Below are 57,671 nucleotides of genomic sequence, written 5' to 3'. Positions count from 1 at the left end.
AGCTGGTTGCCCTTGCCGTCGACATTGTTGGTGATCGGATAAACGATCATCGAACCCTGAGCGATTGGATCGCCGATGTGCAGGATGGTGCCGCCATTGCGGAATGGAGGCATAACGGTGACGCCGCGCCACATGGCAACGCCCGAATAGTGGCTGGCCGAAGACGAGGGAACGAGCTGGTTACGGACAGCAGACTTGATGCCATCGGCGCCGATGAGCACATCGTGGCGGGCCGAGGACTTGGTGCCGTCCAGACCTTCGAAGTGAATGGTGACGCCGGTTTCATCCTGTTCGAAGCCCGTGCAACGCTTGCCCAGCTGAACAGAGTTCGGGCCGAGACGATCCAGGACCGCACGGTAGAACATCATCTGCAGATCGCCGCGATGAACGAAGCGCTGCTCATGGGGATAGCCCATGTGCTTGCCGCACTTTTCGCCATAGATCATCTGGCCGTAGCGCGTGTAGAAAATGCTGTCGATGGCTTCCACCGAGATCGACTGGAACTCTTCAAGGAGCCCCATTTCGGTGATTTCCTTGACGCCATAGATCTTGATGTCGACGCCAACGCCAAGCGGCTTCAGCTCTGGTGCGCCTTCATAAATCGTGGGGTTAAACCCCTTCTGCTGCAAGCGCAGAGCCAGTGCGAGGCCGCCGGGGCCAGCGCCGATAATGGCAATGTTCAGCATGTCATTTCTCCTCTAATGGCCGCGCGTCAGGCGCGTTCGGCCGCCTTGCGCGCCAAGAACTTTTCAAGAGTTGGCAGCGGGATGTTTTCGTCTGGCTGGCTCGGCTCGGCGCCAGCAAAGCGGGTGGCTTCTGCAAACCACTGCTCCTGAGCCGGTAGGCCCCACTGATCCGCACGCTTGGGATTGGACAGCGACCAACCCACAGCGGGTTCGATGTCGATGTGCTGGTAATGGGTGTTGAAGAGCTCGATGCGATGCCCGTCCGGATCGCGGAAGTAGATGAACATGGCACCGGAAATGCCGTGACGACCCGGACCGCGCTCGAGGCGTTGGCCCAAACCAAGAGCACCAGCCACGTCGCAAGCGCGGATCATGTCGGACGCGTCGCGAAGGGTGTAGGCAAAGTGGTGCAGGCGCGGGCCAGGACCATGGGTAAAGACGATATCGTGCGGATTGCCCTTGCGCTGCATCCACACGCCCCAGAGGTGTTCAGAGCCATCTTCGTTTTCCGAGAAGGTGTATTCGGAGGTGCGGAAGCCGAGGGGCTGATAGAATTCGTAGCTCTTGCGAACCTTGGCCGACTGCAGCTGGTAGTGATCAAGGCGCTGAGCCGAGGCGCCGCGGTATTGATCGTAAGCGGTCATCAGGCGTGGGCGCAGTTCCATGCTGGAGGTGAACTCCAGCGGCACGCCCACCGCGTCACGCACATGCAGGGTCAGGCCCTGATACGGGACTTCCACGATGGAAGATTCAACACCTTTGGACTGGAAGTAGTCATAACCGGCACGGATATCGTCATCTGTCTGCACGCGGAAACCAACGCGCTGGCAGACTGGATCATTGCCTTTGCGCAGAACCAGCGAGTGATGCGCCGCTTCTTCCATGCCGCGCAGATAGACCGCTTCGCTATCGGCATCGCTGACCACCAAGCCGCAAAGATCGGTGTAGAATGCCTTAGACGCGTCGAGATCCGCCACGGTGAGCACAATGTGGCTCGAACGCGTGATGTTGAACGGCGGATGAAGAACGATATCGTCCATGCTCATGGACCTGCCTCCCGGGGTCATTGCTGACTTTTCTTGGAAGGCACGTTGAGCGCGTGCTGAAGTTTGCCTCAACTGAAGCTGGCGTTTTTGTTCACATAGCGAAAACTAAAATCACCCAGAGCGGATGCGCCCACCGACAAGCAAGAGCCTGTCCGTATTGTGAAAAAGAGTGGGCTTTTACCTTGAACAATCAACGATTGTGACTGCTGCTGGCACCAAACAAGATTGGGAAGAGGAAGCCCTAAACGTGTCGAAACGTCAGAGCATCTACGTCGATAGCTTCGTCCATAAAAACCCGACACCGGCTGCGTGCCGGATCGGTGACATTGTTTACTCGGGCGGTATTCATGGCTTCGACCCCGAAACAATGGCAACCTCGACTGAGGGCATGGAAAAGCAATGCGAGCTGATGTTCGGCCATGTGCGGACCATCGTGGAAGCGGCGGGCCTGACCACCGATGACATCATCAAAATCACCATTTTGATGAAAGACCGCTCGCAGCGCGACATGGTCAATCCGCATTGGGTGAAAATGTTCCCTGATCCGCAGAACCGCCCAACCCGGCAGGCCGTGCAGGCGGATTTGCAGGGGGGAATGCTGGTGCAATGTGATTTTGTGGCCGTCGCCAGCAAGTAACCACTCAGGGCTCGATCGGAAGATCGGGCCTTTCTCTTTTGGCTGCCAGAAAGACAAATAGGGCCCGATCCGAAGATCGAGCCCCGAGCTCCGGGAGGGAGCTTGTTCTTATTGAGCGGCAGCGAGGGCCGCGCGGTAGGTCGCAATTGCAGCGTCTGGATCGGCGAGACCTTTCGACTTCGCGAGTTCTTTCCAGTTTTCAAGCTGGCCAGCCAAAATCGGCGTAATGGCTTCCACCAATCCTGCCGATGGCTCAACCTGAGCCAGATGATCAAACTTGGCAGCAACTTCGACTTCACGCGCATCAACGGCTGCGCCTGTGCGGGCTGGTAAACCTTCAGCAGCGCGGACGATTGCAGCACGCTGCTCGTCGTTCAGCTCGTTCCAACGCTCTTCACGGATAACCACCGCGAAGGAGATCGAACCCAGACCACCGTCGATCTTGGTCTGGAACCGGGCTTCTTCGAGAACGCGGGCCGAGTTGGCCGAGTCTGGTGTGATCACCAAGCCTTCAACAGTGCCCTTGCTGACGTTCTCATGCAGACTGGTGAAGGGCTCCATAACCGGCACGCCACCAAGACCGGTGACGATTTCGCTCATCGCGCCCGGTGGGGTCCACAGCTTCATGCCCTGGAAATCGGCAACCTCTTCCAGGGGCTTCTTGATCGACATGAACTGGCGACCTGGTAGGGCATGCACCGAAAGAACAACTAGGCCCTTGTATTCGTTCAAGGGTTCAAAGTGCTCTTTATAGGTGGCCCAGAGCGCCTGCGAGGCAGCGGACGCCGATGGGGCGTGGCCGGGCAGATCGGCAATACGGTTGAGCGCGACAATCTGCGGGACAGTATTGGTTGGAATGAAGGCCATGTCGGAGATGCCATCAAGGATCATCTCATACTGGCGATCAATCGGGGCCAACGACACATCAGGGATGTGGATGTCGATGTCGCCCTTGCTTTCCGCTTCGATACGCTCAGCAAATTCGCGCACGGCGACTTGCTGAGTGACTTCAAAAACCGGCAGGTAAGTGTTGAAAATAATTTCCGTTTGGGCGGCGACTGGGGACGAAAACGCCCCCAGCGCAGCCAAAACAGCCAAGCGCTTCAGTAGTGTCATTCTCTCCTCCTTGAATGACAGGTTGATGGATTTAGATGGGCTGGACCAAGGTCTCGATGATCGACTGCGTGGTGGCCACGTTGTCGAAGTCTTTAAGACGGCCCTTCTCCCATTCGCCGATGTCCACGCAGGCCTGAATAACCCGGCGGCAACGGTCGTAACGGCGCTCGAAGTAGCTGGTGAAAGCGGCTTCGTAATCGTCGTGTTCGGCGAGTGCTTCCGCGAGCACGACGCCATCTTCGATGGCCTGAGCAGCGCCCTGCCCCATGTGCGGAAGGAATGCGTGTGCGGCATCGCCGATCATCACGAGACGGTCGCGGTGCCATGGGCCATCAGCGATCATCCACTCGATGGGGCGCAGCACGATATTGGCATCATCGGAGATATAGCGATCGCGCACGGCGCCGGTCAGGCCGCCAAAGCCCTTGAGCTGCTCGCGCAGGACCGCTGGCAATTCCGCGGCCTCATAGCGAACCGACTTGTCCCAACTGGTGTTGAAGAACATGTAGGCCAAGTCTGGACCAATGGGCACGAACCCGGCCATGCCGTGGGGTGCGTGCTGAAGAATGATGCGGTCAATCTCCATCTCGCCGTCGATGACGCGTGGGATGTTGACGCGGAATGCCGACTGGCCGTTGTACGCGGGTTTGGTGTCGTCGCCGGTAATGTCTTCACGGAGCTTGGAATAGGTGCCGTCCGCCGCAACCATCACATCATAATGGGCCGCTGTGTCGTTCGAGAACACCACATCAACGCCACGCGCGCCCTGCTCATAGCTGGAAACAGTGGTCGAATAGGCAATATTGACGCCGACGTCCTTGGCTCGCATGGTCAGAATTTCGTGGAGTTTAGGACGGGTAATGCCATTCATGGGCGGAAGGTTAGAACCCGGAATGGTCGCACCCGGCATCTGACGAACTTCTACGCCTTCGGCATTGAGGGTCTTGCCCCATGCGCGAGTGGAATAGCCAAATTCTAAACACTGCTGTGCGCAACCAATGGCGTCCAGAGCGCGCAAGGCGTTGAATGGCTGAATAATGCCGACGCCAAAAACCGATGCATGCATGTCTGAGCTGCGTTCGATAACGTCGACAGCAAAGCCCTTGCCACGCATTGCAATAGCCGTTGCGAGTCCACCGATCCCGCCCCCGACAACGAGAACCTTGATTTCCTTCATCGGAAACCTCCTCCCTAGAGTTCCTTTGTTGCCGCCATTAGGAAACCTGACAGTTTCCCAAGTCAAGTATCGGGTATTGTAGGAATTCTTTGGACGGAGTGAGGGTGGGCTTTGACGATAAGGTGCCGGTGCAGCGCGGAAAAACTGGCCGGATTTCCGTATTTTCCGCAGGGATTTCGCGGACGAAAAGGCACAACCATGGGTCTGATAGCCCACCTGTGGGAGCAGATGCAGCGCCACAAAGCATGGACAGAAAATATCTCAATTTCAGATACTTAGAGGCAAGGCCGGGGTGCCAGCTTTGGCGACGCGCAAAGTTTTGGGTCTTCACCAACGATCTTGAGACTTTTCCAGTATATGGACAAGAATAGGTTCGGGCGGTGTCTTACCGTGCACAGTCGGTGAAAAGAGCGGCGAATAAAGCGAAGGCAGTGAGTATGGCACGTGTCGGCCGGCCAGTGACGATGGCAGCAGAAGAACGACGTGAACTGGTCTTTGGACATGCGGAACGTCTGTTCTGTGACAAGGGCTATTCCGGCGTAACGATGACCGAAATCGCCAAGGCAGCGGGCATGAGCAAGAGGACGCTCTATGTGATGTTCGCTGACAAAGAGGAACTGCTGCGCGAGTTGGTGTCGTCGTCTTACCTGTGGGACGCGGGGGCATCGCAGGCCGTGGCGCATGACCCGGTAGACGAAGTGCGACAGCGATTGCGCATTATTTCAAAGCATGTGCTGTCGCCCCGCCACATCAATCTGTGTCGGCTCGCTGTTGGAGAGAGCATTTCCAAGAACGGGATTGCAGATACGTTTCTGGAGCTGGGTATTTACCAAAGTCGCGCTTCACTGGTGGAAGCGATCGACCGGATACCCGAACAGCGCAGACGCGTTGCGCTCAGCTCCAACCTCATCGCTGGCATGCTGTTTGGCGCGACCTGCAGCGTCAATCTGATGACTGCCATGCTCACCGGCAATAATCCGGTGATGCAGAAAATTGCCGAGTCTATCGACGTGGTGATCAACGCGGTTTTTGTTCTGGACGAAACAGCCGTCCGCGCCGATTGAGATCAGTGCTGCTCAGCGAAATATTGCTCAATCACCTTGAGCGTTTTCCGGTAGTGACGCTCCAATAGGCCTGCGGCCTCATCACCATTTCCGGCCATTGCGGCTTCAGCGATCGCCTTGTGCTCATCATCATAATCGGTGCGGGGCTTATGCGATGAAGCGGCAACTGCGCGATAGCGGTCCGACTGTTCCCGCAGGTCATCGCAGATCGCCATAATTTTGTCTGAGCCACAGCAGGACACCAGCGCCCGGTGGAACCGGTGGTGGTAGACCTCCCACTTATCATTCCGGACTTTGCGCGCGTCATCCAAGAATCGCGGCGTGCGGGTTAGTCGATGCAGGCTTACGACAATCTCGTCGCGCCACTCTTCTGTGCCATTGGCGATGGACCGGCGAAGCGCCTCAACCTCGAGAATACACCGGGCCTCGAGCAGATCACGCCATACTTCCAAAGATACCTGGCTGACCGAGAAGCCTTTGTGATCCTGCAAATCAACTAAGCCTTCTGCAACAAGGCGATTGAGCGCTTCTCGAACAGGGTTGATCGCAGTCGAAAAGCGCTGGCGAAGCACTTCAATGCGCAAACGACTGCCGGGCGGCAATGAGCCCTGCAATATTTCTTGACGTAACTCCAAGGCGATTTGGCTCGCGGCCGTCAGCTTGGTCGGCTCATCAGGTTTGTCTTCGTTCATGGCGTCCCCCAGACCGATCTGTTCTAGCGCAGGTTGACAAAGTCGCAAAATGGAATTCTATTCGAATTTATAAGAATAATCCATTATCTTGTTTGGAGGAGAAGTCGTGGATCATTTCAAGGGTTGGATCGCTGCATCGGCTATCGCAATTATGAGCAGCCAAGCAGCATTTGCCGGTGACATTACCGTTGCGGTCCCTAATCCATCGGCCGTTTTGCTCCTGCCAATTATTGCAGCGCAGGGCGAAGGCTATTTTGAAGCCGAAGGCGTCAACGTCACCATCGAAGCCCTGAACGGCTCGGGTGCCGTTATTCAGGCTCTGGCCGCTGGTCAGGCACAGATCGGCAATCCGGGTGCAGGCCCGCTGCTGCAGGCGCGTTCGCGTGGCGTAGAAATCACCAATATTTATCGCCTCAACCCACTCAGCTCGTTCTCGATCGTGGTCAAAGAAGGTTCGGAAATCACGTCGGCTGATCAGCTGAAGGGGAAAGTCATCGGTATCGGTACTGCAGATGGTTCGGAATCGGCGTTCGCCCGCTCGATCCTGACCGAAGCCGGCCTTGAAGAAGGTAAGGACTTCACCTTCCTCGTGGTTGGTGATGGTGGCCAGGCTACGGCCGGTTTCCTGCGCGGCGATATTGATGCCTATGCGGCAGCGACCAACGACGCCGCAATTCTGAACGCCCGCGGCGTCAAGCTGACCAACATCACACCGGACAAGTTCAAGACCTTCTTCGGCAACGCGCTCGCAGCCATGCAGCCGTATCTGGATGAGAACAAGTCGGACGTTGAAGCCTTCGGCCGCGCTCTGGTCAAGGGTGCAAAGTGGGCTGCTGATCCGGCAAACCGCGAAGCTCTGATCCAGCACATTGGCGCTGAAAACCCGCAGGAAGTTGAGGACAAAGAGTTCGCGAATGCGCTGATCGACCAGATCATCATTCGTCAGACCCCGTTCGATGCTTCGCTCGGTTATGGCTATCAGGACCTCGACGCCTGGAAGGCTTGGGAAGAAAGCCTTGTGGCTTCCGGCGAACTGGAAAAGCCACTGGATGACCTCAGCGTCGTCTACACCAATGACTTCATCGACACTTGGAACGGCAAATGACGCAGTCCCCTTCTGTGGGTCTGGAAACAACAAACGCAGGAGCTTCGGCTCCTGCGGTCTATCAGGTCCGCAACCTCCAAAAGGCCTTCGCTCGACAGGCCGTTACCGCGCTTGAAAATGTGAGCTTTGACCTGCCGCGTGGCAGTTTCACCTCGGTGATCGGCGCGTCGGGTTGCGGCAAATCTACTTTGCTCAAGATCATGGCTGGTCTGGTTTCGCCAACGGCGGGCTCAGTGATGCTGGCTGGCTCACCCGTTTTGGGCACGCGCCCGGACATCGGGATGATGTTCCAGCAGGCGGTGCTACTGCCGTGGATGACCACGATCGAGAACATTCTTCAGCCCATTGAAATCCGTCACGGAAAAGCGGCTGCGCGCGCGCAGCGGAGCAATGCCGAAGCGCTGATGGAGCTGGTTGGTCTGCAGGGATTTGAAAACGCCTATCCCAAAGAGCTTTCGGGCGGGATGCAGCAACGCGCTTCGATCTGCAGAATGCTGATCACCGAGCCACAAATCCTGCTGCTCGACGAGCCGTTCTCGGCGCTCGACGAATTGGTGCGTGACCACATGAACATGGAGTTGCAGCGCATCTGCATGGCGCGCAATGCCACGACATTCCTGATCACCCACTCGATCCCCGAAGCCGTTCTGCTGTCGGACAAGGTTTTTGTCATGGGCGCACGCCCCGGTCGGATCATGGAAGAAGTGATCATCGACCTGCCGCGTCCGCGTACGCTGGAGATGATGCTTGATCCTCATTTCGGCGAACTCGTTGCTTACATCCGCAACCGACTAGATATGGGTGTGAACCATGGCAAGTAATATCAAGGTCCTCCCGCCGCTGGTTGATACAACTGAGTTTCCCTCGACCGTTTGGACCGAAAAAGTATCGCCCATCGACCGCCTGCCCCGCTCTGTCGCCATTCTCGGCTTGGGCGCGATTATCTTTGCGCTCTGGCATCTCGTGACCATGTCGGGCCTGATCAACACTGTCATCCTGCCCACGCCGTTTCAGGTGTGGAACCAGATCATCACCGTCGGGCTCAATTTGGCGACGGGTGGCTATATGCTGGCCGCGCTGTGGATCACCACTCAGGAAGTGCTGATCGGATTTTTGCTCGCCGCAATCATCGGTATCGGGCTCGGCACGCTGGTTGGTGAAACCAAGTTCGGCGAACGCGCGGTGATGCCGTATCTGGTTGCCATCGACACCATGCCCAAGATTGCCTTTGCGCCGCTGTTTGTCGCCTGGCTCGGTTTTGGCCTCGAAAGCAAGATTGCTCTGGCAACCTTCGTATCGGTGTTTCCAATCATCGTCGGCACGGCCTCGGGCCTGCAATCTGCGGACGAGAACGCTCACATGCTGTTCCGCACCATGGGCGCTAACCGCCTTCAGACGCTCATCCGCATGAAGTTCCCCTTTGGTCTGCCGCAGATTTTTACGGGTCTGAAGATTGGCGCCCTATCGGTTATGGCCGGCGCAATCACCGCGGAATTCCTCGGTGGCGGCAAGGGTTTTGGCGAACTGATCCGTGTGGCTGCATCGCAGCTTGATACGGCACGCGTCTTTGCCCTGATCATCTATCTCAGCCTCGTCGGGCTATCGATGTACGCCATCGTCATGTTCACCGAGAAGCGCGTTGTCTTCTGGCAGAACCGTCGCGGAAACGACTGATAAATAAGGTTTTCTATGTCTAATCGTCTCTTTGCTGACCCGTCTTTCCCGGCAGTTCCAGTTGTCGGAACCGACGATCTCTATCCGGTTCACCGTATCTTTTGCGTGGGTCGCAACTATGCTGACCACGCCAAGGAAATGGGTGTTGAGGTCGATCGCGAGACCCCATTTTATTTCCTCAAGAACCCACTGGCTTTGACGGCCAATGGCTCGTCGATCCCTTATCCGCCGGGCACCGAAAACTACCACTACGAAATGGAATTCGTCGTGGTCATCGGCAAGCCGCTGTTTAAGGCGTCCATCGATGAGGTCAGTGATGCGGTGTTCGGCTACGCCTGTGGCCTCGACATGACCCGCCGCGACCTCCAGCTCGTCGCACGCGCCAAGGGTCGTCCGTGGGATTTCGGCAAGGATTTTGAACAGTCTGCTGTTTTAACCGCGATCACCCCAGCGGCAGAATTTGGTGCGATTGGCGAGCAGTCGATCTGGCTCAAGGTGGACGGCGAAACCCGCCAGGACGCAAAGCTCTCTGATCTGGTCTGGTCGGTTCCAGAGCTGCTCTCGCACCTTTCGCACTACTATCACCTGCAGCCCGGCGACGTGATCTACACGGGCACCCCTGCCGGTGTTGGCGCTATCGTTGCCGGTCAGAGCATCGAAGGTGGCGTTGAAGGCCTTGAGCCCATCAGCCTGAACATTCTCGCCGCTGAATAACGCAAACCGCTCGCGGGCCGACCGGCTCGCACGGCACCACAAGGTTTTTAGCCTCGCCCAACGGCGGGGCTATTTTTATGGCGCGGGCGCTTTTCCACGCTGCGTGATGTTTGTGCGTCAGAAGGTCTCGGCGCGGGGCGCTGTCGGCCGAAAACATGAACTACTCCATCATGTTATCAACAATCATTTCAAAACCAATGGCTTAAATCGTCCAGACCGGGGCTTGGACTCGGCGGCGAATGGCAATAGAGCACGCAAATCTGAGTTCCTAAATCAGGTTTGTATTATGCGTCTCCCCTTCGCACGCTCCCTTACGCTCGCAACTGCCATCGCTTTGATCTCCACCCCGGCTTTCGCCGACCGTAGCTTTACCGATCAGATGGGTCGTGAAGTTGTTGTCGCTGATAAGATTGAGCGCTCGGTCGTGCTCTTCCATCAGGCGCTCGATGTGGTTGCACAGTTGGATGCGACAGCGCAGGTGGCGGGCGTTCTGGTTGATTGGGACAAGCGCCTGAGCCCCGGCTTCCGCAAGATCACGCCCGAGTTCATCGACATCGCCAAGCCGGGCGAACTGCGCGCAGTGAACATGGAAAGCCTGCTGGAGCTGGACCCAGATCTGGTGATCATCCCGCACTTTATGGATGCGGCCGTAATCAAGCAACTTGAAGACGCCAATATCCCAACCATCGCGCTCGCCTTCGCGGACCTGCCGGAAAGCCAATATGGCAAGACCGACCCAGAGCTGGAAGACGAGAAGGCCGCCTACACCGCTGGTGTGACCGGGGCTGTGGAACTGCTCGGTGAGATTTACGGCAAGGAAGACCAGGCCGAAAAGCTCGTAGCGGCGATGGCAAAGGGTCGTGCGATTGCGGATGAACGCACCGCAGGCATCCCTGAAGAAGACCGCACCCGCGTCTATCTCGCCTCGTCCGAAACCAGCACCCGTGGCGCGGGCAAGTATACGGGCCTGATCATTGAACAGGCGGGTGGCTTTAACGTCGCTGGCGAACTGCACGGCAATGCGACCGTGACACTTGAGCAGGTTCTGGCGTGGAACCCGGAAGTGATTATCGTCGAAGAGCGTTCGGTGGAAGCCTATGAGGCGATCACCACCAAGGCCGAATGGGCGGAAATCGACGCGGTCAAGAACGGCAAGGTTTACCTGCTGCCAGAATTCGTTCGTCCGAATGGCCATCCAGCGCCGGAAAGCCTTGGCCTTGGCGAAGCTTATCTCGGCTCGCTGTTCTATCCAGAACTCTACGCCGATCTCGACCTAGAAGCGATGGTTCAGGACTATTACCAGACCTTCTACCGCATCGGTTACGCGCGTGACTAATCGCGACAGCCTTGTGCGCCGGACTTTGTCCGGCGCCGCCTTGCCAATCACCTGCGTTTGCATGATTGCGGCGAGCCTTTTCGCCATGAATGCAGGCCGCTACGGCATTGATCCTGTTACTGTTATCAAAGTGATCCTGTCGCGTTTCATCGACATTCCCGTCGATTGGAATGCGCGCGTTGAAACGGTCATTTTCAATATCCGTCTGCCGCGCATTGGCGTGGCCTTGCTGGTTGGCGCGTGTCTGGCGTCGAGCGGCGTGAGCTTCCAAGGCGTCTTCCGCAATCCGCTGGTCAGTCCCTTCTTGCTCGGCGTTTCCGCCGGTGCCGGTTTTGGTGCGGCTGTCGCGATTTTGCAGGGCGGCGGCACGCTCACCATTCAGCTTTATGCCTTTGCCTTTGGCGGTCTGGCAGTGATAGCGGCTGTGCTTCTGGCGCGGCTTTATAAGAATTCCAACACACTGGTGTTGATCCTCTCCGGCACGATTACGAGCTCGGTTTTCACCGCCCTCCTCGGCCTTCTGAAATACACGGCGGATACCGAGAACAAGCTGCCGGTGATCGAATATTGGCTGCTCGGCTCGCTCTCCGCGGCTGGCACGGATGCGTTCATCAATATCGCTGTGGTGGCGATCCCGGCGATGGTGCTGGTCTATCTGCTGCGCTGGCGACTGAACCTGCTCACCTCTGGCGATGAACAGGCGCAGCTGCTTGGCGTGAACGTCAAGCGCGAGCGCATTTTGCACATCACGCTTGGCACCCTGCTCTGTGCGGCCGCAGTTTCGACCTGCGGGATCGTCGGTTGGGTTGGGCTGGTGGCCCCGCATCTGGCGCGCATGATTGTCGGCCCCGACCACGTCAAACTCATTCCGATGTCCATGGCCCTTGGCGCGACGTTCTTGCTGATCGTCGACACGCTCGCCCGCACCCTCGTCATGGCGGAAATTCCGCTAGGCATCGTCACCGCCCTCGTCGGCGCGCCGTTCTTTGCCGTCCTGCTTGCACGTAGCGGAAAGGGTTGGTCATGACCGCCCTTGGCCTCAGCAAAGTCGCCACCGGCTATGGCAAGAACGTGCTGGTCCGCGACCTCAATTGCGAACTCGCAAAAGGCGACGTTCTCAATATTCTCGGGCCCAATGGCGTTGGCAAAACGACGCTGCTGCGTGCGATCACCGGGCTCTCCAACCCCATCAGCGGCACCGTGACACTTCTCGGCAAGCCGCTGAAAGACATGAGCATTCGCGATCGCGCCAAAGCCATTGCCTTGGTTTCGCAGAGCGAGAACATGACCTTTGCGCTGACTGTGCGCGAAACCGTTCTTACCGGGCGCGCACCGCATCTGGGGCTGTTTGAACGTCCGGGCAAGAAGGACGAGGAAATAGCCTCGGCGGTGCTCGAGGTGATGGGTGTTGCCGACCTCGCCGATCGTGAACTGCCCTCGCTCTCGGGCGGTCAACGCCAGATGGTGCGCATTGCCCGGGCGCTGGCGCAACAATCGCAGGTCGTGGTGCTCGACGAGCCGACGTCTCATCTCGATATTGCCAATCAGATGCAGGTGATCGCGGCAATCCAGCGCCTGCGCGAGCGTGGCAATACCGTCATCGTCACCACCCATGATCCAGAGCATGCCTTAGTCTGCGGCGGGCAAGTCTTGGTGCTGTCCAAAACACGCGGACCGGTTTTCGGCCCGGTGGGTACGACCCTCACCGAGCAGTTGCTTGAAGACACGTTCTCAGTGCCGGTTTCGAAATCCGTCACTGCCGATGGCGACGTTCTGATCGCGCCTAAATACACTCAAATTCTACGAGAGCTTTCACAATGACCAAAGCGCCAGTGGTCCTCCTGCACAATGGAGACGGAGGCGTTGCCTCCAGCTTTGAGCCAAGCGTTGGGGCCGGTGATCTGCGCTGGCTACGCCAGTCCGATGTTACAGCGGATGATCTCGCCGACGCCAAAGGTCTGATCCTGCCGCTCGCGGTTGATCAGATTGCCCTTATGGAAATCAAGCCTGCGCTAGAAGCGCTGCTGGATCGTGGCGGCCGCATCGCCATCATGTGCCACATGCTGCGCCCCTTCATCGATGGTCCGGGAATTTTCGTGCCGATGGAAAAGCCGAAGCGTCCAGACTTCAATCTCTTCCGCCTGCGCGAGCACGCCATCTTTGCTGACGTGCCCACGGAAGCGCTTGAGTCCAATAAGGGCGTGGTGGGCTTTTATGGGCGCGGCCACAATCCCATGCCGGAAGGGGCAGAAGCCATTCAGGTTTTTGGGGAACGACAGGTTCCGGTCGACTGGATTTGGGAGCGTCCAAAGGGGGGCGTGGTGTTTAACCACTCCGGCAATGACCTTTGGGTTGTGGGCAACCAGCCCGATGCGCGCAAGGCAATGGCACCCAAGCTCGTGGCTTGGTGTAAGGGAGAGATGTAATGGGCGTTGCGTTTGTAAACTCTGGCGCATGCTTCCAGCTCGAATGCCTCGAAGGCCCGCGCTTTCGCGAGTATTTTGACCTGGCGTTGCGCCCAGAAGAGCTCTCCGCCGCAGCGCTTGAAGGGCATGATGTGCTCATCATTCCGTGCCACACGCCGGTGCATCGCATCTTGGCCAAGCAGCAGGTTCTACTCGATTTTCTGGAGCGTGGCGGGACGCTGTTCGCCAGTGGCCGCAGCAAGAATGAGCAGTGGCTGCCGAATGTCAGCTTTGACCCCTGCCCGACCAATTTTTGGTGGTGGCTGACGCCGGGTGAAACGCTCGGGACAGAAATCGCCAAGCCTGAGCATAGCCTCTTCCAATACATCGACCACAAGGCGATCACCTGGCATCTGCACGGCTTCTATAATGTGCCGGAAGGCGCTGAAGTGTTGGCGACTGGGCCTGACAATCGGCCGATCCTTTACATCGACGATGTGACGACCAAGGGGCGCATGATCATCACGAGCCTTGATCCATTCTCGCATCACGGCCGCCACTTCATGCCGTCGGCCACACGATTCTTGGATGGTCTGCTTCCCTGGCTGCGGACGAAAGACGCGATCCGTCCCCGCTAAGGCCTAAACCACCCCGATTGAGCGGCGCATTCTGCGCTGACCCGAGTCAGTTTGGGCGCTGTGACATTCCTGTGATGTCGTAGCGCCCAAGTTTCTTTGGGTTTACGTCTTCACCAAAAAAGCCATGCGCACCAAAGAGGTGGCGCGAAAAACGCCCAGAAACACGCCCCGACCCCCGACGAAAATACTTTCTTGTCAGTAGAAAGAAAGTGTGAAAGATATTTCCGATCTGTGGGGGAATTGGGCTGTGAAAAGCACGTCCGGGAAATTGCTGACTATGCTGCGCGATGGCGGTGCACAGTCACGTGCTGATCTGGCAAGGGGTATCGGTGTTTCCGCATCGGTGCTGACCAAGCTGGCGGCCGCATCCATTTCCCGCGGTCTGGTTTTAGAAGCCGACACGACAGCGCCTAGCCCAATGGGCCGTCCCCCATCCCTGCTCGCGTTCAACCCCAGTGGCGCTTACGTCATTGGCGCCAATATTGGCTATGGACGCATTAGCGTTGCTTTGGTGGACTCTGCCCTGACCGTGCAGCAGACAGCCAGCGCCAACTTCGATCAGACGAAGACGACAGTCGACGACATGATTGATTTGGTGAGCAAAATTTCCAATAGGCTCATCGAAGACAGCCAGCTGCCGCGCACCAGAATAGCCGGTGTTGGCGTGGGCGTTCCCGGTAAGGTCGACGCGGCCAAGCGCTCAAATCTTTATTCGAAACTAGAACGCTCTGGGCAAGCGGTGCCCTTCGCGGACCGCATCGAACAGAGACTGGCTTTGCCCGTCGTGCTCGAACACAACGCCTCGGCCATTGCCCTGGCGGAAGCCATCTATGGCGCTGGGGCGGGCAATGCTTCGGTTTTGCATATCTATATGCGGTCCGGTCTTGGCGCGGGCCTTGTGCATTTCCGTAATGGCGAAGCCAATTCGCCCGGCCCAATCGAAATCGGCCACGTGGTGGTCGAGCCTCACGGCCTGAGCTGTGTGTGTGGCACGCGTGGTTGTCTCGAAGCCCGCTTCTCTGAACCGGCACTGTTGTCAGCTCTACAACTCGATCACGTTCCCGAAGAGGGATTGATCGCGGCTGCACGCGCCAATGCTGAGGTTTGGGCCCTGCCCTACGAGCAATTCGTACAGACCCTTGCCACATCCATCACCCTGCTTGGCCCCGATCTGATTTTGCTCGGTGGTCATTTGGGCGAGGCACCACAAGAATTCATCGATCAGCTCAAATCTGATCTCACCCCACGTCTGATGCGCCAGTTTGAAGGCGTTCGGATCGAACGTGCTCACTTAGTGCCCGATGCTGGCGCCCTTGGGGCTGCCTGTGTCGCGCTCGAGAAATATGTCTTTGAAGGATAGTTCAATGGGAGATACCGAAGCTGCGCCTCCAGCGCGTAAATCAGGCTTCACCGTGGACAGATCAGCTGTGATGCTGACCACGCTGTCTATCTCTGGTGGTCTGGCTCTCTGGTGGATTGCTACGTCGCTGACCACCACCCCTTTGCCCGGCCCCGTAGAAGTACTCGAACGGTTCATTCGCTCGTTTAGCTCTGGCCAGTGGTGGGTGGACGTGCGCGCGTCGCTGACACGCGTTCTCACCGGCTTTGCCCTTGGCGTACTCCTTGCGATCCCAGTCGGGTTCTTGATGGGGTGGTACAAGGTTGCGCGTGGTCTGATCGATCCTTGGATCCAGTTCTTCCGCGTGATCCCACCACTGGCGATCATTCCGCTCGCTATCGTGACCATGGGCATCGACGAAACCCCAAAGATCTTCGTGATCTTCCTGGCCTCGTTCCTGTCGTCGGTTGTTGCCGCGTATCAGGGCGTGATCAGCGTCGATAAGACCTTTATCAACGCGGCCCGCGTTCTGGGTGCGTCGGACTGGGTCATCTTCACACGCGTGGTTATCCCAGCATCGACACCGTTCATTCTGGTTGGTTTCCGTATTGGCCTCGGCTCCGCTTGGGCAACCGTTGTGGCCGCAGAACTGATTGCAGCGCAGGCGGGCCTCGGCTTCCGCATGCAGCAGGGCCAGCTCTACTACGATCTGCCGGTCATCTTCGTATCGCTGATTTCTATCGGCGTATTGGGCCTGATCATGGATCGCGTCGTCAGCTTCACCGAGCGCAAGCTGACCGTCTGGCAGGAAAGAATCTAAGCATGTCGAACACGCAAGACGTCAAAATCCGTTTTGAGAATGTTGGCCGTGAATTTGGCACCGATAAGGGCAATTTCACCGCGCTGCAGAATCTCAATCTCGATGTTTACGATGGCGAGTTCATCACCGTTGTAGGGCCTTCCGGTTGCGGCAAGTCCACAGCCATGAACATTGTGGCCGGCCTGCTCGATGTCACGAGCGGCCAGTGCCTCGTTGACGGTGAACCCGTCAACGGTCCGGGCCCCGACCGTGGTGTGATCTTCCAGCAATACGCGCTGTTCCCATGGCTGACCGTTCGCGAGAACGTTGAGTTTGGCCTCAAGCTCAAGGGCATCGACAAGGCAGAGCGCCGTCGCATTGCGGACCACTATATCGGTCTCGTGGGCCTCAGCGACTTCGCCGATGCGCTGCCCAAGATGCTCTCGGGCGGCATGAAGCAGCGCTGCGCGATTGCTCGTGCCTATGCGGTGAACCCAAAGGTTCTGCTGATGGATGAGCCTTTCGGCGCGCTCGATGCGCTGACCCGCGTCCGTATGCAGGATCAGTTGCTCGACACCTGGTCTAAAGAACGCCGCACGGTGATGTTTATTACCCACGACGTTGACGAGGCTGTCTATCTCGCCAATCGCGTAATCGTCATGGCCGCCCGCCCGGGCCGCCTGCAGGAGGTCATCAATGTTGATCTCCCCTACCCGCGCAATGACGAACTGCGTCTGTCGCCAGAATTTGCGGAAATCCGCAATAAGGTTTGGCACGCTGTTTACTCGCAGCCAAGCCATTCATAAGAAAACTCAAGGGAGAGTGATGATATGAAAAAGCGTAGCTTTATCAAGTTGATGGCAGGGATTGCCCTGACCAGCGTTTGCCTCGTGCCCGTTTCGGCGCAGGACCTGACCCCAATCCGCATGGGCTATATCGCTGACTACTTCGGCAGCAGTGTTGCAGCAATTGCGACCAAGCAGGACCTGTGGACCAAGCATGGTCTTAAGGCTGATCTGAGCGTCTTCACCAACGGCCCGATCCAGGTTCAGGCTCTTGGCGCCGGTTCGCTTGACTTTGCTTACATCGGACCAGGCGCTCTGTGGCTTCCTGCTTCCGGTCAGGCCAAGGTTATCGCGATCAACGCGCTCGGCTCGACCGACCGCGTTATTGCCCAGCCAGGCATTGAGTCGATGGAAGACCTTCGCGGCAAGCGCGTTGCTATTCCTGAAGGCACTTCGGGCGACATGCTGATGCGCCTCGCGCTTGAAGAAGCAGGCATGACCCTTGCTGACATCGAGCCGATCATGATGGACCCAAGCACCATCGTGACCGCATTTGCTTCCGGTCAGGTCGATGCAGCGGGCATCTGGTACCCATTCGTTGACATCATCCGTCAGCGTATTCCAGAGCTGAAGGAACTGTCGTCTAACGCCGACTTCTTCCCGGCTGTGGCTTTCCCAAGCTCGTTCATCGTCTCCAACACCATGGCTGAAGACGGCGACACCATTCGCAAGGTCAATGCGGTAATCAAGGAAGCCATCGACTTCCGCCGTGACAACCTCGACGAGTCCGTCACCATCACCGCCGATTTCCTTGGCGTTCCAGTTGAGCCATTGCAGGCAGAAGCTTCGCTTGCGACCCAGCCAAACTCGGAAGAGCTGGTTGGCCTGACCATCAATGGTTCGGTCAATTCCTGGCTCGACACCATGGCGCAGCTCTATGTGACCTTCGGCAAGGTTGAGAGCGTTCAGCCAGCGTCTGAATTCTACCTCGGCGATTTCTACGCCAAGTAAGCCCATCGGCTGAAATCCACACGGTCTTCGCTGCCTTCATCGGCAGCGGAGACCCAGACTGTCTCTCTTTTTGGATACTAAGTTGATGACGACAACTCGACCCAATATCGTGTTCATCATGGCCGATGATCATGCTGCAAGCGCAATCTCTTGCTATGGCTCGGGCCTGAATGCCACGCCCCATATTGATCGGCTGGCAGAAGAAGGCATGCGTCTCGACCACTGCTACGTCACCAACTCTATTTGCACCCCAAGCCGCGCCTCGATCCTCACGGGCACGTATAACCACGTGAACGGCGTCACTACGCTGACCACCGACCTCGATAATCGCTTGCCGAATGTGGCGCGTTATCTGCAGGCGTCCGGCTATCAGACCGGCATGTTCGGCAAATGGCACCTCGGCGAGGGCAAGGCTCACCAGCCCACCGGCTTTGATCAATGGTCGGTTCTTCCGGGCCAGGGCGACTATTTCGACCCTGTGATGATCGACAGCAATGGGCCACATGTTGAGCCCGGCTACGCCAGCGACATCATCACCGACAAGACCATCGCGTTTATGGACCAGTGCGATCGCGAACGTCCGTTCTTCGTCATGTGTCACCATAAGGCGCCGCATCGCCCATTCGTGCCGCATCCGCGCTATCGCGAGCTTTACACCGAAGATCTGCCGATCCCAGAAACCTATGACGACGACTATTCCAACCGTGCTTCAGCGGCGGAACTGGCGCGTATGCGGGTTCGTCAGGACATGACCTACGAAGACTTGGGGCTGGTACAGCCTGAGGGCGGCGACGAAGTCGGCAGCGCTATTCGCAGCGAAAACGGCGCGATCAGCCGCAATGTTCCCGATCTGGAAGACGTGTACGGCCTCGTGCTGATCTGCAAGGACACTGGCACCAATTTCACCTTCAAGACCAAGCGTGAACTCGATGTGTTCAAGTATCAGCGCTACATCAAGCGCTATCTGCGCACCGTCGCGGGCATTGACGACAATGTTGGGCGCCTCCTCGACTATCTCGACAGCAATGGTCTGACCGACAACACCATGGTCATCTACACCTCCGACCAAGGCTTCTTCCTCGGTGAGCATGGCTGGTTTGATAAGCGCTTCATGTATGAAGAGTCGCTGCAGATGCCGTTCGTCATCCGTTACCCAGATGGTATCGCGCCACAGTCGGTCACCAAGCGCATCGCATCAAATGTCGATTTTGCTCCGACATTCCTTGATTACGCTGGCGTGCAGATCCCGAACTTCATGCAGGGCGTCAGCATGCGGCCCATCTTGGAAAAGACCGACGATGCGAGCTGGCAGGATCTGGCCTACCATCGCTATTGGATGCACAAGGACTATTACCACAACGCCTTTGCGCACTACGGCATTCGCGATGATCGCTACAAGCTGATCTATTGGTACAATGATGCGCTCGACCAGCCCGGTGCATTCAATGGCGATGAGCCACCTGAATGGGAATTGTTCGACTGCCAGAGCGACCCGAAAGAACTGGTCAATCTTGCCAATGATCCGAAGTATCGTGAGATTTTCCTAGCCATGCTGGAAAAGCTGGATCACAAGATGACGGAAATCGGCGATATCGCAGAACACGATAGTGCCGCTCTCCGCGCACAAAACTAAGATGATCCGTCGCCCATAAAATGAGCCAATGTTGCCGCCCACCATCGCCGAATGCCACTAGCCTGAGCCAGGAGCAGACGACTGTCACCACAGTCTCTGCTGCCGAGGTTTCGGTCGGCGTCGTAGCGATTGCGGGCGGCAAGAGTCTTGTCGGCACCCACACACCGGCCATTGAGCAGGATGGTGAGGGACCGCAAAGAAGTGTCACCCTCGCACCGTATGGGATAAGCCCTACGACGGTGACGAACGCTGAGTTTGAGCGGTTTGTCGCCGCGACAGGCTATATCACTGAAGCCGAGCGGATCGGCTGGTCGCCTGTTTTCGACAGTTCCCGCGAACACCTCGCGCACGCCGCCTCGGTTGGCAATCAATTGCCGTGGTGGAAGATTGTCGAAGGGGCACGCTGGAACCACCCAGAAGGGCCGCAGTCGGATCTGCGGGACCGGGAAGATCATCCCGTCGTGCAAGTCTCGTGGAATGATGCGAACGCTTATGCCCGCTGGGCGGGTGGGCGACTGCCCACCGAGGCGGAGTGGGAACATGCAGCCCGAGGTGGCGCGCATCCACAGCGTTTTCCCTGGGGCGATGCAGAACCAAGCGACACCGATATTCACTGCAATATCTGGCAAGGCAGCTTCCCGCGGCACAATAGTCTTACCGACGGCTATCTGCTGACGGCGCCCGCAAAGAGCTTCGAACCCAATAGTTTGGGGCTCTACAACATGGCGGGGAATGTTTGGGAGTGGACGCAGGACGCGTTCAAAATTCGCTCTCTGAGCAAGTCGGCCAAGCTTCGAAATGCTAGGGCCGCGCAGCATAAAGAGAAAGTACTCAAAGGAGGTTCGTTCCTTTGTCACATCTCCTATTGCTACCGCTATCGGATTGCGGCACGTATGGCCATGTCGCCGGATAGTGCGGGATCAAATGCAGGCTTCCGCCTTGCATTTTCGAGCCGTACGTGATGTCCAACACACCTCGCATGTTTATCGCTCTTGAGTGGTTAGCTTCGGCGCTTTAAGCGCCTGTTTTTAATATCGTCCCCGGTGCGCAATGCCCATCTATCTGCCTATCGCTGAACTCTCCGTCGATCTGTTTTTCCTGATCGGTATCGGTGCCGCGATCGGCTTCATTTCGGGTCTGTTTGGTGTTGGCGGCGGCTTTCTGATGACGCCGCTGCTGCTGTTTTCCGGCGTGCCCGCCGCAGTTGCCGTTGCTTCGGTTACAGCGCAGGTCGCCGCCTCCTCAACGTCCGGGGCGATTTCCTATTTCCGCAAGGGCGGGATCGACTTCAAGCTTGCCGCCTATCTCGTTGGCGGAGGCGTTGGCGGATCTATCGCCGCCATTGGTGTTCTGGCTCTGCTGCGCCAATGGGGTCAGGTCGATTTCTTCATTGCTATTAGCTATGTGGTACTTCTCGGCTTTGTCGGCTCATCCATGCTGTTTGAAAGTGTTCGCTCGATCATCCGCGCGCGCCGCAAGGACTATGTGCCGACGCCGAAGCCACAGGGCTCGTCCTGGTTGCAGCGCCTACCGTTGCGCACACAATTCCCACGCTCAAAGCTCTATATTTCTGTCATTCCGGTGATCGGCATCGGCTTTTGCGTCGGCATTTTGGGAGCGCTGCTCGGTCTGGGCGGCGGCTTTATCCTTGTCCCTGCCCTCGTCTACCTCCTGCGCGTTCCGGGCAATGTGGTCATTGGCACCTCGCTCGTCCACCTGCTGGTAGTCATGCTCGTCACCTGCGTGCTGCAGGCTGTGACCAATCAATCTGTCGATATTCTCCTCGCCTTCTGCCTGATGGTCGGCAGCGTGGTTGGCGCGCAATTTGGCGCCTCCGCTGGTCAGACGATCAAGGGTGAGCAATTGCGGGCGCTGTTGGCTCTGCTGATTTTGCTGATCGCGACGCGATTCGGCTTTTCGCTGTTCACCATGCCAGCCGACCCGTTCACCGTCACAACCATTGGCTTTGGAGAAACACTGTGATGTTCTCCCGCCTCCGCACAGCCATCGCCGCCACACTGCTGATTATCGTTGCCGCCGCGACGCCCGTTGCAGCGCAGGGCCTGGTTCTGGCCAATTCGGACCCCGTGGTTGCGGTCCACTCCAATTTTGCAGGCCAGAGTTTTACCCTCTTTGGCGCCATCGACCCGACTGCGCACAATCTGCCCGCTGACACTAGCTATGACGTGGTGATGGTGATCAAAGGCCCACCGCATGACCAACGTGTCAGCATGAAGGGGCGCGAGCTTGGCGTGGTGCTGACCACCGACATGACGATGTATAAGGGCGTCCCAAGCTATTACGCCATTTTGTCTAATCGGCCGCTCAACGTCATCCTGCCGGAAGGCTTGGATGAGCGGCCGGACTTCAGTCTGCTGCGCGTCGTAGAAGCCTCCCACCTGTCGGGACCACAGGAGCTCAACAGCGAGTTTGTGCGCATCAAAACCAAGGGCGGCACCTATAGCGAAAACGCCATGGGCGTGGTGTTTCTGTCTCGGACCGGCTTTGCCGCGCGCATCTCCCTGCCCTCACATGTCTCCAACGGGCTCTATATTGCGCAGGCTTATCTCTACGCCAATGGCGAGCTGATAACGGAAGCCACCACGCGATTTGCGGTTCGCACCGAAGGGTTCGAGCGCATGCTGGTGGATAGCGCGCGCAATCATTCCCTGCTCTATGGCCTCGCCGCAGCATTCCTCGCTCTGTTCACTGGCTGGCTCGGCGGCGTCGTCTTCCGGCGCTAACCGAGGCTTCTTTTAGGATCGCCGAGTTAGCTCTCATAGAAAAATGCTGCGCGCTGGCCACAAGACAGCGCGCAGATGACCGCGTGCGCGCCCGGCGGCCGACTTGCGTGCTAAAGCGTTGCGCGGATTACGCAGCACCCCTTTCTACTAATATATTAGAGCCGTCTGAAATGTGCATTTCTTCGGCACTTTTGTGTACCGACAGACAGGCTGTCTAGAGCTAAACTGCTGGCGTTTGGCGCGCTGTGACGCTGACAAAAACCAGATATCCGCGCTTCTGCGAGGAGCAGAGCATCCAGCAAATCAACGCGTCTCCCCCATAGACACCTATGGAGAATGCCAATACCATCAGATGGTTGTAGGGGGATTTTCGCTTCCCACCCGGTGTGGCGAGGCGTGTTGTCCCTAGAATTTAAGTCATTTCGACGTTCCGAATTCATTAGCATTACTAGAATCCCGGAGACCTCATGCTCAAATTACTCAGCCTGACCTGCTGCGCTGCTGTATTAGCCAGCTCATCCATTGCCCTTGCTCAGGACGCCGCGCCAAAGCCGGAGGACCTTCCCTTCGCTGCCGGCATGCCTGTGGGCATTGTGGACAGGGAGGGCGCGCACACTCCGGCCTCTGATAATGTGAAGGTCTTTGGCGCCATCGTCAGTGCAGAGAGCTGCTCTTACGACGAGACGAGAAACTTGGTTATTGCGGTGAACCGTGGTGCACCACAGAACCGCTTCCCGAATGATGGTTTCGTCTCGCTCATCAATCACGATGGGTCCGTCCACACCCCGCGCTGGATCGGCGCCAACCGCAACGGCCTCACTCTCAATGAGCCGTTCGGCAGCGACATCCATGAGGGCATCCTCTATCTCGCTGACAGCGATGGCGGCACTGCAGAGGACGATCCGCGCACAGCCGTGATCCGCAAGTTTGACATTGCCACCGGCGCGCCGGTCGGCGAAGTGCCTGTGGCTGGTGTCGCTTGGCTCAATGACATTGAAGTGGCCAGTGACGGTACGATCTACGGCTCTGACACAGGCATGGGCCCTGCGGGTACACCACAGCGCATTTTCAAGGTCACGCCAGATGGTGAAACCAGCGTATTCCTCGAAGGCGCGCCACTGGCTCTGCCCAATGGTGTTGGTATCGACAATGACGGAAACATCGTGATCGCCAACATGGGTGATGACGCCGTTCTGACCTTCTCCGTCGATGGCGAATTGCTCAACACAGAAAAAGCCGCGCAACCAGGCAGCGATGGCCTCGTCATCATGGCTGACGGCACCAAATATGTGAGCAGCGTCATGCAAGGCGGGATCTCGAAGATGGTGCCGGGCGCTGAAGCTGAGCTGATCGCAACCAGCATCCCGAGCGCAGCCTCCATGTGCTACGATGCTGAAGCCAATCAGCTGGTTGTTCCGCTCAACAACAACAACGGCTTGGCATTCGTGCCATTGAGCTAACACCGAGCTTTGCGGTGTTCAAAACTGAGCGCCGCAGTGGTGCAGCGCTCAGCAATGGACCAAGACTTCATCGGTTAAAAGAAAAGGCGGCCTCAGGAGCCGCCTTTTCCATTTTGCTTATTCTGCTGGCTGCAAGGCAGCTGGCTTTTCAGAAGCGGGTGGTGTTGCCACGGCTTCACCAGACAGCGCCCTATTCATCTGCTCAACGTCCAGCTCGCCTTCCCAACGGGCCACGACCAGACAAGCAACGGCATTGCCGGTAAGGTTGGTCAGTGCGCGGCATTCGGACATGAAGCGGTCGATGCCGAGGATCAGAGCCATGCCTGCGATTGGCACGGATGGAATAACCGAGAGGGTTGCCGCCAGGGTAATGAAGCCCGCGCCAGTGATGCCTGCAGCGCCCTTCGAGCTCAGCATCGCCACCAGCAGCAGGATGATCTGATCCCACAGCGAGAGCTCGATGCCAGTGGCCTGCGCGATGAACAGCGCCGCCATGGTCATGTAGATATTGGTGCCGTCGAGGTTGAAGGAGTAGCCAGTCGGGATCACCAGACCCACAACCGACTTCTTCGCACCGGCGTCTTCCATCTTCTGCATCAGAGTTGGGAGAGCAGCTTCGGAGGAAGAGGTGCCGAGAACGAGCAGAAGCTCATCCTTAATGTAGCGGATGAGGGCGAAAATGGAGAAGCCATTGTACTTCGCCACTGCGCCGAGGATGACCACGACGAAGAGGAAAGAGGTCAGGTAGAAGGTGCCGACAAGCAGCGCCAGATTGGCGATGGAGCCAATGCCATAGCGACCGATGGTGAAGGCCATAGCGCCGAAGGCACCGATTGGAGCGGCCTTCATCAGGATCGAAACGATCTTGAAGATTGGTGCAGTCAGCGTCTGGAACAGGTCCAGCACCGGCTTGCCACGTTCGCCAACGGCGGCGAGAGCGACACCGAACAGGATGGCGACGAACAGAACCTGCAGTATGTTGCCGTCAGCGAAGGCGCTGACCATGGTGTCGGGGATGATGCCCATCAGGAAGCCTGTGATGGTGCTATCATGCGCCTTGTCCGCATAGCCCTGCACTGCAGCCTGATCGAGCGTTGCTGGATCGATGTTGAGGCCAGCGCCGGGCTGAACCAAATTGGCAACGATAAGGCCAACGATCAGCGCCAGGGTCGAGAAGGTGAGGAAGTAGATCATCGCCTTACCAACGACCTTACCAACCTTGCTCAGATCGCTCATGCCAGCAATGCCTGTGGCAACGGTGAGGAAGATCACCGGCGCAATGATCATCTTCACCAGTTTGATGAAGGCATCGCCGAGAGGCTTCATTTCTGTGCCGATGGCTGGCCAGAAGTGGCCGAGCAAAATACCGACAACGATTGCGAAGATCACCTGCACATAGAGGTGCTTGTAGAGAGGTATCTTTGGGGCAGAAGAGTCTGCCATTGAATGGGGCATCATGGTCTCACTCCCGTAGGGGGGCCGCAGTTGCGCGGCTCGTTGTGCTCCCACTCCTTTCGCAACTAGTGTGCCAGTTACCGACTTCACCCCTATCTGTCTGATAAACCGTCACAAAACTTCCAAAGAACTGCCACATTATGCGAGTTTGTGCGTAAATCCACACATCGTGAATTGCAGTTTGTGCGAAAATCCGCACAAGGATGCGCATGGATTTTTCTCTCAAACGCATAGTCCGCGGCCCGCTTTTGCAATGGGCATTTTTGGGCGCTGTTCTGCTGGCCCTCGGCGGAGTGGCGCTGACTGTTGGCGCCTATGTTGGTGAGGCGGAAGCGGACGCCGAGGTGCTCGAGCGTGGAGACGCAACCACACAATTGCAGGTGTCGGCGCTGCTCGCAGAACTCGATAAGCAGCGCGCGGTCCGCTTTCTGGTGGCCCGGGACGCCGACGTCATCGCGACCCTCAACGACGGTCAGCCATTTGCCGTCGCGGGGCTAAACCAGAAGCTGAGAACGCTCGCTGAAGGCGCTGGGGCGAGTGTGATTTATGTGATCAATGTCGCAGGTGACACCATTGCGGCGAGCAATTTCGACACTGACGAGAGCTTTGTCGGGAACAACTACCAGTATCGCGCCTATTTCCGCGATGCGATGTCGGGCGGCACGGGCCAGCTTTTCGCCATGGGAGCGACCAGCCGTGTTCCCGGGCTTTATGTGTCCGAGCGCATTGAGGGACCCGATGGCACGCTGGGCGTGGCCGTTGTCAAAATTGACTTTAGATTGCTCGAGACCCTCTGGGCACCGGGGAATGCTGCCACTTACGTGACAGATGCCAGAGACGTCGTGCTGCTCTCAAGTGTGCCGAACTGGCAGTTTTACGCCGCCGAGACGAAGAGCGCGGCTGAAGTGGCGGCACTGCGACAAAGCTTGCAATATCTCTCTGCGCCTTTGCGGCCGCTGCCCATTGCGTCTCATGAAGGGCGCACGGATGTCGTTGAGGCCCTCATTCCACCCCACGAAACGCCGCATCAGTTTGCGCGGGTGCAGATTGCGGTCCCGACAACGGATTGGCAGCTCTCCGCACTCTTCCCAGTAGAAGCGGAGCGGGCCGCGGCGATCACCACCACGCGCTCCAATGCCTTACTGGTCTTGGCTGCTGGGGCAGCTTTGGCCGCTCTGGCCCTGGCTTTGCTGCAACGGTCGGACCGGGTCAGACGGCGCATGGCCGACCAGCACCACGCATTGGAGCTTGCCGTCGAGACGCGCACCGCCGATTTGGCCGCGACCAACCACGCTCTGGTGGAAGTGATCAACGAGCGCGACGCGGCCGAGTTGAACGCGGCGCGGTTGAGGGACGAACTTACCCAAGCCAATCGCCTCGCATCACTGGGGCAAATTGCGGCCGGTGTGGCGCATGAAATCAACCAGCCATTGGGTGCCATCCGCGCCTATGCGGACAATGGGCAGGTCTTTCTGCAGCGCAGCGCCAATGCCGAAGCGATGGAGAATTTTGGGGCGATTTCGCGCCTCACGGACCGCATTACCAAGATTACCGAACACCTTCGCGATTTTTCACGGAAGGGTGGACGGAACGCGGTGATGATGGATCTGCGCAGTGCCGTGGACGCGGCGCTGAGCCTATTGGGCGCGAACATTCGGCACCAGAATGTGCGGATCTGCTACACGCGGCCGCAGACAGATGTGCCGATTTTTGCAGATGAAACCGGGGTCGAACAGATCATCGTCAACCTCATCCAGAACGCCCTAGAGGCTCTGGAGGGGCGAACGAACAAAGCCATATCCATCGCCTTTTCAAGTGAGCCCGGAAGCGTAAGCCTGAGGGTGACGGACAACGGACCTGGGGTTTCGCCGGACATGGCAGAACGCATGTTCACCCCGTTTTCGACCAGCAAGGCGAAGGGGCTCGGACTTGGGCTCGTGATCAGCCAAGACCTTGCACAGAGCTTTGGCGCGAGCCTGCTTTTGGAACCAAACACAGCATCCGGCGCGAGCTTTGTGCTCCGTTTTCCGAGACCGACCCCATGACCAAAACCATCGCCCTGATTGATGATGATGCCGATTTTCGCACGGCAACAGCGCAAAGCCTGACGCTGGCTGGCTTTGACGTTTTGCAGTTCGGGTCGGCGGAAGACGCCCTCAAGCAGATCGACAGCCAGTTCGCGGGTGTGGTGGTCAGCGACATTCGCATGCCGAAGATGAGCGGGTTTGATCTGTTCACCCAAATTGGCGCTATCGACGCCGCTCTGCCGGTGATCCTCATCACAGGGCATGGCGACATCGATATGGCTGTGCGCGCGGTGCAGGCCGGGGCTTACGATTTCATCGCCAAGCCCATGCCACCGCAGAGACTCATTCTCACTGTCGAAAATGCCCTCGAAAAACGCCGCCTGACGCTTGAAAATCGTCGCCTAAAGACCGCGCTGGTTGAGACCGAGGATAGCCTGCCTCTGCTGGGGCAAACGCCGGTGATGGAACGCTTGCGTCGGACGCTCAAGCAAATCGCTAACGCCGATGTCGACGTGCTGATTTTGGGCGAAACCGGTTCTGGCAAAGAGGTCGTGGCCAGCGCCCTGCACCAGTGGAGCCGCAGATCGGTCAACGAATTCGTGCCCATTAACTGCGGCGCACTGCCTGAGAGCGTGATCGAGAGCGAGCTTTTTGGCCACGAGATCGGCGCTTTTACCGGCGCTGCCAAGCAACGTATTGGCCGGCTCGAACACTCATCTGGCGGCACGCTTTTCCTCGACGAACTCGAAAGCATGCCTCTGGCGACACAAGTGAAGTTTCTGCGCGTTTTAGAGGTGCGCCGGATCAGCCCGCTTGGCACCAATAAAATCCGCGACCTCGATTTGCGCGTCGTCGCGGCATCGAAAGTGGACTTGGCTGAAGCCTCGCGACGCGGTGAGTTCCGCGAAGACCTGTTCTATCGCCTCAATGTGGTGAGCGTTTCCATTCCCCCACTGCGTGAACGCAGAGACGACATTCCGCTGCTCTTTACGCACTTCCTCAATCGGGCGGCGAAGCGGTTCAAGGTTGAAGCCCCGGAGGTCGACAGCGTGCTCTACGATTTCCTGATGATGCACGACTGGCCGGGCAATGTGCGCGAATTGGGCCATTTCGCTGAGCGGTTTGTGCTCGGTCTAGAAGAAGATCAACCGGCTCAGCCTGAAGCCGCCGCCCGGCTGCCCCTGCCCGAGCGTTTGGCGCGAACCGAAGCCGAGATCTTACGCCAAACCATCAAGATGCACTCAGGCGATGTGGCTGCCTGTCTGGCCGATCTCGGTATCCCGCGAAAGACCTTTTACGACAAGCTCAAGCGCCACGGCATTACCCGCGCCGACGTGTGAGACTTAGCCACGACGTCACCGTCCAGCGAAGGAAGCGTCTGCTCTCGCTCAAGAACGTTTCGCACAGCATCAAGACTTAAAGATATAAAGATATCTTTATATGGCTTGACGTTCGAACGAATGTGATCGATAGTACTCAGGCCTAGGTTCTTCAGCCGTTCGCTGTAACGTGTTGAAGCTAAGAGGGAAGTTGGTGCCTCGTTTCGACGAGAAAGCCAATGCTGCCCCCGCAACTGTAAGTGGCGAGCTGACATCCAAAGTGTCACTGGGGTTATCCCTGGGAAGACGGATGGAGGCTTTGACCCACGAGCCAGGAGACCTGCCTGTGGCGAGATAACGTTCACGGGCGGGGTGTCCCAGTGTGCCGTAGCAATGGTCGCTGCGCGGCCAGCCTTGCTATGCGTTCGCGATGCCTTGCCCCCACACTTGGGGCAAACCTGTCCCAAACAGAATTAACCGCCGCCATCCGTGGCGCAGCTTTGCTTCCGTTCCCGCTGTGGGCACGGGCGTGAGGCGGCACCGGTAACGGCCCACGACGGCTTTTGCAAAGCCAGCGCAACAGACAGTTTGGGGCAGATAAGACGATGACCAAAACCATAGAGTTCTCAATCCGCAGCATTGATTTTGACGAAAACTATGTCCCTGCCGACAATACCCGCCTGACGACCAATTTCGCCAATCTGGCACGCGGGGAAACGCGCCAGCAAAATCTGCGCAACGCGCTGAGCATGATCAACAACCGCTTCAACAGCCTAATCCATTGGGACAATGAGAGTGGTGACCGATACGCTGTCCGGCTCAAGATCATTTCCATCGATCTCAACATAGCCGACCAGAGCACCAAGACGGCGTTTCCGCTGATCGAAATGCTCCAAACTGAAATCCACGACACGCTCACCGATGCCCTTATCCCGGGCGTGACCGGCAACAGCCTCTCGTCCTATGTGCGCGACTATGATTTCAGCGTGGTGTTGGCGGCGCATAAGGCCAGCGGCGTAGGCACGAGCGTGCCCGTCGACTTTGGCGACCTGCACGGCGATCTCTTCAAGAGCCTGCTGAACTCAGACGTCTACAAGGCGCACTTCCGTAAACCACCCGTGATTTGCATCAGCGCATCGAGCAGCAAAATCTATGAGCAGACCGGGAATGCGCATCCCGTGCTTGGCGTTGAATATCGTCAAAACGACTTTTCGCTCACCGACAGCTATTTCCTCAAGACCGGCCTCAAGTCGCGCTTCTTCATGCCGCCCAACAGTTCAGCGCCGTTCGCCTTCTACTTCACCGGCGATCTGGCGAATGATTACTCCAACCTCGAACTGGCCAGCACGATTGCCACGATGGAGACCTTCCAGCGCATCTATCGCCCGGAAATCTACAACGCCAATTCAGTCGCCGGTCGTCGCTATCAGCCGAGTTTGAACCATCAGGATTATTCGCTGACCCAAGTGGTCTACGACCGCGAAGAACGCAGCCGACTGGGCGTTGACCAAGGCAAGTTTGCCAAAGAGCAGCTCATCGAGCCCCACCAGCACGCCCTCAGCCATTGGGCGCGCGAAAACGCACATCGCTAAGCCCCAGAAATCGGGACATTCACATGACAAAACTCCTCCCCACCTCGACCGCCGGCAGCTTGCCGAAACCTTCGTGGCTGGCGCAGCCAGAAACCCTTTGGTCGCCTTGGAAACTGGAAGGCGCAGGCCTTTTGGAAGGCAAGCAAGACGCTCTGCGGGTGTCGCTGCATGAGCAGCGGCTGGCCGGCCTAGACATTGTTGGCGATGGCGAACAGACCCGCCAGCATTTCGTCACCACTTTCATCGAACACCTTTCGGGCGTTGATTTTGAGAAGCGGGAAACAGTCCGCATTCGCAATCGCTACGACGCCAGTGTCCCCACGGTGGTGAGCGCTGTCAGCCGCGACAAGCCTGTGTTCGTGGAAGACGCCAAATTCTTGCGCCAGCAAACCAAGCAGAAGATCAAATGGGCCCTGCCCGGCCCGATGACCATCATCGATACGCTCTATGACGCCCACTATAAGAGCCGCGAAAAACTCGCCTGGGAGTTTGCGAAAATCCTCAATGAGGAAGCAAGAGAGTTGGAAGCGGCTGGCGTGGACATCATCCAGTTCGACGAGCCAGCGTTCAATGTCTTCTTCGATGAGGTCAATGAATGGGGTGTCGCCGCGCTCGAACGCGCCATTGAAGGGCTCAAGTGCAAGACTGCCGTTCACATCTGCTATGGCTATGGCATCAAGGCCAATACAGATTGGAAAAAGACGCTGGGCCAAGAATGGCGTCAGTATGAGCAGGTGTTCCCAAAGCTGCAGAAGTCAAACATCGATATGGTCTCGCTGGAGTGCCAGAACTCGCACGTGCCGATGGACCTGATCGAGCTTTTGCGCGGCAAAGATGTGATGGTGGGCGCTATCGATGTGGCAAGCACCACAATCGAAACGCCTGAAGAGGTCGCCGACACCCTTCGCAAGGCTTTGCAGTTTGTCGACGCTGACAAGCTTTACCCCTGCACCAATTGCGGCCTCGCGCCACTGTCGCGCGACGTTGCTCGCGGCAAGCTCAGCGCCCTCAGCGCGGGCGCAGCCATCGTTCGCTCAGAGCTCACATCGTAAAACGCTCAGCCTTCGCGTGGCGGCCCACCGCCGCCACGTCCTTGCCGCAGATATCGTCGCGCTGTTTCCAGAACTAGCCCGCCAAATTTCTGTAGACTTAGCGACCCCGCGCGACGACCGCGCGGCGATCGCTGGCCCCCTTTTCACTAAGAGACTGCCATGGGCACGATAGACCTTCGCTCCACCATCGTCGACAAAACCACGTTCCGCAACGGCATGGCACGCCTGGGGTCCGCCGTGAACGTCGTCACCACCGTGTTTGAAGGACAAGACTACGGCTTCACCGCTTCAGCCGTGTGCAGCGTCAGCGATACGCCAGCAACACTGCTGGTGTGCATCAACCGGGCGAGTTCGTGCTTCAAGGCGTTCGAAAATGTCGGCCAATTTTGCGTCAACACCCTATCGCCGGGACAGGAAGATTTCTCGCGTCGTTTCGGTGGCGGCACGCCAATGAGCGAAAGGTTCGCGACTGGCGACTGGCACCGCGGACAGAGTGGAGCGCCGATTTTGGCCAATGCGGCAGTAAGCTTTGAATGCGAATTGGCAAGTTACGTCGACGAAGCAACGCACCGTATCCTATTTGGCCGCGTCATTTCCGTGCGAGAAAATGAGCAGATGGGCACCCTACTCTATTGCAACAGGGAATATCTAAACGGGTGAGGTATGGCGGAGGCATCTAGGCATGGGAGCTGACCAGTTCCCATTATTGGAACCCCCGTTGATGTCGTTTTCTCTGAGGTGGCGTGCACCCGAGAATGGCCCATCCGCCAAGGGCTTTTCCGGGGGTGTGCGCTCAGTAGTGGTCGGATGGCTGTGTCCAGGCTCCGATCGGCATCGAGCCACTTTCGGTCGAGTTTTCTTAGTCAAACTGGCGGAAGCGTTTCACCCCGAAGGCATTAGCCCGGCGATGGTCCTCGACCTGCTTCAAAATGAACGCGATCTGCGCCTCCGCCCATGCAACGTCACGCGTCAACTGATAAGGACATCAGCCAGTGTAGGTCTTGGGGTCGTGATTGGGGAGTAAACTGGTTAGTCGAGCCCCAATCCTTGATCATCGAAAAACCGTACGCTTTCAGCATCCACGTCGAGAGCAAGGCTTTCGCCGCGCTGTAGCGGCCGATCGCCGTCGAGAACGGCAAGCCATGCACTTCCGGTGGGAAGTTCTAAGTTCACCACCGTCTCATTGCCTAACCGCTCCACCAACCCGATCCGACCAACGATCGCACCGGACTGCGCCTGTTTCAGATCGTGTGGCCTAATCCCAAGGGTGAGCTTGTCGCCCGGCTTTAGTCCAACCGTCTCGCGACGAACGGTCAATCGAACGAGATCTTGCCCGCTCACGGTGACACTCGCCCCATCAACTTTTTCAACCGTGACAGGTGTGAAGTTCATCTTTGGCGACCCGATGAATCCAGCCACGAATAGGTTCGCTGGCTTTTTGTACAGCTCGATCGGTGAGCCAACCTGCTGAACAACGCCCCCATCAAGAACAACGATTTTGTCGGCCAAGGTCATCGCCTCAACCTGATCGTGGGTGACGTAAATCATTGTCGCACCAAGATCCTTGTGCAACTTGGCCAACTCCATGCGCATGTCGACCCGCAGCGCAGCATCGAGATTGCTGAGAGGCTCATCGAACAGAAACACTTCTGGCTGACGCACGATCGCCCGGCCTATCGCGACGCGCTGTCGTTGACCACCTGATAGCTGGCTGGGCTTCCGATCGAGCAGATGCTCCATTTGCAGAATGCGGGCCGTTTCACGGATCTTCTTGTCACGTATATCTTTCGGCACACCTGCGAGCTTCAGACCAAAGCCAACATTGTTGTAGACCGTCATGTGCGGATAGAGCGCGTAGGATTGGAATACCATGGCGATACCACGGTCGCGTGGTTCGACGTCGTTGACGACACGATCGCCAATGGCAAGCTCGCCGCCGGTGATTTCCTCTAAGCCCGCGATCATGCGCAGAAGCGTAGATTTCCCGCAGCCGGACGGACCTACAAAGACGACGAACTCACCATGTTCAATGTCCAAATCCACGCCCTTGATAACTTCAAGACCACCATAGCTTTTGCGCAGTTGTGTGAGTTTCAAACTGGACATGGCGTTATCCTTTAACGGCGCCTGCGGTCATCCCGGCAACGATCTGACGATTGAAGAACAAGAAGACCAGAAGGGGTGGAATGGTGATCAGCAGAATATTCGTGAAGAGCAGGTTGAAAGCCGTGTTGAACTGGCTTTGGAAATTGTAGAGGGTCAGCTGCACCGTCGCATTTCCATTGCCCGGCAGGTAGTAAAGCGGGTTGGTGAAGTCGTTGAAGATGCCAACGGACTGCACCACAATATTGGTGACGGTAACGGGCCAGAGCAGCGGCAGGATCACCCGGAAGAACACGTCTAACGGGCGGGCGCCGTCGATGATCGCAGCCTCATCCAGATCGCGAGGGATGGTCGAAACAAAGGCTCGATAGAGCATGATCGAAAACGGCAGATTGTAGGCCACTTCAATCAGGATCATGCCGTGAAGCGTGCCGAAGAGTTTTAGCCCTTGCAGCAACCAAATCGTTGGGACGACTGCGGGTGGGATCATCAACCCAGCAAGAATGAGAAACTCAACGAGGCCGTTCCAACGCGATTTGCGGCGGGCCAAGACGTAACCGACCATAGCCGCGAAAACGACGAGGAGCGTCACGCTCAACACGGTGATGATGGATGAATTGATGAAGGCGGTGATCATCATCCAATTGCGCGTTTTCACCACTTCCATGACATTGTCGAACAAGTGGAAGCCATTGGGCCAAGAGAAGTCGCGCAGCGCGGATTGTTTGCGATCCTTCATTGCCATCAGAATGATAAAAACAAAGGGGATGACAAAAACCACGAAAGTGGCAGCGATAGCGGCTATGCCGCCGATGAGTGGGGCGCGCGATTTCATTCGTGTCCCTGCTTACGATTGAGGAACATGGTGAGCGGCACGACCAGAACGGCGATCAGGATAAAGAGGACCACATTGCCCGCCGTCGAAAGGCCGTAGAAACCGGCTTGGTATTGCTTGTAAATGACTGAGGCGATGGTATCGGAGGCAAAGCCCGGACCGCCTTTGGTCATCGCCCAGATGAGGTCGAAGGTTCTCAATCCGCTGATAAAGCTCAGGGTAATGACCGTCACTGTGGCCGGACGGGATAGCGGCAAAGTCACGTAAAAGAAGTTTTGCAGCTTCGTGCCGCCGTCGATCCGAGCGGCCTCATAGTAGTCGCGCGGAATGGCAACGAGACCTGCGATAAAAATGACCGTGGCAAGACCCACGCCTTTCCAGACATCAACGAGTGCGACGGAGAACAGGGCAAGCTTAGGGTCGACAAGCCAACCTGGGCCTTTAACGCCAAACACGGCCAGGGCCTGATTTATCATGCCCGTTGTTGGGTGCATGAGAACAGTAAAGGTGATGCCAACGCCGACGGTCGACACCAACACCGGGAAGAAGACAATTGAGCGGAGATAGCCACGGGCCACGATCTGGCTGGTCAGTAGGACTGCCAGAAGCATGCCGATGACCACCTTCGAGCCGGAGGTAATGACGGCGTAGACGACCGTGTTGACCAGCCCCTGAACGAGAAAAGGCTCTCTAAAAAACTGGGCGAAATTGTCGAGACCGATGAAGGTGGCATCAAACAAAGTCCAACGTGTCAGGCTGAAATAGAGCGACGCAAAAGTGGGGGCAAGAAAGAAGATCGTATAAATAATAGCAGCAGGCAGCAGGAACCATGCGGGATAAGCCGCCTGCTTTCTGTGCTTGCGCGTGTGCGGTTGAGCGAAAGCCATGCCACCCTCAGCAGAAGAGTGTTCCGGGAGCGACGCCCCCGGAACAGACCTATGGATTACCAGCCAGCGAGGCCGAGCTGGAGCGCCTGCTTACGGACGTCTTCGTCGTAGAGCGCGGCACCATCGGCGGCATTGCGAATGCCCGAACCCACTTCAACCGTGATCTGCTCAAGCGCAGGACCTTTGACCGGCGAGAGGAACTCGAGCGCCGGAGCGTTCTGGCCACCTTCTTGGTAGTAGGGCAGCATGTCAGCGACCGCGGGCGGCACGTCAGCCGGGAGTTCACAGCCGGCAACCATGTATGGGCCAGTTGCGCCGATGGCATCATTGCGCACCGAGCAGCCCTCTGGGCTCACAACGAAAGCAAGGAACGCTTTAGCCAGTTCAGGATTTGCGGCGTTCTTCGAGATGTAGATAGAATCCGGCATCCAGGTGGTCAGACCATTGCTGTCCGCGCTATCACCGGGCTGCGCAAAGAAGCCAACGTCGTTGATATGTTCCGGAACAGTTTCCGCAATAGCACCGATGGCAAAGGTCAGCATTGGGTAATGCGCGCCTTCGCCCGTGGCAATCATGCGAACACCGTCAGTATAGGTGGCGGCACCAAAATCGGCGTTGAGATAGCCAGCTTCATAAACTTCTTGCAGTTTTTCAAAGCCACGCGTCGCTGCGGGACTTGTTGCAAACTTGGCCTTGTTCGCAGTGTAGTTATCCGCAAAGTCCGGTTCGGCGGCCAAAACGTTGAAGAAGTCTGCGAGGACGAAGAGTTGGCTCGACCAAGTATCACCATAGGTCTGGATCACAGCGGTTTTACCAGCGGCCTTGATCTTCTCATTATTGGCCATGAACTCAGCCCAAGTCTTGGGGATTTCGAGGCCAAGTTCAGCGTAAATAGGCTTGTTGTAGAGAATGCCGCCGCCCATAGCGGGAGCGAATGGCGCGCCATAGACCTCACCACCAGCCGACACTACGGACTTAAAACTGTCCTGAACTCCAGCTTGGAACGGCTCATTGGTCAACGGCATCAGGTTTTGCGTCGGGTTAATCGCTTGGAATAGCGAGCCCGAGTTGTAGAAGAACACATCGGCCATAGCGCTCGTTGCAAGGCGGGTCTTGACGATGTTGTCGCCTTCACTGCCACCCGGGCGCACCTCCATATCGATGGTTACGCCGGGGTTCTTTGCCGTAAAGGCCTCAATCCAAGCTTCGGCAGCGGCCAGAGACTGGGGACCGTTGTCGACTAGGAAAGTAAGCGTTCCGGTAGGCTGCGCCTGAACGGCCGTCGCCAACAGGAACATTCCCAGCGTGCTGGCTCCCAACATGGCACCAAGTTTCGTCTTCATTTGGTTTCCTCCTCCCAAGGATCCTTTTTGGACCTTTTTCGATCCGACACGCTTATGGCGTGTTGGCGTTCACTGGCTTCTGCGCAATCACGTCGCGCGAGGGCGGGTCGTAAGTGAAAGTGATGGTGTGCGGACCTGACGATAGTGGAGCCTCCCTGGCCTCTATCCCCTGCCCGTCCAAAATTGCGTCGTGATAGTCGTGCGCTAACACCAGTACTCCTCGGCTCCCCTCAGGAACTTCGATGTCGTATCGCACGCTCGTCCCGTTGATTTCCCATTGGGCCAAGATGCGCCCAGACGGGCTGTCATGATGAGCGCGAACAGGTGACAACTCGGGCAAGATGAGCGGCTCGAAAACGATCGTCTTAAACCCAGGCTCTCGCGCGTCTGGGCGGAAGCCAGCCACGCCTTCCAGCAGCCACTGGCAAACGGACCCATAGGCATAGTGATTGTAGGAGTTCATCTGCGGGTTGTAGATCGACCCATCGGGTTGGATAGCATCCCACCGCTCCCAAATAGTGGTCGCCCCCATCTTCACCTGATAAAGCCAGCCGGGCACGTCCTCTTGCAGGAAAACGTCGCGCGCCAGCGCCCACTCGCCGATCTTGATTAACGCGGGTAGGAGTGCCGGCGTGCCAATGAAGCCGGTTCCAATGCGGCGCTCGCTCCGCAATATGGTGTTACGGAAATACTGTTTTGCCGCCTCGTATTTCGCCTCGGGGATGAGGTCATGAACGATGGCCAGCGCATAGGATGTTTGGTCATCGTAGGCGAGACGGCCTGAGGGCGTGATGAATTCAAGCGCAAAAGCGGCCTTCACCTCGTCAGCTATCTTTCGCATCCGCTGAGCGATGGCATGATCACCGACAAGGTCAGCAATCTGAGAAACCTGAGCTGCTGCAATGTAGAGGTAAATCGTTGCGGCGGCGTCATCGCCGATTGTTGGAAGCGGCTTAGCACTTGGCCCCTTTGGCTGCAGCCAGTCGCCAAAACTAAAGCCCCGAGCGCCCCATTCTCGTGGAGGGCTGACAATCGGGCCATCGCTGATTGACCAGACAAAATCCACCCACTTGACCATCGCGGGGAGAGTTTCAGCCAAAATCTCCGTATCCCCGTAGTGAAGATACATCTGCCACGGAACTTGGTAGATGGCGTCGCCCCAGCCGGTCGATCCGAAGAAGCCCGGATAATGCTCGTCGTTTTGACGGGTTGGATCGGGGCACACATGTGGGATCGCGCCATCAGCGCGCTGATCAGCGACAAGATCACGTATCCACTTGCGGAAGAAGCCTTGTGCATCTGCAAGGTAGCAAGCGGTGCCAGCAAAGACCTGCGCGTCACCGGTCCACCCCAGACGCTCGTCCCGCTGCGGGCAGTCTGTCGGCACTTCGATGAAATTCGCGCGTTGAGACCAAATCGTGTTGAGGAAGAGACGGTCCACCATTGGATTGGACGATGTGAAGCTCGACTTGACCTCAGTGACCGACGACATCGGCACGGAAACGATGTCGAGGACCTTCGCCGCCCCTTCTATCGTTACGCGAGCATAGCGGTAGCCTTGGAAGGTGAAGTATGGGCGATAATGTTCCTCGCCCGACCCTGCCAGTACATATTCGATACGGGCTTCGGCAGTGCGATAGTTGCCGTTGTAGAAATGGCCGTCCTGATCCAGCACCTCACCATGGTCGACGCGGATACGAGCACCGGCCTCACCAGAAACCGTGAACGCGACGTTGCCTCCGGCGTTCTGACCAAAATCGTAGACGGTCGCACCATCTGCCTCGATCCATGATCTGACAACTGCTAGGGGCTCCATTTCCCTGACAGGGGTCGTCTCATGCGCAACCAGGATCGCAGGATCAAACGGCAAGGCGCTTGTCCCTGCGGTCACCTTGGGCACTACCCGCGCGTCAAAAATCTCACCAAAGTATATTCCGGACTTAAGGACAGGCAGCTCACCGCTTTCCCACGTAGCATCGGTGGAGAGAATAACCGCACCGTCCTGCGATAGCTCCGCGATCGCGGCGATCTTGTCGCCCCAAGTGTTGATAATGGGGTACTCACCCCACATGAGCTGCGAGCGGTACCAGCCGTCGCCCAACCAGATCTCGACCCGGTTATCTCCCGGGATAAGCAATTCCGTGACATCGTAAGTTTGGTAGCTCAAGCGCTTGTCATAGACGGTCCAGCCTGGCGTCAGGAGATCTTGGCCGACGCGCTGCCCGTTGATAAAGGCCCGGTAAAGACCCAAGGCACTGATGCGCAACAGCGTCGTGCCACCAGTTGCCGAAACCGAAAATGTCTTAGCGATGAAACTCGCACCTGTACCCACACCTTGGTCACAATCAGGCCGGACCATTTCGGCGGTCCAAATATGGTGATCGGCCTCAGAAATCTGGGCATGCAAATTGGATGCGTGGTCCACGCCTTTTCCTCCCTAAGAACATGTCGCTATAGCGATCTTGTAGAATGTTCTACGTGCATCGTTCTACGAAATTGTAGGTTTGGCAATATGCAATTATAGATAATGTCGCGCGGCACCGGGCTGCCTAGAGCCGTGCGATTTAATCTATGGCATCCAATGCGTTAGGACAGACTGATAATGGCAAAACAGGACACATCGTCTGCTCGTGTGACCATTAAAGACGTTGCTTCGGACGCAGGCGTCTCCGTGGCTGCAGTTTCAAAAGTCCTTCGGGATGCTTATGGCGTCTCAGAAAACTTGCGCACCAAAGTCCGCGCGTCGATGGAAAAGCTGGGGTACAGGCCGCTTGCAGCCGCACGCGGGATGAGAGGGCAAACTTATACGCTGGGCGTTGTCCTGCCAGACCTCCGCAATCCATTCTTCGCTGACATCATGGTCGGCATGAACAATGCGCTAGAGCGCACTCAATACCGCGTGATGATGGGCCTGAGCCAATCGGACGAAGCCTTAGAAATGACGGTTGTGGAGTCGATGGTAGACCGTCAGATGGACGGTATTATTCTGGTCGGCTCTACGGAAAGCCGCACCAATTTGGACTATATCGCCAGCAAAAAACCTATGGTCGCAATTGGTCATCACGACCCTGACGCCAAGCATTTCGACACCGTCAACAATTTTGATCAGCAGGGAGGGCTTTTAGCCGTCAAACATCTCGCGGCAGCCGGGTACAAGCGGATCGCTATGCTGAGCATGATGACCGGCACATCAACCATCATTTCGGAACGCGAAATGGGCTACCGACGCGGGATGATGGAGGCTGGTCTGGGCAAAAACATTTCCATCGTCCCGTGCTCACAGGTGATGCGTGACGTGCAGCTCGCTACCAGGCGAATGTTACTCGGGCCAAACAGAGCCGACGCAATTTTTTGCTGGACCGATTTCATCGCCCTTGAGGTCATCAGTGTGGCGACCGAACTGGGTCTACGGATCCCAGAGGACGTCGCCATCGTCGGCTATGACAACACCATGTACTGCGACTTCGCTCAAAACAGTCTCTCGAGCATCGACCAATCGGGGGAACTCCTCGGCCTGCAAGCAGCACGCCTTGTTGTCGAGCGTATCAAGGGGCGTGTCGAGGCGGAGCACTTTGTTGTGCCGCCCCGGCTGGTAGCCCGGAGAAGTTCGACGCGTCTGTAACGCATCGGAGCCAGTGTGCACGAGAGCAGGTCCGTTAAATCGCACTCCGCAAGAGGTAGTCTGCTGACCACGTTGCGGACGAGTTCCCTATTTCAAAAAACTGCCAATCCGCACCGGGCGGCTCCGACAAGCTGCGAGGCACGGTTGCCTCATCGCACTCTCGAAAACACTTTGGTGTTGCGAGTAAAATGAACGACCTCCCACCAATCAGGTAGTGGTTGATTGTGGGAGGTTTCGTCGCTTTAAAGCGCTGAGCGATAGATTGCTTCGATGTCGCTCAGGCTAAATGTACGGGGGTTATTGTCGATCAGCCGTTTGATGGCGAAAGCCTCTTCAGCCCACAAGCCGAGTTGATCGGCACTAGCGCCGTGGGCTCGTAGTGACATCTCTACGCCCAGTTCACGACAGTAGGCTAGGCTCGACTGCAACAGCGTCGCTTCAGTGCTTGTGTCGAACCCAAGGGCATCGGCGATCTCTTGGGTCTTCTCCGGGCATACCTTGGCATTATAGGACAGCACATGCGGGAAGATGATCGCATTGGCCAAGCCATGCGGCAGCTTGAGGCGCGTTCCCAAAGGGTAGGCCAGCGCGTGGCCACCAGCGGTGTTCACCGGGCCAAGGCAAATGCCGCCATAGTAAGAGGCCAGCATCATCCCGGCACGCGCTTCGGTATCGCTGCCATCGGCAACGGCATGCTTCAAATAGCGCCCGACCAGTGCGATCCCAAGGCGCGCATAGCCGTCAATCAACGGATGAGCTTTGATATTGGTGAAAGCCTCGACGCAGTGCGCCATTGCGTCAACGCCAGTCGCCGCCGTGACGGCGGGTGGCACCGAATAGGTCAATTCCGGATCGAGAATGGCGATATCGGCAAGCATATGCGTGCTTTCGACAGCCATCTTCGCTAGCGTGTCCGGATTGGTCACAAGGGCGCGAATGCCTGCTTCCGACCCCGTCCCAGATGTGGTGGGGATCTGCGCCAACGCCGTCGAGCGACCCGGAATTTTGCCTGCCCCGACGACATCGGGGATAGATAAATCCTTATCCCACAGCGCCGCCAAGAGCTTGGCAACGTCCATCACAGAACCACCACCAAGCCCGACCACGAGGTCAGGCTTGAATGCACGCGCGGCCGCGAGGGCGGCATTCACTGCTGGCAAATCGGGCTCAGGCGGTAAATCGGTGTAAACGCTCACCTCGCCCTGAAGTCTTAGGCGTTCGACGAATGCCACAGTTGGGCCCATCGCGACGACGAGGATGCGATTGTGCCCCGTCGCCCATTCACCCAAGCGAGACGCCGTGCCCGCGCCAATTTCTAGTCGCGCCGGCTGCACCAGGGTAATGGCGCGCGACAAAGATAAAGCGAACTCAGCCATTGTCTTCCGCCTCCAGACGATCCATTTGCGCCCAGACGGTTGCGATCTCCGCTTCGGTCAGTTCCACCAGCGGCGGACGTACACGCGTCCAACCAGCATGGTTGCGGCGCCGAGCCAACATGGCCTTGATCGTCGGCAACTGGACATAGGCGTTCGAGAGGTCACGCCATGCGTTGATCCGGGCCTGCGCCGCCTCAACTTTGTCGGCCTGTGCAGTGTCGAACCAATTGTCGAATACAACACGCAAATGCGCGCCAATCAGGTTCGAGCTGGAGGTGATGCATCCCGCTCCGCCTGAACGCAGCAGCGGCAACATGAATGGATCTGCACCCGCCAGCACTGAGAAATTCTCAAAAGCACTGGCGAAGGCTTGCATGCTTTCTAGCTTGCCCGAGCTATCCTTGACGCCAACAATAACGCCGGGGAATGCCTCGCGCAGACGTGCCGTCCGCTCAAGCGAAATGCCGATCTGCGCGATGGGAGGAATGTGATAGAGAATGACCCGCAGATCATCGCTCCCAACGCCTTCGATGACCTCAGCGTAAAAGCGGAACAGACCTTCGTCGCTCACGCCCTTGTAGTAAAACGGAGGCAACACCACACAGGCCTTTACGCCCGCATCCACGGCATGGCGCACGAGCGTGACGCTGTCAGCAACATTGGTCTGGGAGGTGCCGGGTAGCAAGCGCTTGGCATCAAGGCCGGAGGCGATAACGCCTTCGAGCAGCCTCATGCGCTGGCCGATACTGAACGAATTGGCTTCACCAGTCGTGCCAAGCAGAGCGACCCCATCGCAGCCTTCTTCAATGAGTGCTTTAGCGTGGGTGTTGAATGCCGACTGGTCGGGAGCTCCGTCTTGTAAAACCGGTGTCGCCGCAGCGCAAAAAACACCCGAAACGGGCAGTGCAGTGGCGGGGTTCATGCTGGTTTTCCTGAAACAAGGCGACGCGCATAGGCAATCGCAGACTTCATGTTGACGTGGTTGGCTTTGCCGGTGCCGGCAATGTCGAAAGCAGTGCCGTGGTCCACCGAGGTCCGATCAATCGGTAGGCCCAACGACACGTTCACTGCGGTGTCGAAAGCCACGAGTTTGATCGGGATATGCCCCTGATCGTGATACTGCGCGATCACCAGATCAAATGCGCCGGTATAGGCACGGTGATAGACTGTATCGGCCGAAATCGGTCCCTGCACATTGATGCCCTCCGCCTTGGCCATAGCCACGGCAGGCACCACTTGCACATCGTCTTCTGTGCCGAATAGACCAGACTCGCCGCAATGCGGATTGATCCCGGCCACAGCGATGCGCGGATTTTCGTAGCCCATGCGCTTAAGGTGCTCATTGCCTGCGCGAATGGTCGCCAGTATGCGGTCTGGGGTCGCCCGATCAATCGCCGTTTTCAGCGACACGTGGGTCGAGACGTGGATCACTTTGAGGCGGTCAGATGCAAGGAGCATGAAGGCGGACTTCTGCCCTGTCAGTGCTGCCAGCATGCCGGTGTGGCCGTCATAGTGATGCCCTGCGAGGTTCAGCGCTCCCTTATTGATCGGCGCTGTCACTATGCAACCGATCTCGTCGGCTTGCGCATCACGCACAGCCTTTTCGCTAAAGCGGAAAGCAGCATCGCCACAGCGCGGGTCGAGCTTGCCCCACTCCAGCTCTTGGCCTTCGATGTCGAGATTGACCACAACCGCATCGAGATCAATCGAGACCCCGGTCATGGCGCAGGCTTTTTCCAGAATGGCGCGATTGCCGTAAATACGGGTGAGCGCACGTTCGTTGGCGCCCATTTCCGCCACGGCTTTGACTGCGATTTCAGGGCCGACGCCAGCCGGGTCGCCCATGGTGATGTCGAGGATTTGGCTCACGACTTACCTCCGTCGATCCATCCCACGGGGAGACGGACTGTTCGGCATCAGCACCTGTGTCTCAGAAATGGGTTTGCGATTTAAGGAGAGTTCTGGTCTCGTCTGAGTGACGAAAGACCCAGAATGACGACGAAAACAACGAAGACGAAATCATCCGCAGAGCAGGTTGTGAAGGACATTCGCCGCGCGACACGACGACACTTTTCCGCCGAGGACAAGATCCGGATCGTGCTCGATGGATTGCGTGGCGAGGACAGCATTGCTGAGCTGTGCCGGCGTGAAGGCATCGCCCAGAGCGTCTATTACTCTTGGTCAAAGGAGTTCATGGAAGCTGGCAAGCGACGTTTGGCTGGTGACACAACTCGTGCCGCCACCAATGATGAGGTTCGGGATTTACGCAGGGAAGCAAGCGCGCTCAAGGAATGCGTTGCGGATCTGACGCTCGAGAACCGCCTGCTTAAAAAAAGCATGATCGGGGAGGGGGAGGATATCGAATGAGATATCCCGCATCTGAAAAGCTCGAGATTATCCGGCTGGTTGAGCAATCGCATCTCCCCACCAAACAGACGCTGGACCGGTTGGGTATTCCGCGGCGGACCTTTTATCGTTGGTACGATCGCTACTTGAACGATGGCCCTGAGGCGCTGGAGGATCAATCCTCGGCACCAAGCCGGGTCTGGAACCGTATCCCGACCGGTATCCAAGACCAAGTCATCGAGATGGCTCTGGAGCACTCCGAGCTGAGCCCGCGCGAACTGGCGGTTCGCTTCACCGATGAGAGGGGCTATTTTATCTCAGAAGCCAGCGTTTACAGGCTTCTCAAGGCCCATGATCTCATCACCAGCCCCGCTTACGTAGTGATCAAGGCGGCCAATGAGTTCCACACCAAGACCAGCCGTCCCAACCAGATGTGGCAGACCGATTTTACCTATTTCAAGATCATCGGCTGGGGCTGGATGTATCTCTCCACGGTGCTGGACGACTATTCCCGCTACATCATTGCCTGGAAACTGTGCACGACCATGCGGGCTCAGGATGTCACCGACACTCTGGACTTGGCATTAGCAGCTTCAGGCTGCGATCAGGCGCGTGTGCAGCATCGGCCGCGCTTGCTGAGTGACAATGGACCCAGTTACATCGCCCAGGAGCTTGCCGACTATATCGCAGCCAATGACATGGATCATGTCCGAGGCGCTCCGCTTCATCCCCAGACACAGGGCAAGATCGAGCGCTGGCACCAGACGCTGAAAAACCGGATCCTTCTAGAGAACTACTTCCTGCCGGGTGACCTCGAAAGCCAGATCGAGGCCTTCATTGAGCACTACAATCATAAGCGCTATCACGAGAGCCTCGACAATGTGACACCCGCAGATGCCTACTTCGGCAGAGCACCTGCCATCATCAAAAGGCGTGAAAACATCAAGCGCAAAGCAATCCAGCATCGACGCTTGATGCACCATAGGCTTGCAGCATAACATCAACCGAACGACGAGCAGTGCTCTCCGCTAATCAAGGCGCAGATCTGAGCCAAAGCATCTGACGACGGACAGGGCTGAAATGGGGTCGAAAACGGCCGGTCAGCAGTGCGCCCTCATCTCAGACGTTAGCGCAGTTCGATAAATCTTCTAAAAGCGGACAAGGGAAGTCGGCCCACGCAGCGAACGTCGCTACTCATCTTTCGTGCCGATGTCATTAGCCCCAGCTTTGTCCCTTGCTGCCACTCAGACAGTCTGGGGCCCCTCTGGGAACATCATTACGTAAGCGATAGCCGAACCATGCTAATCGAGGCCCGGCTGACGCTATCATTTATCTAGATCGTACAGCCACTATCTAAGCGCGTTCCGATTATGCGCTGCGGATAAAACCTCAGGGCGTCGTCGTGGGTGAATACGCGCCGAGCGTCTCGTTGGCCTTCTGAGCGAAGGTTAGATTTAAGATGTCCGCGGCGGGGATACGCGTAACGGCTTCAAAGTCGCGATCTGCATAGATGTGATCTACAACATAGGTGAGATTGTCCATGTCCATGCAGCCGTCGAGGCACCACTGAGCCTTCAGGAAGCCGGAAATGGCCTGAATACGGTCACGCGGTAAGTCGTCCCGGGCGGCAGCTGCGGCTTCAACCCACTGGTTTGGGTTGTCATGCATCAAACGAGCGGTCTCAACAACAGCATTGGTGAAACGCTGAATTGCGTCGCCCTTAGTTTCAAGTGTCTCCTCTGTTGCGGAGATCAACTTGGTAGGGGACGGGGTGAACGTGCCCAATTCATCCGTGTTCATGATGATATGAATGCCGGGCGTATCAGCGATCGACAAATAGGTACCGAAGGAGACAGTGGTGGCATCAATTCGCCCGACAGCCAGCGCCTGCGCGCGGACGTCAGGTGCGCCGATTGCTACGAAGTTCGGCGCCGCATTGTTCGTCGCCTGCAGCATGGCAACCGTCAGGATGTGGTCGAGACTTCCGTTGTCCGCAATGGCGTAGCTGCGTCCAGCTAGGTTTGCCACGCTTTCGATCTCTGACTTGCCGGCAATCAGGAAAGAGCCGCCCTTGCCGTTTGCTAGAAACCCACGCACCGGCACACCATTGTCGGCCCTAAGGCGAAGCATGGAGTCGATTGTGATATCAGCAATGTCTACAGCCCCGGAATTCAGCGCTGCTACAGCCTGCGGGGTGCCGTCGAGGGTAACAAACTCAACTTTGACGCCGTGCTGTTCGAAAATACCGAGATCTTTGGCCAGTTTGAAGACTGAGTTAGGCGTCAGATTGAAGCCCATATCTGCTACCGCCAGGGCCATCTTCAGCGTCGGCATTTCCGATTGGCCGAATGTGCTACCCGCAGTTAGTAGTCCAATAGCCGCTACGCCAGCGAACTTTTTCACAATGCTTTTGAACATTTATAGTCTCCCTAACCCAATAATCAGCGCACTTACGCTACTGAGTTAAGTACATGCTATTATTACGGTTTTATCGACTGAGACACCAATTCGTGCTATAAGGTTTTCCGATCCGGGCTCTGCGCGGACTTAAGATGGCTTTGCCCGAAAGCAGAACTTCGCCCGGGCTGTATGAACCACGGCGGGAATTGAAGGATCAACGCAGAATCACGTTGGGCCAGATTGAAGGCAAAATACGCCCAAGGCGCATATCCCCTCACCGCATGCATGTGGCGGCGCTCCCACTCGAGACTAGCACCTTTGCACTCGGCTCTGGAACGCAGGCGCCTCGCCAACGTTCATTGGTTGACCTGAGGAGATTACGATGGCCGTGCGTCCATATTGGAAGGGATATCTGAAGCTCTCGCTTGTGACCTGCCCGATAACGCTGACGCCGGCGACCACGGAAGGCGAAAAGGTCAAGTTCCACACGCTTAACCGCAATACCAAGGATCGGATCTATACAGAGTATGTAGATTCCGTCACCGGCAAGACGGTCGATAAGACTGACCAGGCAAAAGGATACCAGAGGGGCGATGAGGATTATGTCATCCTCGAAGAGGAGGACCTCGAAGCGGTTCAGCTTGAGAGCACCAAGACAATCGACATCGGAGAGTTCGTTCCTGCAGATTCAGTGGAGTGGACTTACTTTGATAGCCCGTATTTCGTGATTCCGGACGCCGAGATCAGCGAAGTAGCCTATAGCGTGATCCGCCAGGCAATGGCGAACAAAGGTGTTGTCGGCTTAGCAAGGCTCGTTATCCGCGGCCGCGAACGCGCAGTGATGCTCCAGCCCTGGGACGAGGGCATCGTCCTCTGGACCCTCCGCTTTGGCGATGAAGTCCGTGACGAGGAAGAGTATTGGGAACAGGTCGACGAAAGGCCCATCGACAAGAAGATGCTATCCATGGTTGGGAAGCTGATCCAGGATCGCACCACCAAGTGGTCTGAGACGATGGTCGAGGATCCGGTTCATGAGCGCCTGCTCGAGATTATCAAGTCCAAGAAAGCCCATAAGCCCGCCAAACAAATTAAGGCTGAGGACGATGATACCGAAGATGCAAAGTCGAACAACATCATTGACCTAATGGCGGCCCTCAAGAAAAGCCTCGCGGGGAAGCCGGGGTCATCGCCGAGGAAAAAGCAGGGAGGCTAGCCCGCCTTCTTGCGAGGCGCTGCACTCTTTTCCTTCGCCACGGCGGACGTTGCCTTGCCTGTCCGCGTCTCACTCCCCGATGATCTCTGCTGCTTGTCGCCAGCGCTCATGCGCAGTGCCTCCAGGAGGTCATTCTTCTTCGTCGGCTCCGGCCGTTTGAGCGGGATTACCTTGCGGCCTTCCGCGATAGCCGTCACAAGATCCGCCAAGGCATCCTCGTAGCGGTCATCAAATTTGCTTGGGTCGAAAGTGCCCGCCTTTGTTTGCAAAATGTGCTCAGCCAATTCGATCATTTCGGAGTCCAGCTTTCGCTTAGGAAGTTTCTCGAACGCCTGCTTGGCAGAGCGGACTTCATAGTCAAAATTCAGGGTAGTGGCGATGAGGCCCTTCCGGTGTGCCCGGATGAATACGGGCCGAAGGCGCCTGAAGAGCACTGTGTGAGCAATGGCCGCCGCTTTCTCTTTTCGCAGCGCTTCGCGAAGCAGGATAAAGGCTTCCTCAGCGGCATCAGAGGCTGGCAGCAGGTAGTACGGTTTGTCAAAAAAAGTCGTTTCGATTTGGCCGCAGGCTATGAAACTTTCGACCTTCAGCACCTTATCGCTGTGAGGGACCGCCGCCGAGATTTCCTCTGGTTCAAGCACCACATAGCGGCCGTCGCCGGTCTCGTACCCTTTAACTTGGTCCTCGCGTTCGACTGGCTTGCCAGTTTGCTGGTCTACATATACGCGCTTCAGGCGATGCCCCGTCTTGCGGTTGACCATATTGAGAGAAATGCGGTCGGAAGTGGTCGCCGCCGTGTACATCTTCACCGGGCATACAATCTCCGCGATCTTAATCGCCCCGCTCCAGACAGCCCGTGCAGCCATACCAATTCCTCCAATGACGTGGGTAAAACGGACGTTGGTAATTCCCGTTCCTTCGTCCGTCGAATAGCAGCGTAGCTGGACGGTACGTCGCCTGTCGGAAGATGAACTTTGGCATCTCAGCCAGCCATACGAAATGCCGAGAAGGCTCGCGCTTCCATTGATGGAATGAATTCCAGACGTGCCATTCAAAGTTCCTTCCTCGTCCGACAATCGCAGTGAAACCGGACCATGCCCCCCTTGCAGAAGCGGAACGTTTACCGGGTTGAAGCTTTGAATCAGAAGCTGGAGGAGCATCTGGAAGACCTCCTTCGGCGCAATGCTGTGAGCAGGATTCAAGGGCAATGGCTGGCGACAAACTCGGGACATACAAGAGCAAAAGGGATTTCAAGAAAACCCAGGAGCCTAGCGGTCAAATCCCGATCAAAAGATCGGAGCGTTTGCGTTTCGTAATACAGAAGCATGACGCGACCCGTTTGCATTATGACCTGCGTCTGGAGCTGGATGGGGTATTAAAATCGTGGGCCGTGACACGTGGCCCTTCCATCGACCCGTCAGACAAGCGCCTTGCTGTGGAGGTGGAGGATCATCCGCTCGACTATGGCGACTTCGAAGGCACGATCCCCAAGGGGCAATACGGTGGAGGTACCGTAATGCTCTGGGATCGAGGCTATTGGGAGCCGGAGGGCGATGCGTCGCCGAAGAAGGCCCTTGCCAGAGGTGAGTTGAAGTTCACCCTGTTCGGTGAACGGCTGCACGGAAGCTATGTCCTTGTCCGCCTCCGCAATGATCGCGATGGTAGCAAGCGCACAAACTGGCTGCTGATAAAGCACCGTGACGATCACTCCGTAGAGGAAAATGGAGCCATCATCCTCGATGAGCATATGACTTCGGTGGCGTCTGGGCGCACCATGGAGGCAATCTCTGCAAGCATAGGTAGGAAGCCGAAGCCCTTCATACTGGCAAAGGCGGACGACGCCGACGCCGTTTGGGACAGCAGGCGCGGCCAGGCGGCGGAGAAGCGCAAATTCAAGAAATCGTCCGGATCCACTAGAGACGTGACGATTCCAGCATTCATCGAACCGCAACTCTGTGAAAATGGGTCGCGGCCTCCAGCGTCGGGCGGCTGGATCCATGAGATAAAGTTCGACGGCTATCGAATTCAAATGCGCGTAGAAGCCGGAAAGGTCACTCTTAAAACGCGCAAAGGGCTAGACTGGACCGCTAAATATCCCGAAATCGCAGAGGCGGGACGATCCGTGGTAAACGCCATCATCGACGGCGAAATCTGTGCCCTAGACGAAAATGGCGCCCCTGACTTCGCCGCTTTGCAGGCCGCGCTGTCGGAACGCAAAACGAGCTCGCTTGTATTCTTTGCCTTCGACATCCTCTTTGAGGGCGAGCAAGACTTGCGAGACCTACCACTCCTAGAAAGAAAGGAGCGCCTAGCATCTATTTTGGCCGAGGCAGGTGACGATCCCCGCTTGCGGCTCGTCGAACATTTCGAGGCCGGAGGAGAAGCTGTGCTCAAAAGTGCTTGCCGTTTGTCGCTCGAAGGCATCGTCAGCAAGAAGAGTGATGCCCGGTATATCTCCGGCCGCTCTAACTTCTGGCTGAAATCGAAATGCCGAGCCAGCCACGAGGTCGTTATCGGGGGATATTCCACCACCAATGGACGCTTCAGATCGTTGCTCGTAGGCGTCAATCGCGGAGAACATTTCGTCTACGTCGGCCGTGTCGGCACCGGCTACGGCGCTGAAAAGCTCAAAGCTCTGGTACCACGATTGAACGCGCTCGAAACCGACACCCCCCCGTTCACGTGTGTCGGCGCTCCGAAGAAGTCTTCCGAAATCGTGTGGCTAAAGCCGGAACTGGTCGCTGAAATCGAGTTCGCGGGCTGGACAGGTGACGGGCAGGTCCGCCATGCAAGTTTCAAAGGGCTTCGCGAGGATAAACCGGCCAAGGAAGTGGTTGCCGAAAAGTCTGCCTCGCCGGCGAAGGTCGAGACTCCCGACCCCGCCGATAACTTGCAGGAAAAGTCGAAAGCAAAGACCTATCGCAAAGGCGAAAAGGTCCCGATTATGAGTGTCTTGATCTCCAGTCCCGATAAGGAACTTTGGCCCGATGCTGGGGATGGTCGTCCAGTGACCAAGGTCGATCTAGCTGAGTATTTCGAAGCTGTTGGTCAATGGCTGATTGACCACATCAAAGGTCGGCCGTGCTCGATCATTCGGGCACCCGACGGCATTGTCGGTGAGCAGTTCTTTCAGCGCCACGCGATGCCTGGAACTTCGAACCTTTTAAGCCTTGTGGAAGTCTTCGGCGACCAGAAGCCCTATTTGCAGATCGATCGCGTTGAGGCGCTGGCTGCCATCGCCCAAATCGGTGGTCTGGAGCTCCACCCTTGGAATTGTGCGCCTGGTCGTCCAGAGGTGCCGGGGCGTCTAGTCTTCGACCTCGATCCCGGCCCTGATGTCCCTTTCGCGACGGTCGTTGCAGCTGCGCGCGAAATGCGTGATCGCCTTGACGAATTGGGTCTCGCCAGTTTCTGCAAGACTACCGGCGGAAAAGGTCTCCACGTGGTAACGCCTCTAGCAGTTGGTCGCGGGAAGCAACTTTCCTGGGATGAGGCCAAGTCCTTCGCGCGGGACGTTTGCCTGCAGGCAGCCCTGGACAGCCCTGATCGCTTTGTTATCAAAATGGCGAAGAACCAGCGTCATGGTCGCATCTTCCTCGACTATTTGAGGAACGATCGGATGGCGACGGCGGTAGCACCACTTTCGCCTCGTGCTCGACCCGGAGCAACCGTGTCGATGCCGCTGACTTGGAACCAGGTGCGGACCGACTTGGATCCAAAGCGCTTCACCATTCGGACAGTCCCTGCCCTGCTGCGAGACACTTCCGCATGGTCGGACTACGACGACTGTGCACGTCCGCTGGCGCCGGCGATAAAGCGCATCTAGCGACCGACTCGCAACGTTACCTAATGCCTTGGGCCAAAATTGCGGGTGACGCAGGCGCGGTGTGAAGCCGACCTTTGAACTATGCGCAGTGGCCAGCGGAAGTGTGCACCGCATCCCGACCAGCGTGCTAGCGCTAAAAGCAACTCCCTCAAGAGATTATGATCGTCGGCGCATTGTCCACGCATGGACCGATGCGGTTCAACGCGCTCCAGCGGGCCATACCCGGCGTCTCCCACAAGATGTTGACGACTACCCTGCGAGGGCTGGAGCGCAACGGGCTCGTCACACGCACAGCCTTCGCCCCCCCCCCCCCCCCGCGGGTCGACTACGAACTGACCGAGCAGGGAAGGTCTCTCCACGAACCCTTGTTGACGCTGGCATCATGGGCACGGGCGCAGAAAGACTACATCAAGGGCTCCCGCCGAAAGTTCGATGAAAGATGATAGCAGGAGCTAAGGGAGGTTCATCGGACGCGAGCTTTCGGGCGCGAGGATGTTGAGACGATACGGCCGCAATGGGGTCGGGAGCTGCCCGAGCTCGTCTTCAGGACCGTTGACCCAATCTAGGAACGGCGGGGTTTCTTCGCCGAACGACCCAATCCACTCGATCCAATATTCCCGTGCGGAAATTGAAGCGATGGTCGAAGAAGCCGACAATGCTGGGCTCTATGTCTCGGCCCACGTCTACACCGACAAATCCATCCGCCGCTGCGTAGAGCTGGGCGTGCGTTCGCTTGAGCATTGCAACCTGATCGAGCCGGACACTGCCAAGCTTGCCGCTGAAAAGGGCTGCATCGCTGTTCCAACGTTGGTTGCCTACGACGCTCTTGCACTCGAGGGCGAAGCGCTGGGCCTCGGCGCAGCCGAATTTGCGAAGATTGACACTGTTCGGTCTGGCGGCCTGCGCTCGCTTGAAATCATGCGCGATGCCGGACTGCCAATGGCATTCGGCTCGGACCTCTTGGGAGAACTGCGCAAATATCACTGCATGGAATTTGAACTGCTCGCCAAGGTGCTCACGCCAGCCGAGATCATCCAATCTGCAACCCTAGTCGGCGCCAAGCTCTGCCACCTCGAAGGCAAGGCGGGCATCATCGCCGAAGGGGCCTTCGCAGACCTTATCGTCATTGACGGCAATCCACTGTCCGACATCTCGCTTTTGCAGGGCGACGGGATGCATATGCCGGTGATTATGGCGAATGGGCGAGTGGTCAAATCTAGGCCATAACCATAGTCTTGTCGCACCTCGCGTCCAGCATCAACACCTGTACCTCCGAACAAGGTTGGCGACCTAACGCGAATTTGGGTCTGTTTGTGTGACAAAATATTGAGGAAGACGACCAAATTGGCAAATATCTGAGCGACTGGCGGGAAGTGGAGAAAAACATTCGCCGGCCGCCGTCGCGGCACCCTTTCTTGGATAATCAAATCCAGATTGTGCTAGGCAACCTACGGGTCAGGGACAGCTATGCGCCCGCATTTCAGACATTTGTTCAACTGCCGACAGCTCCTAAAAGCAGCCGCACTTCGCTCCATGCCAAACTCAAATTTTGCGGCATCGCGGCATCGCGGCATCGCGGCATCGCGGCATCGCGGCATCGCGGCATCGCGGCATCGATGATGTGCCGGCCCTGCCCTAGTGTCGTCAACCGCGCCCTTCTCCGACATGCAGCTGCTTCAATTTCACAAACTAAGGCCCGTATTTCCGACCAGAATGCCCCAGCTTAAGCTGTAAACTCGAGCGATATTCGTCGTCTTAATGAAGCGATCAGCGCAAAATTGGACGAGCTATTTGAAAAGGCCAGAGAGATTGTCCTCAGGCGGGGTAAAGAGGCCGAAGCGCTCGCAGAACGATTGATCTACGAAAGGTTAGTCACGAACATTTCTTAGCCCCAAACACGAAAACACCGCAGCCTGGGGGACTGCGGTATTGTTGTTTGTCGGTGCTAGAAGAAGTCTTAGGCTTCCTTGACCTGGGAGATGAGTTCGACGAGCGACTGCTTGGCGTCGCCGAAGAGCATCGAGGTCTTTTCGTCGAAGAAGAGTTCGTTCTCGACGCCGGAGAAACCCTTGCCCGGACCGCGCTTCATGGCGATGACGCTCTGGGCTTCCGAGACCTTGAGGATCGGCATGCCATAGATGGGCGAGGACGGGTTGGTGCTGGCGGCAGGGTTGACCACGTCGTTGGCGCCGATGACCAACACCACGTCGGTTTCCGGGAACTTCTCGTTGATCTCCTCCATGTCGATCAGCTTGTCGTAAGCGACACCGGCTTCGGCGAGCAGCACGTTCATGTGGCCGGGCATGCGACCAGCGACGGGGTGGATGGCGAACTTGACGTCGCCGCCGCGCTTTTCGATGAGGTCGGCAAGTTCGCGCACCTGATGCTGGGCTTGGGAAACGGCGAGGCCGTAGCCCGGGACGATGACCACGCGCTTGGCATAGGCCATGCGCAGGGCCGCGTCTTCAGCCGAGACCGGCTTCATTTCGCCGCCGGTCGAACCATCTGCGGCAGTCGCGGCTACGCTGTCCGAACCAAAGGCGCCGAACAGCACGTTGGCGAAGGAACGGTTCATGGCCTTCGACATGGCGAGCGAGAGGATGATGCCGCTGGCACCATCGAGTGCGCCGACGATGATCAGGATGTTGTTGTCGAGCGCGAAGCCGGTCGCGACAGCGGCAAGACCTGCATAGGCGTTGAGGAGCGACACCACCACCGGCATGTCGGCGCCACCGATCGGCAGAACGATGAGCACGCCGATGGCCAGCGAGACGACCAGCATGACGATGAACACTGGCCAGGCATCGGGCACTATGAGCATCCAGACAAAGCCGATGACGGCAATGCCGAGCAGGATGAAGTTGGAGATGTTCTGGAAGGGGAAGGTGATCGGCTTCTGCGGCAACCAGCCCTGCAGCTTGCCGGCCGCCATGATCGAGCCGGTGACGGTCAGACCACCGAGAAGCACTTCGAGCGCGAGGGCCGCAACGTGGCCGCTATCGAGGTGATTGGTGGTGAAGCCGTGGTGGTATTCGCCCAGGCCCACGAGGGTTGCAGCCAGCGCACCAAAAGCGTGACTGATGGCGATACGCTGGGGCATGGCCGTCATCGGCACGAACATGCCGAGCGGATAGCCGATGGCGGCGCCGGCGAAGATGCCGACCACGATCCAGTGATATTCAACGATACGGGCGTGGAACAGCGTTGCCACCACGGCAATGAGCATGCCGAGGGCTGCCATCTGCATGCCGCGGCGCGCCGTTTCCGGACGACCGAGGACGCGCAGCGCGTTGATGAAGAGGAATGCCGCTACAAGGTAGGCGATCTGAATAAAGGTATCGGTCATTTCGCTGCCTTATCGGCCTTCTTGTTGTCGGTCTTGAACATGGCCAGCATGCGGTCTGTGATCAGGAAGCCGCCGACGACGTTGGCCATGGCCATGGCCACGGCGATGGTGCCGAAAATGGTGCCGAGCCAGCCGTGATTGGCGCCGGCCAGAACCAGCGATGCCACGAGCGAAATGCCGGACATCGCATTGGTCGCCGCCATCAGCGGGGTGTGCAGCAGGGGCGGCACGCGGTGGATGGTCATGAGGCCGACAAAGCTGGCCAGCAGGAACACGAAGAGTTGGATGGTCGTTGTTTCGGGCATGAACCTGCCTCCGTGTTAAGAGGCTGCGCGAGCAGGCAGAGCCTGATCGCCAGCGAGGGCATCGAGGATTTCGTCGCCAGCCTGCAAATTGAGCGGGCCCGCCTTGCAGAGATGGGTCAGCAGGGTGCGCATGTTGCCGCTGTAGAGGCGGCTGGAATCGGTGGGCGCACAGCTTGGCAGATTGGTCGGGCCGATCACGGTGACGCGGCCGTGGCGAACGATCTGGTCGGGCTTGGTGATTGTGACATTGCCACCGGTTTCGGCGGCCATGTCGACGATCACCGTGCCGGGAAGCATGGCCGCGATGGTTTCCTCATCGATGAGGATCGGCGCGACGCGATCCGGGATCTGGGCGCTGGTGATGATCAGATTGGTGCGCGACAGGGCCTCGGTGAGGGCGCGGCGCAGACGGAACTGCTGGTCGTCGCTCTGGGCGGCAGCGTAGCCGCCAGTGCCTTCGGCCTTTGCATCCGGAACGTCGGGGAAGACGAACTCAGCGCCAAGGCTTTCAACCTGCTCGCGGGCGGCTTCGCGCACGTCAAAGCCATAGGTGACTGCGCCGAGACGGCGGGCGGTAGCGAGGGCCTGCAGACCGGCAACGCCGGCGCCGAGGGCGATCATCTTGGCCGGGCGGACGATGCCTGCGGCGGTCGTCATCATCGGCAGGAGGGTATCGAGATGGCGTGCGCCTTCGAGAACCGCTGAATAGCCGGCGATGGAGGCCTGGGACGACAGGACGTCCATGCTCTGGGCGCGGGTGATGCGCGGGAGGCGCTCCATGCCGAGATGGACGATCTGCGCCTTGGCCGCGGCATCGGCGACGGCAGCGTCGCGGCCGCCAAGCGAAATCACCACCTTGCCGGGGGCAAAGCCGGCGAAATCGGGTGCGCGGACGGCCAGAACCAGATCGGCGACGGCAATTGCCTCGGCGCGCGCAAGGATCTTGCCACCGGCAGCGCTATAGTCTTCGTCTACAAAGCCAGCATTCAGGCCAGCACCAGCCTCAACGACGATGTCGTATTGGGCGAGCTTGCCAATATCTGCTGGCACTAATGCAACGCGGCGTTCCCCTGGCAACGTTTCCGCCAGCACAGCAATGACGGCCTTATGCGTATTCTGGCCCATTAAAATTCCTCTCAACTAGCCCAGGACCGCTGAGAGCGGCCTCGCGGGCGGTCGAGGAATATGGGCGATGATGTGGCAGCAGTCAGCACCCCGCCACCTATAAGACTTTGGTATTAGTAGATTAAAATCTGACGCTTAGGGTTTCCGGCGTTCGAAAATACGCAGAATAATCGTACTTTTAAATTATCCTCCGACGCACCCTGTTTAGAACTGATGTACAAAAAGTCGCAGGTTAGCCCGATTTACTATGAAAATAACGGCCCAACTTCCATACAAGAGTTCAGTTTTATGTAAAATGTAGCATCAATGGTTTTCGAAATAGCTTCTACTTACAGTCATCCGTAACCTGAAAATCTCCACGAACTTTTGGACATAGAAAAAGAACAACCCCGCCTAGAGTTTGGCACGGCATTTCTTTAATCCCGTCAGTTTCCGTTGTAACGACAAGCGACAGAATCCGTCCATCAGAACCCGACGCAACTGGAGCTGATGCGCGAAAAGCGTCATTGGCATTGAATCTTTTCCACCCTGCTGCGCCCGCTTCCTCGGTGGCGTCGGGCAGGGCGAGCAGATTGCTGAAGCGCGCCAGAGCCAGTCAAAGCCCTTCTAGGGCCCTTTCGAGGGCAATGATGATCACAACATGGTCGCGGTTGTTCTTCTGGGCAGGGAGCTTGAGCGCGGCCGAAACCCGCTCGAGTTTGCCCGGATCATTATCCACCAGGTCGGCAACACGTAAGGTCCGCTCGTCGGTCGTCCGTGGGGATAGGCATCGGCACCACAACACGATCAGGTGCCGCCGGAAAGATCACCAACGGCCAGTTTGTCTATGGGAGGTATTTAACTTGGCTGAAAACGAAGCGCTGGAGCCTCGGCTCTCTCGCCGACATTTCTTGGCAGCCGCAGGCGCCGAGGCTGCAGTGTCTCTGGGGCCAGTGGCGCCCCTCCTGGCCCAGGAAGTCGCTGCAACGAGCGGCTGGAACGACACTACAGATGTTATCATCGTGGGCTCTGGTGGCGCGGCAAGTGCTGCGGCGATTCTAGCCATCGGCAATGACGCAGAGGTCATTCTGCTCGAAAAGTCCGCCACTTATGGTGGGACAACTGTCAAGTCGGGTGGCGTGTACTACGTCCCGAACAACGCTGCAATGAAAGCCGAAGGCTTCGAGGACCCCGAGGAAGATGCAATGCGTTTTCTCGCCAGCGGTGCTTATTAACAGCCAGTTCGCTTTCGGCCCTAACCGAGACCTAGGTATCCCGCCGAACCAATGGCTACTTTAGATCATACACCGCCCAAAGCGGACATTCAGCAAACGCCCCCATTTGAGACGTCAAGCGGCCTTGTAGTACTACTTAAAAGCTGCCGTTCGTCAGAGATACTAAAAGCGTCGTAGTTGGGACAGTGAGCCGACAATCGGCTCCAGGCCGCTACGTCAGACGA

At 57.4% G+C, this 57,671-nt stretch carries 52 protein-coding genes and 1 riboswitch (1 of these 53 running past the window's edge); of the genes, 32 read left to right on the top strand and 20 right to left on the bottom strand.

Annotated elements, in window-relative coordinates:
- Both HKD40_RS13375 and hpaD read right to left on the bottom strand, forming a co-directional pair.
- A protein-coding gene (locus HKD40_RS13375; RefSeq protein WP_169196279.1) for an FAD-dependent monooxygenase crosses the window boundary here: on the bottom strand, positions 1 to 686 show its 5' portion. It extends 649 nt beyond the left edge of the window; 686 of the gene's 1,335 nt are visible here — the first part of the coding sequence; the start codon lies at positions 684 to 686; its stop codon lies off the left edge, out of view.
- A gap of 26 nt (positions 687 to 712) precedes the next feature.
- Complete coding sequence (gene hpaD, locus HKD40_RS13370) at positions 713 to 1,732, bottom strand: 3,4-dihydroxyphenylacetate 2,3-dioxygenase (protein ID WP_169196278.1); 1,020 nt, start codon at positions 1,730 to 1,732, stop codon at positions 713 to 715.
- Positions 1,733 to 1,979: 247 nt separating this feature from the next.
- On the opposite strand from hpaD, the gene HKD40_RS13365 reads away from it, so the two are divergent.
- On the top strand, positions 1,980 to 2,369 hold the full coding sequence (locus tag HKD40_RS13365) for a RidA family protein (RefSeq protein WP_169196277.1): 390 nt from the start codon (positions 1,980 to 1,982) through the stop codon (positions 2,367 to 2,369).
- A gap of 108 nt (positions 2,370 to 2,477) precedes the next feature.
- On the opposite strand, the gene dctP is transcribed toward HKD40_RS13365, so the two are convergent.
- Complete coding sequence (gene dctP, locus HKD40_RS13360; protein WP_169196276.1) at positions 2,478 to 3,485, bottom strand: TRAP transporter substrate-binding protein DctP; 1,008 nt, start codon at positions 3,483 to 3,485, stop codon at positions 2,478 to 2,480.
- A gap of 31 nt (positions 3,486 to 3,516) precedes the next feature.
- The gene (locus HKD40_RS13355) at positions 3,517 to 4,662 is read right to left on the bottom strand and encodes an FAD-dependent monooxygenase (protein WP_169196275.1); all 1,146 of its coding nucleotides are present in this window, start codon (positions 4,660 to 4,662) and stop codon (positions 3,517 to 3,519) included.
- Positions 4,663 to 5,099: 437 nt separating this feature from the next.
- On the opposite strand from HKD40_RS13355, the gene HKD40_RS13350 reads away from it, so the two are divergent.
- Positions 5,100 to 5,726 (top strand): TetR/AcrR family transcriptional regulator, encoded by a 627-nt coding sequence (locus HKD40_RS13350; RefSeq protein WP_169196274.1) that lies wholly within the window; start codon positions 5,100 to 5,102, stop codon positions 5,724 to 5,726.
- 2 nt (positions 5,727 to 5,728) lie between these two features.
- Here the strand turns inward: HKD40_RS13350 and HKD40_RS13345 are convergent, their stop codons facing one another.
- Positions 5,729 to 6,418 (bottom strand): GntR family transcriptional regulator, encoded by a 690-nt coding sequence (locus tag HKD40_RS13345; protein ID WP_169196273.1) that lies wholly within the window; start codon positions 6,416 to 6,418, stop codon positions 5,729 to 5,731.
- A 106-nt stretch (positions 6,419 to 6,524) separates the two neighbouring features.
- On the opposite strand from HKD40_RS13345, the gene HKD40_RS13340 reads away from it, so the two are divergent.
- The 18 genes from HKD40_RS13340 (at position 6,525) to HKD40_RS13255 (ending at position 24,061) form a co-directional block, all read left to right on the top strand.
- Positions 6,525 to 7,523 carry an ABC transporter substrate-binding protein gene (locus HKD40_RS13340; RefSeq protein ID WP_210257111.1) on the top strand — a complete coding sequence of 333 codons (999 nt, stop codon included), beginning with the start codon at positions 6,525 to 6,527 and terminating at the stop codon, positions 7,521 to 7,523.
- Complete coding sequence (locus HKD40_RS13335; RefSeq protein WP_169196272.1) at positions 7,520 to 8,344, top strand: ABC transporter ATP-binding protein; 825 nt, start codon at positions 7,520 to 7,522, stop codon at positions 8,342 to 8,344. The genes HKD40_RS13340 and HKD40_RS13335 overlap by 4 nt, the downstream gene beginning before the upstream one ends.
- Positions 8,334 to 9,197: an ABC transporter permease gene (locus HKD40_RS13330; RefSeq protein WP_169196271.1), complete on the top strand. Its 864-nt coding sequence runs from the start codon at positions 8,334 to 8,336 to the stop codon at positions 9,195 to 9,197. Before HKD40_RS13335 ends, HKD40_RS13330 begins: the two co-directional genes overlap by 11 nt.
- 15 nt (positions 9,198 to 9,212) lie before the next feature.
- A complete protein-coding gene (locus HKD40_RS13325; RefSeq protein WP_169196270.1) occupies positions 9,213 to 9,911 on the top strand; it encodes a fumarylacetoacetate hydrolase family protein in 699 nt (232 codons plus the stop codon).
- 286 nt (positions 9,912 to 10,197) lie between these two features.
- Entirely contained in the window at positions 10,198 to 11,247 is a 1,050-nt protein-coding gene (locus HKD40_RS13320) for an ABC transporter substrate-binding protein (protein WP_169196269.1), read from the top strand.
- A complete protein-coding gene (locus HKD40_RS13315; protein ID WP_169196268.1) occupies positions 11,240 to 12,274 on the top strand; it encodes an iron ABC transporter permease in 1,035 nt (344 codons plus the stop codon). The genes HKD40_RS13320 and HKD40_RS13315 overlap by 8 nt, the downstream gene beginning before the upstream one ends.
- The gene (locus tag HKD40_RS13310) at positions 12,271 to 13,068 is read left to right on the top strand and encodes an ABC transporter ATP-binding protein (protein WP_169196267.1); all 798 of its coding nucleotides are present in this window, start codon (positions 12,271 to 12,273) and stop codon (positions 13,066 to 13,068) included. The genes HKD40_RS13315 and HKD40_RS13310 overlap by 4 nt, the downstream gene beginning before the upstream one ends.
- Positions 13,065 to 13,673, top strand: a complete 609-nt coding sequence (locus HKD40_RS13305; RefSeq protein ID WP_169196266.1) for a hypothetical protein — start codon at positions 13,065 to 13,067, stop codon at positions 13,671 to 13,673. Before HKD40_RS13310 ends, HKD40_RS13305 begins: the two co-directional genes overlap by 4 nt.
- Entirely contained in the window at positions 13,673 to 14,290 is a 618-nt protein-coding gene (locus HKD40_RS13300; RefSeq protein ID WP_169196265.1) for a hypothetical protein, read from the top strand. Before HKD40_RS13305 ends, HKD40_RS13300 begins: the two co-directional genes overlap by 1 nt.
- 247 nt (positions 14,291 to 14,537) lie before the next feature.
- Positions 14,538 to 15,650: an ROK family protein gene (locus HKD40_RS13295; protein WP_169196264.1), complete on the top strand. Its 1,113-nt coding sequence runs from the start codon at positions 14,538 to 14,540 to the stop codon at positions 15,648 to 15,650.
- A gap of 70 nt (positions 15,651 to 15,720) precedes the next feature.
- Complete coding sequence (locus HKD40_RS13290; protein ID WP_182395948.1) at positions 15,721 to 16,449, top strand: ABC transporter permease; 729 nt, start codon at positions 15,721 to 15,723, stop codon at positions 16,447 to 16,449.
- Between the two features lie 2 nt (positions 16,450 to 16,451).
- On the top strand, positions 16,452 to 17,234 hold the full coding sequence (locus HKD40_RS13285) for an ABC transporter ATP-binding protein (protein ID WP_169196262.1): 783 nt from the start codon (positions 16,452 to 16,454) through the stop codon (positions 17,232 to 17,234).
- Positions 17,235 to 17,258: 24 nt separating this feature from the next.
- A complete protein-coding gene (locus HKD40_RS13280) occupies positions 17,259 to 18,224 on the top strand; it encodes an aliphatic sulfonate ABC transporter substrate-binding protein (RefSeq protein ID WP_169196261.1) in 966 nt (321 codons plus the stop codon).
- An 85-nt stretch (positions 18,225 to 18,309) separates the two neighbouring features.
- Positions 18,310 to 19,857 carry a sulfatase gene (locus tag HKD40_RS13275; protein WP_169196260.1) on the top strand — a complete coding sequence of 516 codons (1,548 nt, stop codon included), beginning with the start codon at positions 18,310 to 18,312 and terminating at the stop codon, positions 19,855 to 19,857.
- Positions 19,858 to 19,877: 20 nt separating this feature from the next.
- Entirely contained in the window at positions 19,878 to 20,819 is a 942-nt protein-coding gene (locus tag HKD40_RS13270; protein ID WP_169196259.1) for a formylglycine-generating enzyme family protein, read from the top strand.
- A gap of 88 nt (positions 20,820 to 20,907) precedes the next feature.
- Entirely contained in the window at positions 20,908 to 21,840 is a 933-nt protein-coding gene (locus tag HKD40_RS13265; protein ID WP_169196258.1) for a sulfite exporter TauE/SafE family protein, read from the top strand.
- Positions 21,840 to 22,601, top strand: a complete 762-nt coding sequence (locus HKD40_RS13260) for a TIGR02186 family protein (RefSeq protein WP_169196257.1) — start codon at positions 21,840 to 21,842, stop codon at positions 22,599 to 22,601. The genes HKD40_RS13265 and HKD40_RS13260 overlap by 1 nt, the downstream gene beginning before the upstream one ends.
- A gap of 467 nt (positions 22,602 to 23,068) precedes the next feature.
- Positions 23,069 to 24,061: an SMP-30/gluconolactonase/LRE family protein gene (locus tag HKD40_RS13255; RefSeq protein WP_169196256.1), complete on the top strand. Its 993-nt coding sequence runs from the start codon at positions 23,069 to 23,071 to the stop codon at positions 24,059 to 24,061.
- Positions 24,062 to 24,178: 117 nt separating this feature from the next.
- On the opposite strand, the gene HKD40_RS13250 is transcribed toward HKD40_RS13255, so the two are convergent.
- Entirely contained in the window at positions 24,179 to 25,519 is a 1,341-nt protein-coding gene (locus tag HKD40_RS13250; RefSeq protein WP_169196255.1) for a dicarboxylate/amino acid:cation symporter, read from the bottom strand.
- Positions 25,520 to 25,725: 206 nt separating this feature from the next.
- On the opposite strand from HKD40_RS13250, the gene HKD40_RS13245 reads away from it, so the two are divergent.
- The 5 genes from HKD40_RS13245 (at position 25,726) to HKD40_RS13225 (ending at position 32,166) form a co-directional block, all read left to right on the top strand.
- The gene (locus tag HKD40_RS13245) at positions 25,726 to 27,561 is read left to right on the top strand and encodes an ATP-binding protein (RefSeq protein ID WP_169196254.1); all 1,836 of its coding nucleotides are present in this window, start codon (positions 25,726 to 25,728) and stop codon (positions 27,559 to 27,561) included.
- Complete coding sequence (locus HKD40_RS13240) at positions 27,558 to 28,883, top strand: sigma-54 dependent transcriptional regulator (protein ID WP_169196253.1); 1,326 nt, start codon at positions 27,558 to 27,560, stop codon at positions 28,881 to 28,883. Before HKD40_RS13245 ends, HKD40_RS13240 begins: the two co-directional genes overlap by 4 nt.
- A gap of 127 nt (positions 28,884 to 29,010) precedes the next feature.
- A riboswitch (cobalamin riboswitch) is annotated at positions 29,011 to 29,225 on the top strand.
- A 242-nt stretch (positions 29,226 to 29,467) separates the two neighbouring features.
- Positions 29,468 to 30,454: a putative oxygenase MesX gene (locus HKD40_RS13235; RefSeq protein WP_169196252.1), complete on the top strand. Its 987-nt coding sequence runs from the start codon at positions 29,468 to 29,470 to the stop codon at positions 30,452 to 30,454.
- Between the two features lie 23 nt (positions 30,455 to 30,477).
- Positions 30,478 to 31,506 (top strand): methionine synthase, encoded by a 1,029-nt coding sequence (locus HKD40_RS13230; protein WP_169196251.1) that lies wholly within the window; start codon positions 30,478 to 30,480, stop codon positions 31,504 to 31,506.
- Between the two features lie 159 nt (positions 31,507 to 31,665).
- Entirely contained in the window at positions 31,666 to 32,166 is a 501-nt protein-coding gene (locus tag HKD40_RS13225) for a flavin reductase (protein ID WP_169196250.1), read from the top strand.
- A gap of 369 nt (positions 32,167 to 32,535) precedes the next feature.
- On the opposite strand, the gene ugpC is transcribed toward HKD40_RS13225, so the two are convergent.
- From ugpC to HKD40_RS13200, 5 genes are all read right to left on the bottom strand, one after another.
- The gene (ugpC, locus tag HKD40_RS13220; protein WP_169196249.1) at positions 32,536 to 33,612 is read right to left on the bottom strand and encodes a sn-glycerol-3-phosphate ABC transporter ATP-binding protein UgpC; all 1,077 of its coding nucleotides are present in this window, start codon (positions 33,610 to 33,612) and stop codon (positions 32,536 to 32,538) included.
- A gap of 4 nt (positions 33,613 to 33,616) precedes the next feature.
- Positions 33,617 to 34,444, bottom strand: coding sequence for a carbohydrate ABC transporter permease (locus HKD40_RS13215; RefSeq protein WP_169196248.1), 828 nt, complete (start codon positions 34,442 to 34,444; stop codon positions 33,617 to 33,619).
- Positions 34,441 to 35,331 carry a sugar ABC transporter permease gene (locus HKD40_RS13210; protein ID WP_169196247.1) on the bottom strand — a complete coding sequence of 297 codons (891 nt, stop codon included), beginning with the start codon at positions 35,329 to 35,331 and terminating at the stop codon, positions 34,441 to 34,443. The genes HKD40_RS13215 and HKD40_RS13210 overlap by 4 nt, the downstream gene beginning before the upstream one ends.
- 56 nt (positions 35,332 to 35,387) lie before the next feature.
- Complete coding sequence (locus tag HKD40_RS13205) at positions 35,388 to 36,629, bottom strand: extracellular solute-binding protein (protein ID WP_248306068.1); 1,242 nt, start codon at positions 36,627 to 36,629, stop codon at positions 35,388 to 35,390.
- Positions 36,630 to 36,726: 97 nt separating this feature from the next.
- Complete coding sequence (locus HKD40_RS13200) at positions 36,727 to 39,033, bottom strand: alpha-L-rhamnosidase (protein WP_169196318.1); 2,307 nt, start codon at positions 39,031 to 39,033, stop codon at positions 36,727 to 36,729.
- A 243-nt stretch (positions 39,034 to 39,276) separates the two neighbouring features.
- Here HKD40_RS13200 and HKD40_RS13195 point away from each other — a divergent pair, with 243 nt between their 5' ends.
- Positions 39,277 to 40,296, top strand: coding sequence for a LacI family DNA-binding transcriptional regulator (locus HKD40_RS13195; protein ID WP_169196245.1), 1,020 nt, complete (start codon positions 39,277 to 39,279; stop codon positions 40,294 to 40,296).
- Between the two features lie 242 nt (positions 40,297 to 40,538).
- Here the strand turns inward: HKD40_RS13195 and HKD40_RS13190 are convergent, their stop codons facing one another.
- The 3 genes from HKD40_RS13190 to pdxA are packed head-to-tail and all read right to left on the bottom strand — an operon-like array spanning position 40,539 to position 43,541.
- Positions 40,539 to 41,672: an iron-containing alcohol dehydrogenase gene (locus HKD40_RS13190; RefSeq protein WP_169196244.1), complete on the bottom strand. Its 1,134-nt coding sequence runs from the start codon at positions 41,670 to 41,672 to the stop codon at positions 40,539 to 40,541.
- The gene (locus HKD40_RS13185) at positions 41,665 to 42,594 is read right to left on the bottom strand and encodes a dihydrodipicolinate synthase family protein (RefSeq protein WP_169196243.1); all 930 of its coding nucleotides are present in this window, start codon (positions 42,592 to 42,594) and stop codon (positions 41,665 to 41,667) included. The genes HKD40_RS13190 and HKD40_RS13185 overlap by 8 nt, the downstream gene beginning before the upstream one ends.
- Positions 42,591 to 43,541, bottom strand: a complete 951-nt coding sequence (pdxA, locus tag HKD40_RS13180; protein WP_169196242.1) for a 4-hydroxythreonine-4-phosphate dehydrogenase PdxA — start codon at positions 43,539 to 43,541, stop codon at positions 42,591 to 42,593. The genes HKD40_RS13185 and pdxA overlap by 4 nt, the downstream gene beginning before the upstream one ends.
- Before the next feature lie 123 nt (positions 43,542 to 43,664).
- Between pdxA and HKD40_RS13175 the strand changes: the two genes are divergently transcribed.
- Positions 43,665 to 45,016 (top strand): IS3 family transposase gene (locus HKD40_RS13175; RefSeq protein ID WP_169196241.1). Its coding sequence is split into 2 segments (ribosomal slippage): positions 43,665 to 44,001 and positions 44,001 to 45,016, totalling 1,353 coding nucleotides; the frame shifts between segments, so codons are not numbered across the junction.
- A 391-nt stretch (positions 45,017 to 45,407) separates the two neighbouring features.
- Here HKD40_RS13175 and HKD40_RS13170 read toward each other — a convergent pair.
- Positions 45,408 to 46,436 (bottom strand): ABC transporter substrate-binding protein, encoded by a 1,029-nt coding sequence (locus tag HKD40_RS13170; protein WP_169196240.1) that lies wholly within the window; start codon positions 46,434 to 46,436, stop codon positions 45,408 to 45,410.
- Between the two features lie 364 nt (positions 46,437 to 46,800).
- Here HKD40_RS13170 and HKD40_RS13165 point away from each other — a divergent pair, with 364 nt between their 5' ends.
- On the top strand, positions 46,801 to 47,631 hold the full coding sequence (locus HKD40_RS13165) for a Ku protein (RefSeq protein ID WP_169196239.1): 831 nt from the start codon (positions 46,801 to 46,803) through the stop codon (positions 47,629 to 47,631).
- Here HKD40_RS13165 and HKD40_RS13160 read toward each other — a convergent pair.
- Positions 47,628 to 48,503 (bottom strand): Ku protein, encoded by an 876-nt coding sequence (locus tag HKD40_RS13160; RefSeq protein WP_169196317.1) that lies wholly within the window; start codon positions 48,501 to 48,503, stop codon positions 47,628 to 47,630. The two genes, HKD40_RS13165 and HKD40_RS13160, sit on opposite strands and share 4 nt — an antisense overlap.
- 335 nt (positions 48,504 to 48,838) lie before the next feature.
- On the opposite strand from HKD40_RS13160, the gene ligD reads away from it, so the two are divergent.
- The gene (gene ligD / locus HKD40_RS13155; RefSeq protein ID WP_169196238.1) at positions 48,839 to 51,457 is read left to right on the top strand and encodes a DNA ligase D; all 2,619 of its coding nucleotides are present in this window, start codon (positions 48,839 to 48,841) and stop codon (positions 51,455 to 51,457) included.
- A 158-nt stretch (positions 51,458 to 51,615) separates the two neighbouring features.
- A complete protein-coding gene (locus HKD40_RS13150; RefSeq protein WP_169196237.1) occupies positions 51,616 to 51,900 on the top strand; it encodes a helix-turn-helix domain-containing protein in 285 nt (94 codons plus the stop codon).
- A gap of 9 nt (positions 51,901 to 51,909) precedes the next feature.
- Here the strand turns inward: HKD40_RS13150 and HKD40_RS18215 are convergent, their stop codons facing one another.
- Positions 51,910 to 52,113 (bottom strand): hypothetical protein, encoded by a 204-nt coding sequence (locus HKD40_RS18215; protein ID WP_169196232.1) that lies wholly within the window; start codon positions 52,111 to 52,113, stop codon positions 51,910 to 51,912.
- Here HKD40_RS18215 and HKD40_RS13140 point away from each other — a divergent pair.
- A complete protein-coding gene (locus HKD40_RS13140) occupies positions 52,055 to 52,684 on the top strand; it encodes an amidohydrolase family protein (protein ID WP_349236813.1) in 630 nt (209 codons plus the stop codon). The genes HKD40_RS18215 and HKD40_RS13140 overlap by 59 nt on opposite strands.
- 730 nt (positions 52,685 to 53,414) lie before the next feature.
- On the opposite strand, the gene HKD40_RS13135 is transcribed toward HKD40_RS13140, so the two are convergent.
- Genes HKD40_RS13135 through HKD40_RS13125 form a run of 3 tightly spaced genes read right to left on the bottom strand, consistent with a single transcriptional unit; the run spans position 53,415 to position 56,233 of the window.
- Complete coding sequence (locus HKD40_RS13135) at positions 53,415 to 54,803, bottom strand: NAD(P)(+) transhydrogenase (Re/Si-specific) subunit beta (RefSeq protein WP_169196236.1); 1,389 nt, start codon at positions 54,801 to 54,803, stop codon at positions 53,415 to 53,417.
- Positions 54,800 to 55,108: an NAD(P) transhydrogenase subunit alpha gene (locus HKD40_RS13130; RefSeq protein ID WP_169196235.1), complete on the bottom strand. Its 309-nt coding sequence runs from the start codon at positions 55,106 to 55,108 to the stop codon at positions 54,800 to 54,802. Before HKD40_RS13130 ends, HKD40_RS13135 begins: the two co-directional genes overlap by 4 nt.
- A 15-nt stretch (positions 55,109 to 55,123) precedes the next feature.
- On the bottom strand, positions 55,124 to 56,233 hold the full coding sequence (locus HKD40_RS13125) for an NAD(P) transhydrogenase subunit alpha (protein ID WP_169196234.1): 1,110 nt from the start codon (positions 56,231 to 56,233) through the stop codon (positions 55,124 to 55,126).
- A gap of 842 nt (positions 56,234 to 57,075) precedes the next feature.
- On the opposite strand from HKD40_RS13125, the gene HKD40_RS13120 reads away from it, so the two are divergent.
- Positions 57,076 to 57,447 (top strand): FAD-binding protein, encoded by a 372-nt coding sequence (locus HKD40_RS13120; RefSeq protein WP_169196233.1) that lies wholly within the window; start codon positions 57,076 to 57,078, stop codon positions 57,445 to 57,447.
- The last annotated feature ends 224 nt before the right edge of the window (positions 57,448 to 57,671 follow it).

Origin of the sequence: Devosia sp. MC1541 (assembly GCF_012847305.1) — a bacterium.
In the GTDB taxonomy this organism is placed as follows: domain Bacteria; phylum Pseudomonadota; class Alphaproteobacteria; order Rhizobiales; family Devosiaceae; genus Devosia.
The sequence above is the reverse complement of the archived record's forward strand: the minus strand, read 5'-3'. Positions and strand labels throughout refer to the sequence as shown.

Bases quoted from the DNA above. Each gene is read 5' to 3' on its own strand.
- HKD40_RS13255 (WP_169196256.1), top strand. From the start codon at position 23,069: ATGCTCAAATTACTCAGCCTGACCTGCTGCGCTGCTGTATTAGCCAGC.
- HKD40_RS13200 (WP_169196318.1), bottom strand. From the start codon at position 39,033: ATGGTCCGGCCTGATTGTGACCAAGGTGTGGGTACAGGTGCGAGTTTC.
- dctP (WP_169196276.1), bottom strand. From the start codon at position 3,485: ATGACACTACTGAAGCGCTTGGCTGTTTTGGCTGCGCTGGGGGCGTTT.
- HKD40_RS13185 (WP_169196243.1), bottom strand. From the start codon at position 42,594: ATGAACCCCGCCACTGCACTGCCCGTTTCGGGTGTTTTTTGCGCTGCG.
- HKD40_RS13205 (WP_248306068.1), bottom strand. From the start codon at position 36,629: ATGTTCCTGTTGGCGACGGCCGTTCAGGCGCAGCCTACCGGAACGCTT.
- HKD40_RS13290 (WP_182395948.1), top strand. From the start codon at position 15,721: ATGCTGACCACGCTGTCTATCTCTGGTGGTCTGGCTCTCTGGTGGATT.
- HKD40_RS13320 (WP_169196269.1), top strand. From the start codon at position 10,198: ATGCGTCTCCCCTTCGCACGCTCCCTTACGCTCGCAACTGCCATCGCT.
- hpaD (WP_169196278.1), bottom strand. From the start codon at position 1,732: ATGAGCATGGACGATATCGTTCTTCATCCGCCGTTCAACATCACGCGT.
- HKD40_RS13240 (WP_169196253.1), top strand. From the start codon at position 27,558: ATGACCAAAACCATCGCCCTGATTGATGATGATGCCGATTTTCGCACG.
- HKD40_RS13165 (WP_169196239.1), top strand. From the start codon at position 46,801: ATGGCCGTGCGTCCATATTGGAAGGGATATCTGAAGCTCTCGCTTGTG.
- HKD40_RS13355 (WP_169196275.1), bottom strand. From the start codon at position 4,662: ATGAAGGAAATCAAGGTTCTCGTTGTCGGGGGCGGGATCGGTGGACTC.
- HKD40_RS13210 (WP_169196247.1), bottom strand. From the start codon at position 35,331: ATGGCTTTCGCTCAACCGCACACGCGCAAGCACAGAAAGCAGGCGGCT.
- HKD40_RS13135 (WP_169196236.1), bottom strand. From the start codon at position 54,803: ATGACCGATACCTTTATTCAGATCGCCTACCTTGTAGCGGCATTCCTC.
- HKD40_RS13150 (WP_169196237.1), top strand. From the start codon at position 51,616: ATGATCGTCGGCGCATTGTCCACGCATGGACCGATGCGGTTCAACGCG.
- HKD40_RS13215 (WP_169196248.1), bottom strand. From the start codon at position 34,444: ATGAAATCGCGCGCCCCACTCATCGGCGGCATAGCCGCTATCGCTGCC.
- HKD40_RS13350 (WP_169196274.1), top strand. From the start codon at position 5,100: ATGGCACGTGTCGGCCGGCCAGTGACGATGGCAGCAGAAGAACGACGT.
- HKD40_RS13260 (WP_169196257.1), top strand. From the start codon at position 21,840: ATGTTCTCCCGCCTCCGCACAGCCATCGCCGCCACACTGCTGATTATC.
- HKD40_RS13285 (WP_169196262.1), top strand. From the start codon at position 16,452: ATGTCGAACACGCAAGACGTCAAAATCCGTTTTGAGAATGTTGGCCGT.
- HKD40_RS13345 (WP_169196273.1), bottom strand. From the start codon at position 6,418: ATGAACGAAGACAAACCTGATGAGCCGACCAAGCTGACGGCCGCGAGC.
- HKD40_RS13235 (WP_169196252.1), top strand. From the start codon at position 29,468: ATGACCAAAACCATAGAGTTCTCAATCCGCAGCATTGATTTTGACGAA.
- HKD40_RS13195 (WP_169196245.1), top strand. From the start codon at position 39,277: ATGGCAAAACAGGACACATCGTCTGCTCGTGTGACCATTAAAGACGTT.
- HKD40_RS13190 (WP_169196244.1), bottom strand. From the start codon at position 41,672: ATGGCTGAGTTCGCTTTATCTTTGTCGCGCGCCATTACCCTGGTGCAG.
- HKD40_RS13325 (WP_169196270.1), top strand. From the start codon at position 9,213: ATGTCTAATCGTCTCTTTGCTGACCCGTCTTTCCCGGCAGTTCCAGTT.
- ligD (WP_169196238.1), top strand. From the start codon at position 48,839: ATGGCTGGCGACAAACTCGGGACATACAAGAGCAAAAGGGATTTCAAG.
- HKD40_RS13125 (WP_169196234.1), bottom strand. From the start codon at position 56,233: ATGGGCCAGAATACGCATAAGGCCGTCATTGCTGTGCTGGCGGAAACG.
- HKD40_RS13280 (WP_169196261.1), top strand. From the start codon at position 17,259: ATGAAAAAGCGTAGCTTTATCAAGTTGATGGCAGGGATTGCCCTGACC.
- HKD40_RS13305 (WP_169196266.1), top strand. From the start codon at position 13,065: ATGACCAAAGCGCCAGTGGTCCTCCTGCACAATGGAGACGGAGGCGTT.
- HKD40_RS13335 (WP_169196272.1), top strand. From the start codon at position 7,520: ATGACGCAGTCCCCTTCTGTGGGTCTGGAAACAACAAACGCAGGAGCT.
- HKD40_RS13330 (WP_169196271.1), top strand. From the start codon at position 8,334: ATGGCAAGTAATATCAAGGTCCTCCCGCCGCTGGTTGATACAACTGAG.
- HKD40_RS13230 (WP_169196251.1), top strand. From the start codon at position 30,478: ATGACAAAACTCCTCCCCACCTCGACCGCCGGCAGCTTGCCGAAACCT.
- HKD40_RS13225 (WP_169196250.1), top strand. From the start codon at position 31,666: ATGGGCACGATAGACCTTCGCTCCACCATCGTCGACAAAACCACGTTC.
- HKD40_RS13310 (WP_169196267.1), top strand. From the start codon at position 12,271: ATGACCGCCCTTGGCCTCAGCAAAGTCGCCACCGGCTATGGCAAGAAC.
- HKD40_RS13300 (WP_169196265.1), top strand. From the start codon at position 13,673: ATGGGCGTTGCGTTTGTAAACTCTGGCGCATGCTTCCAGCTCGAATGC.
- HKD40_RS13275 (WP_169196260.1), top strand. From the start codon at position 18,310: ATGACGACAACTCGACCCAATATCGTGTTCATCATGGCCGATGATCAT.
- HKD40_RS13170 (WP_169196240.1), bottom strand. From the start codon at position 46,436: ATGTTCAAAAGCATTGTGAAAAAGTTCGCTGGCGTAGCGGCTATTGGA.
- HKD40_RS13265 (WP_169196258.1), top strand. From the start codon at position 20,908: ATGCCCATCTATCTGCCTATCGCTGAACTCTCCGTCGATCTGTTTTTC.
- HKD40_RS13245 (WP_169196254.1), top strand. From the start codon at position 25,726: ATGGATTTTTCTCTCAAACGCATAGTCCGCGGCCCGCTTTTGCAATGG.
- ugpC (WP_169196249.1), bottom strand. From the start codon at position 33,612: ATGTCCAGTTTGAAACTCACACAACTGCGCAAAAGCTATGGTGGTCTT.
- HKD40_RS13130 (WP_169196235.1), bottom strand. From the start codon at position 55,108: ATGCCCGAAACAACGACCATCCAACTCTTCGTGTTCCTGCTGGCCAGC.
- HKD40_RS13250 (WP_169196255.1), bottom strand. From the start codon at position 25,519: ATGATGCCCCATTCAATGGCAGACTCTTCTGCCCCAAAGATACCTCTC.
- HKD40_RS13270 (WP_169196259.1), top strand. From the start codon at position 19,878: ATGAGCCAATGTTGCCGCCCACCATCGCCGAATGCCACTAGCCTGAGC.